Annotated in this window: 59 protein-coding genes (1 of these 59 cut by a window edge); 21 read left to right on the top strand and 38 right to left on the bottom strand. The window is 58.8% G+C overall.

Going from position 1 to position 55,261, the window contains the following annotated elements; translation table 11 throughout:
* Together D1224_RS12000 and der are read left to right on the top strand one after the other, a co-directional pair.
* Nucleotides 1-936 carry the 3' portion of an outer membrane protein assembly factor BamB family protein gene (locus D1224_RS12000; RefSeq protein WP_119380191.1) on the top strand. It extends 408 nt beyond the left edge of the window, so only the last 936 of its 1,344 coding nucleotides appear in the window; the start codon falls outside the window, past its left edge; the stop codon is at nt 934-936.
* Nucleotides 937-997: 61 nt separating this feature from the next.
* A complete protein-coding gene (gene der / locus D1224_RS11995) occupies nt 998-2,578 on the top strand; it encodes a ribosome biogenesis GTPase Der (RefSeq protein ID WP_119380190.1) in 1,581 nt (526 codons plus the stop codon).
* A gap of 6 nt (nt 2,579-2,584) precedes the next feature.
* On the opposite strand, the gene D1224_RS11990 is transcribed toward der, so the two are convergent.
* From D1224_RS11990 to radA, 4 genes are read right to left on the bottom strand one after another with little or no spacing between them, the layout of a single operon-like run.
* A complete protein-coding gene (locus D1224_RS11990) occupies nt 2,585-3,283 on the bottom strand; it encodes an SDR family NAD(P)-dependent oxidoreductase (RefSeq protein ID WP_119380189.1) in 699 nt (232 codons plus the stop codon).
* Nucleotides 3,284-3,312: 29 nt separating this feature from the next.
* Nucleotides 3,313-4,752, bottom strand: a complete 1,440-nt coding sequence (gene purF / locus D1224_RS11985; protein WP_119380188.1) for an amidophosphoribosyltransferase — start codon at nt 4,750-4,752, stop codon at nt 3,313-3,315.
* A 53-nt stretch (nt 4,753-4,805) separates the two neighbouring features.
* A complete protein-coding gene (locus D1224_RS11980; protein WP_233350530.1) occupies nt 4,806-5,330 on the bottom strand; it encodes a CvpA family protein in 525 nt (174 codons plus the stop codon).
* A complete protein-coding gene (radA, locus tag D1224_RS11975; RefSeq protein ID WP_119380187.1) occupies nt 5,327-6,703 on the bottom strand; it encodes a DNA repair protein RadA in 1,377 nt (458 codons plus the stop codon). Before radA ends, D1224_RS11980 begins: the two co-directional genes overlap by 4 nt.
* 158 nt (nt 6,704-6,861) lie before the next feature.
* Here radA and D1224_RS11970 point away from each other — a divergent pair, with 158 nt between their 5' ends.
* A complete protein-coding gene (locus D1224_RS11970) occupies nt 6,862-7,191 on the top strand; it encodes a UrcA family protein (protein ID WP_119380186.1) in 330 nt (109 codons plus the stop codon).
* Between the two features lie 125 nt (nt 7,192-7,316).
* On the top strand, nt 7,317-8,513 hold the full coding sequence (locus D1224_RS11965; protein ID WP_119380185.1) for a TIGR03862 family flavoprotein: 1,197 nt from the start codon (nt 7,317-7,319) through the stop codon (nt 8,511-8,513).
* On the opposite strand, the gene D1224_RS11960 is transcribed toward D1224_RS11965, so the two are convergent.
* From D1224_RS11960 to rpsF, 7 genes are all read right to left on the bottom strand, one after another.
* On the bottom strand, nt 8,510-9,274 hold the full coding sequence (locus tag D1224_RS11960; protein WP_119380184.1) for an ABC transporter ATP-binding protein: 765 nt from the start codon (nt 9,272-9,274) through the stop codon (nt 8,510-8,512). The two genes, D1224_RS11965 and D1224_RS11960, sit on opposite strands and share 4 nt — an antisense overlap.
* Nucleotides 9,274-10,089, bottom strand: coding sequence for an MlaE family ABC transporter permease (locus D1224_RS11955; protein ID WP_119380183.1), 816 nt, complete (start codon nt 10,087-10,089; stop codon nt 9,274-9,276). Before D1224_RS11955 ends, D1224_RS11960 begins: the two co-directional genes overlap by 1 nt.
* A complete protein-coding gene (gene alr / locus D1224_RS11950) occupies nt 10,067-11,128 on the bottom strand; it encodes an alanine racemase (RefSeq protein ID WP_147372383.1) in 1,062 nt (353 codons plus the stop codon). Before alr ends, D1224_RS11955 begins: the two co-directional genes overlap by 23 nt.
* A 42-nt stretch (nt 11,129-11,170) precedes the next feature.
* Complete coding sequence (locus D1224_RS11945; protein WP_119380181.1) at nt 11,171-12,658, bottom strand: replicative DNA helicase; 1,488 nt, start codon at nt 12,656-12,658, stop codon at nt 11,171-11,173.
* A 259-nt stretch (nt 12,659-12,917) separates the two neighbouring features.
* Nucleotides 12,918-13,511 (bottom strand): 50S ribosomal protein L9, encoded by a 594-nt coding sequence (gene rplI, locus D1224_RS11940; protein ID WP_119380180.1) that lies wholly within the window; start codon nt 13,509-13,511, stop codon nt 12,918-12,920.
* Nucleotides 13,512-13,523: 12 nt separating this feature from the next.
* Nucleotides 13,524-13,796, bottom strand: coding sequence for a 30S ribosomal protein S18 (gene rpsR, locus D1224_RS11935; protein ID WP_119380179.1), 273 nt, complete (start codon nt 13,794-13,796; stop codon nt 13,524-13,526).
* 12 nt (nt 13,797-13,808) lie between these two features.
* Nucleotides 13,809-14,144 carry a 30S ribosomal protein S6 gene (gene rpsF, locus D1224_RS11930; protein WP_119380178.1) on the bottom strand — a complete coding sequence of 112 codons (336 nt, stop codon included), beginning with the start codon at nt 14,142-14,144 and terminating at the stop codon, nt 13,809-13,811.
* A gap of 230 nt (nt 14,145-14,374) precedes the next feature.
* On the opposite strand from rpsF, the gene fabD reads away from it, so the two are divergent.
* The 8 genes from fabD to D1224_RS11890 all read left to right on the top strand — a co-directional run bounded on the left by fabD (nt 14,375) and on the right by D1224_RS11890 (nt 21,373).
* The gene (gene fabD / locus D1224_RS11925) at nt 14,375-15,319 is read left to right on the top strand and encodes an ACP S-malonyltransferase (protein WP_119380177.1); all 945 of its coding nucleotides are present in this window, start codon (nt 14,375-14,377) and stop codon (nt 15,317-15,319) included.
* Nucleotides 15,320-15,383: 64 nt separating this feature from the next.
* The gene (fabG, locus tag D1224_RS11920; protein ID WP_119380176.1) at nt 15,384-16,124 is read left to right on the top strand and encodes a 3-oxoacyl-[acyl-carrier-protein] reductase; all 741 of its coding nucleotides are present in this window, start codon (nt 15,384-15,386) and stop codon (nt 16,122-16,124) included.
* A 109-nt stretch (nt 16,125-16,233) separates the two neighbouring features.
* Entirely contained in the window at nt 16,234-16,470 is a 237-nt protein-coding gene (locus tag D1224_RS11915) for an acyl carrier protein (protein WP_119380175.1), read from the top strand.
* A gap of 12 nt (nt 16,471-16,482) precedes the next feature.
* On the top strand, nt 16,483-17,772 hold the full coding sequence (gene fabF, locus D1224_RS11910) for a beta-ketoacyl-ACP synthase II (protein ID WP_119380174.1): 1,290 nt from the start codon (nt 16,483-16,485) through the stop codon (nt 17,770-17,772).
* 59 nt (nt 17,773-17,831) lie between these two features.
* Nucleotides 17,832-18,869: an endolytic transglycosylase MltG gene (mltG, locus tag D1224_RS11905; RefSeq protein ID WP_119380173.1), complete on the top strand. Its 1,038-nt coding sequence runs from the start codon at nt 17,832-17,834 to the stop codon at nt 18,867-18,869.
* 17 nt (nt 18,870-18,886) lie between these two features.
* Nucleotides 18,887-19,753 carry a YicC/YloC family endoribonuclease gene (locus D1224_RS11900; RefSeq protein ID WP_233350529.1) on the top strand — a complete coding sequence of 289 codons (867 nt, stop codon included), beginning with the start codon at nt 18,887-18,889 and terminating at the stop codon, nt 19,751-19,753.
* Nucleotides 19,743-20,396 (top strand): guanylate kinase, encoded by a 654-nt coding sequence (gene gmk / locus D1224_RS11895; RefSeq protein ID WP_119380171.1) that lies wholly within the window; start codon nt 19,743-19,745, stop codon nt 20,394-20,396. Before D1224_RS11900 ends, gmk begins: the two co-directional genes overlap by 11 nt.
* 53 nt (nt 20,397-20,449) lie before the next feature.
* Nucleotides 20,450-21,373, top strand: coding sequence for a class 1 fructose-bisphosphatase (locus D1224_RS11890; protein WP_119380170.1), 924 nt, complete (start codon nt 20,450-20,452; stop codon nt 21,371-21,373).
* Nucleotides 21,374-21,379: 6 nt separating this feature from the next.
* Here the strand turns inward: D1224_RS11890 and rsmA are convergent, their stop codons facing one another.
* The 6 genes from rsmA to plsY form a co-directional block, all read right to left on the bottom strand.
* Nucleotides 21,380-22,216: a 16S rRNA (adenine(1518)-N(6)/adenine(1519)-N(6))-dimethyltransferase RsmA gene (rsmA, locus tag D1224_RS11885; protein WP_119380169.1), complete on the bottom strand. Its 837-nt coding sequence runs from the start codon at nt 22,214-22,216 to the stop codon at nt 21,380-21,382.
* A complete protein-coding gene (pdxA, locus tag D1224_RS11880) occupies nt 22,206-23,216 on the bottom strand; it encodes a 4-hydroxythreonine-4-phosphate dehydrogenase PdxA (protein ID WP_119380168.1) in 1,011 nt (336 codons plus the stop codon). Before pdxA ends, rsmA begins: the two co-directional genes overlap by 11 nt.
* 16 nt (nt 23,217-23,232) lie before the next feature.
* Entirely contained in the window at nt 23,233-24,474 is a 1,242-nt protein-coding gene (locus D1224_RS11875; RefSeq protein ID WP_233350528.1) for a peptidylprolyl isomerase, read from the bottom strand.
* A gap of 123 nt (nt 24,475-24,597) precedes the next feature.
* On the bottom strand, nt 24,598-26,805 hold the full coding sequence (locus D1224_RS11870) for an LPS-assembly protein LptD (RefSeq protein ID WP_182482274.1): 2,208 nt from the start codon (nt 26,803-26,805) through the stop codon (nt 24,598-24,600).
* Nucleotides 26,806-26,937: 132 nt separating this feature from the next.
* Nucleotides 26,938-28,011 (bottom strand): DNA-processing protein DprA, encoded by a 1,074-nt coding sequence (gene dprA / locus D1224_RS11865; RefSeq protein WP_119380165.1) that lies wholly within the window; start codon nt 28,009-28,011, stop codon nt 26,938-26,940.
* Nucleotides 28,008-28,619, bottom strand: coding sequence for a glycerol-3-phosphate 1-O-acyltransferase PlsY (gene plsY, locus D1224_RS11860; RefSeq protein WP_119380164.1), 612 nt, complete (start codon nt 28,617-28,619; stop codon nt 28,008-28,010). Before plsY ends, dprA begins: the two co-directional genes overlap by 4 nt.
* Nucleotides 28,620-28,754: 135 nt before the next feature.
* Here plsY and D1224_RS11855 point away from each other — a divergent pair, with 135 nt between their 5' ends.
* Nucleotides 28,755-29,333 carry a TetR/AcrR family transcriptional regulator gene (locus D1224_RS11855; protein ID WP_119380163.1) on the top strand — a complete coding sequence of 193 codons (579 nt, stop codon included), beginning with the start codon at nt 28,755-28,757 and terminating at the stop codon, nt 29,331-29,333.
* 3 nt (nt 29,334-29,336) lie between these two features.
* Here the strand turns inward: D1224_RS11855 and D1224_RS11850 are convergent, their stop codons facing one another.
* Genes D1224_RS11850 through ruvX form a run of 4 tightly spaced genes read right to left on the bottom strand, consistent with a single transcriptional unit; the run spans nt 29,337 to nt 32,988 of the window.
* Nucleotides 29,337-30,608 carry a dihydroorotase gene (locus D1224_RS11850; protein WP_119380162.1) on the bottom strand — a complete coding sequence of 424 codons (1,272 nt, stop codon included), beginning with the start codon at nt 30,606-30,608 and terminating at the stop codon, nt 29,337-29,339.
* Nucleotides 30,605-31,552, bottom strand: coding sequence for an aspartate carbamoyltransferase catalytic subunit (locus tag D1224_RS11845; RefSeq protein ID WP_119380161.1), 948 nt, complete (start codon nt 31,550-31,552; stop codon nt 30,605-30,607). Before D1224_RS11845 ends, D1224_RS11850 begins: the two co-directional genes overlap by 4 nt.
* A 54-nt stretch (nt 31,553-31,606) precedes the next feature.
* Nucleotides 31,607-32,533 (bottom strand): AEC family transporter, encoded by a 927-nt coding sequence (locus D1224_RS11840; protein ID WP_119380160.1) that lies wholly within the window; start codon nt 32,531-32,533, stop codon nt 31,607-31,609.
* Nucleotides 32,530-32,988 (bottom strand): Holliday junction resolvase RuvX, encoded by a 459-nt coding sequence (ruvX, locus tag D1224_RS11835; RefSeq protein WP_119380159.1) that lies wholly within the window; start codon nt 32,986-32,988, stop codon nt 32,530-32,532. Before ruvX ends, D1224_RS11840 begins: the two co-directional genes overlap by 4 nt.
* An 80-nt stretch (nt 32,989-33,068) precedes the next feature.
* Between ruvX and gatC the strand changes: the two genes are divergently transcribed.
* Nucleotides 33,069-33,356 (top strand): Asp-tRNA(Asn)/Glu-tRNA(Gln) amidotransferase subunit GatC, encoded by a 288-nt coding sequence (gene gatC, locus D1224_RS11830; RefSeq protein ID WP_119380158.1) that lies wholly within the window; start codon nt 33,069-33,071, stop codon nt 33,354-33,356.
* Between the two features lie 58 nt (nt 33,357-33,414).
* Here the strand turns inward: gatC and D1224_RS11825 are convergent, their stop codons facing one another.
* Nucleotides 33,415-33,855 carry a DUF6491 family protein gene (locus tag D1224_RS11825; RefSeq protein WP_119380157.1) on the bottom strand — a complete coding sequence of 147 codons (441 nt, stop codon included), beginning with the start codon at nt 33,853-33,855 and terminating at the stop codon, nt 33,415-33,417.
* A gap of 145 nt (nt 33,856-34,000) precedes the next feature.
* The gene (locus D1224_RS11820; RefSeq protein WP_119380156.1) at nt 34,001-34,441 is read right to left on the bottom strand and encodes a DUF6491 family protein; all 441 of its coding nucleotides are present in this window, start codon (nt 34,439-34,441) and stop codon (nt 34,001-34,003) included.
* A gap of 167 nt (nt 34,442-34,608) precedes the next feature.
* Here D1224_RS11820 and gatA point away from each other — a divergent pair, with 167 nt between their 5' ends.
* The 5 genes from gatA to gatB all read left to right on the top strand — a co-directional run bounded on the left by gatA (nt 34,609) and on the right by gatB (nt 38,812).
* Nucleotides 34,609-36,081 (top strand): Asp-tRNA(Asn)/Glu-tRNA(Gln) amidotransferase subunit GatA, encoded by a 1,473-nt coding sequence (gene gatA / locus D1224_RS11815; protein WP_119380155.1) that lies wholly within the window; start codon nt 34,609-34,611, stop codon nt 36,079-36,081.
* Nucleotides 36,082-36,091: 10 nt separating this feature from the next.
* Nucleotides 36,092-36,358, top strand: coding sequence for a hypothetical protein (locus tag D1224_RS11810; RefSeq protein WP_119380154.1), 267 nt, complete (start codon nt 36,092-36,094; stop codon nt 36,356-36,358).
* Nucleotides 36,359-36,407: 49 nt separating this feature from the next.
* Nucleotides 36,408-36,722: a hypothetical protein gene (locus D1224_RS16330; protein ID WP_147372382.1), complete on the top strand. Its 315-nt coding sequence runs from the start codon at nt 36,408-36,410 to the stop codon at nt 36,720-36,722.
* Nucleotides 36,723-36,801: 79 nt separating this feature from the next.
* Nucleotides 36,802-37,221: a hypothetical protein gene (locus D1224_RS11800; protein WP_119380152.1), complete on the top strand. Its 420-nt coding sequence runs from the start codon at nt 36,802-36,804 to the stop codon at nt 37,219-37,221.
* A gap of 79 nt (nt 37,222-37,300) precedes the next feature.
* A complete protein-coding gene (gene gatB / locus D1224_RS11795) occupies nt 37,301-38,812 on the top strand; it encodes an Asp-tRNA(Asn)/Glu-tRNA(Gln) amidotransferase subunit GatB (protein ID WP_119380151.1) in 1,512 nt (503 codons plus the stop codon).
* Nucleotides 38,813-38,933: 121 nt separating this feature from the next.
* Here gatB and D1224_RS11790 read toward each other — a convergent pair whose 3' ends face one another.
* From D1224_RS11790 to D1224_RS11760, 7 genes are all read right to left on the bottom strand, one after another.
* Entirely contained in the window at nt 38,934-39,368 is a 435-nt protein-coding gene (locus tag D1224_RS11790) for an HIT family protein (RefSeq protein ID WP_119380150.1), read from the bottom strand.
* A complete protein-coding gene (locus D1224_RS11785; protein ID WP_119380149.1) occupies nt 39,365-39,940 on the bottom strand; it encodes a hypothetical protein in 576 nt (191 codons plus the stop codon). The genes D1224_RS11790 and D1224_RS11785 overlap by 4 nt, the downstream gene beginning before the upstream one ends.
* Nucleotides 39,940-40,452: a hypothetical protein gene (locus tag D1224_RS11780; protein WP_119380148.1), complete on the bottom strand. Its 513-nt coding sequence runs from the start codon at nt 40,450-40,452 to the stop codon at nt 39,940-39,942. Before D1224_RS11780 ends, D1224_RS11785 begins: the two co-directional genes overlap by 1 nt.
* Before the next feature lie 113 nt (nt 40,453-40,565).
* Nucleotides 40,566-41,729 (bottom strand): GNAT family N-acetyltransferase, encoded by a 1,164-nt coding sequence (locus tag D1224_RS11775; protein ID WP_119380147.1) that lies wholly within the window; start codon nt 41,727-41,729, stop codon nt 40,566-40,568.
* A 15-nt stretch (nt 41,730-41,744) separates the two neighbouring features.
* Nucleotides 41,745-42,470: a glycerophosphodiester phosphodiesterase family protein gene (locus tag D1224_RS11770; protein ID WP_182482273.1), complete on the bottom strand. Its 726-nt coding sequence runs from the start codon at nt 42,468-42,470 to the stop codon at nt 41,745-41,747.
* Nucleotides 42,471-42,478: 8 nt separating this feature from the next.
* Entirely contained in the window at nt 42,479-42,940 is a 462-nt protein-coding gene (locus tag D1224_RS11765; protein ID WP_119380145.1) for a RidA family protein, read from the bottom strand.
* A gap of 73 nt (nt 42,941-43,013) precedes the next feature.
* Entirely contained in the window at nt 43,014-44,294 is a 1,281-nt protein-coding gene (locus D1224_RS11760; protein ID WP_119380144.1) for a DNA polymerase IV, read from the bottom strand.
* A gap of 125 nt (nt 44,295-44,419) precedes the next feature.
* Between D1224_RS11760 and D1224_RS11755 the strand changes: the two genes are divergently transcribed.
* The gene (locus D1224_RS11755; RefSeq protein WP_119380143.1) at nt 44,420-44,812 is read left to right on the top strand and encodes a response regulator; all 393 of its coding nucleotides are present in this window, start codon (nt 44,420-44,422) and stop codon (nt 44,810-44,812) included.
* Nucleotides 44,809-46,176 (top strand): PleD family two-component system response regulator, encoded by a 1,368-nt coding sequence (locus D1224_RS11750; RefSeq protein WP_119380142.1) that lies wholly within the window; start codon nt 44,809-44,811, stop codon nt 46,174-46,176. Before D1224_RS11755 ends, D1224_RS11750 begins: the two co-directional genes overlap by 4 nt.
* 20 nt (nt 46,177-46,196) lie before the next feature.
* Here the strand turns inward: D1224_RS11750 and D1224_RS11745 are convergent, their stop codons facing one another.
* From D1224_RS11745 to D1224_RS11715, 8 genes are all read right to left on the bottom strand, one after another.
* Nucleotides 46,197-46,661: a universal stress protein gene (locus tag D1224_RS11745; protein ID WP_119380141.1), complete on the bottom strand. Its 465-nt coding sequence runs from the start codon at nt 46,659-46,661 to the stop codon at nt 46,197-46,199.
* 130 nt (nt 46,662-46,791) lie between these two features.
* Nucleotides 46,792-46,959: a 50S ribosomal protein L33 gene (gene rpmG / locus D1224_RS11740; protein WP_119380140.1), complete on the bottom strand. Its 168-nt coding sequence runs from the start codon at nt 46,957-46,959 to the stop codon at nt 46,792-46,794.
* A 101-nt stretch (nt 46,960-47,060) separates the two neighbouring features.
* On the bottom strand, nt 47,061-47,789 hold the full coding sequence (locus tag D1224_RS11735) for an NUDIX hydrolase (RefSeq protein WP_119380139.1): 729 nt from the start codon (nt 47,787-47,789) through the stop codon (nt 47,061-47,063).
* Entirely contained in the window at nt 47,789-50,056 is a 2,268-nt protein-coding gene (gene rnr, locus D1224_RS11730) for a ribonuclease R (RefSeq protein ID WP_119380275.1), read from the bottom strand. Before rnr ends, D1224_RS11735 begins: the two co-directional genes overlap by 1 nt.
* Before the next feature lie 62 nt (nt 50,057-50,118).
* On the bottom strand, nt 50,119-50,250 hold the full coding sequence (locus D1224_RS16760) for a hypothetical protein (protein WP_267897095.1): 132 nt from the start codon (nt 50,248-50,250) through the stop codon (nt 50,119-50,121).
* Nucleotides 50,251-50,354: 104 nt separating this feature from the next.
* The gene (topA, locus tag D1224_RS11725) at nt 50,355-52,937 is read right to left on the bottom strand and encodes a type I DNA topoisomerase (RefSeq protein WP_119380138.1); all 2,583 of its coding nucleotides are present in this window, start codon (nt 52,935-52,937) and stop codon (nt 50,355-50,357) included.
* A 70-nt stretch (nt 52,938-53,007) separates the two neighbouring features.
* The gene (locus D1224_RS11720; protein ID WP_119380137.1) at nt 53,008-54,126 is read right to left on the bottom strand and encodes an LptF/LptG family permease; all 1,119 of its coding nucleotides are present in this window, start codon (nt 54,124-54,126) and stop codon (nt 53,008-53,010) included.
* A complete protein-coding gene (locus D1224_RS11715; RefSeq protein WP_119380136.1) occupies nt 54,126-55,241 on the bottom strand; it encodes an LptF/LptG family permease in 1,116 nt (371 codons plus the stop codon). The genes D1224_RS11720 and D1224_RS11715 overlap by 1 nt, the downstream gene beginning before the upstream one ends.
* Between the last annotated feature and the right edge of the window lie 20 nt (nt 55,242-55,261).

Below are 55,261 nucleotides of genomic sequence, written 5' to 3'. Positions count from 1 at the left end.
CTGTCGAACGGTTCACGCCTTTGGCGCCGGGAGCTTGAGTCCGGTAATGACCGTGACAAGCGCGGCATCGGTTCGGGGCTCGCCTATTCATCGGGACGCCTGATCGTGGCGAGCGGCTTTGGTTTCGTCGCTGCCCTGGACGCTGAAACGGGCCGTGAGATCTGGCGCCGCGATATGGAAGCGCCGATGACCGGTGCGCCGACGATTGATGATGGCCGCATTTTCGTTTCGTCGAACAACAACGAACTCTTTGCGCTGGACCTTGATGATGGCCGCGTGCTCTGGTCAGATCAGGCCATCGCCGAGACGGCACGAGTGCTTGGCTCTTCGAGCCCGGCGGCTGTCGAGGACATTGTGATCGCACCTTATAGCTCTGGTGAGATCATTGCCTATCTGGCGGCGAATGGCCGCCGTCTCTGGACTGAAGCGCTGTCGCGTCCAGGCCGTTTCACCCCGATCTCCTCGATCAATGACATCGCCTCGCGCCCTGTCATCGGTAACGGTCTCGTCTTCGCAGCAAACCAGTCAGGCGTCATGGCGGCGATTGATGGACGCAGCGGCGATCGTGTCTGGGTTCAGCCAATCGGATCTACCTCAGCACCTGCACTTGTCTCTCAGTACCTCTTTGTCTCTGGCACAGATGGGCGAGTGGCCGCGATCAATGCGGGCACCGGACAGGTGTTCTGGGTAACTCAACTGCGCGAGTTTGAACGCCAGGAGAAGCAACGCGGACGTATTTCCTATGCTGGGCCGATCATCGCGTCCAACCAGGTTCTGGTTGCTTCCTCCCGCGGCACCATCATAGCGCTGTCACCGCAGACGGGCGAGCGTACCGGGTCGCTTGAACTGAAGGACCCGGTCTATCTCGAACCAATCTCGGTTGGAGACAAGGTCTTCGTCCTGACAGACGATGCGCGGCTGATCGCAATCCGCTAGGATACCGCAAGACCAGCCGGTGTCCTGAACGGTCAGGACAGGTTTCACGAAAGGACGGCGCATGCCGTTGAAAATTGCCATCGTCGGACGCCCTAATGTGGGGAAATCGACGCTGTTTAACCGGCTTGCCGGAAAACAGCTCGCGCTGGTCGACGACCAGCCGGGCGTTACGCGCGACCGCAAGGAAGCGCCGGGCAGGCTGGCGGACCTTCCGCTTATCCTGATCGATACGGCCGGCTTTGAGGACGTCACAGACGATTCCCTTGAAGCGCGTATGCGCCAGCAGACCGAGATTGCCATCCGTGAGGCAGAGCTTGCCCTCTTCCTGATCGATGCGCGCGATGGCGTGACGCCGATGGATGAGCGGTTTGCGGACCTGCTGCGCCGCGCGGACCTGCCTATCGTTCTTGCCGCCAACAAGGCAGAAGGACGACAGGGCGACGTCGGCGTTGCCGAGGCCTGGGGGCTTGGTCTTGGAGACCCTGTCGGGCTATCTGGTGCCCATGGCGAGGGTATGGGGGACCTCTACGGCGCCATTCGCACGGCTTTGGGCGAAGAAGCCTTTGAGGCGGCCTTCGCTGAAGAAGATGCCGCAGAGGGCGAAGGCTTTGATGACGAGATTCTCGACCGTATGGCCGAAATCGACATTGATGATCCGAACCTCACCGAAGATGAGCTGAACGCAGCGCTGGAAGCGGCGGGAATTGACGACGCAGCTGAGGCCGAGGCCCAACTGGCAGCGCGCGAGGAAGCGCGTAAAAGGCCTATCAAGCTGGCTATTGTCGGAAGGCCGAACGCCGGCAAGTCGACGCTGATCAATCAGATGCTGGGCGAACAACGCCTTCTGACCGGTCCGGAAGCAGGCATCACTCGCGATTCCATTTCTGTTGACTGGATGTATGAGGGCCGCAAGGTGAAGCTGGTTGATACGGCTGGCCTTCGCCGAAAGTCCAGGGTCCAGGAAAAGCTTGAGCGTATGTCGACCGGTGAAACGGTGCGTTCACTCAAATATGCCGACATCATTGCGCTGGTAATGGATGCGAATGAGGCCTTCGAAAAGCAGGATCTTCAGATCGCTGACCTGGCTGTGCGTGAAGGCCGGGGTCTTGTTTTCGTGATTTCCAAATGGGACACGGTCGACAATCACGCCCAGAAGATGCGAGAGCTATCGGAGATGGCCAAAGTGCTGTTGCCGAATGCACGTGGTGCGCCTGTGGTGACGCTGTCGGGTCTTACGGGCAAGCGGGTCGACCGGTTCATGCCGGCTGTCGCCAAGGTCCATCAGGACTGGTCCGCGCGGGTGAAGACGGGCGACCTCAACCGTTGGCTTCGCTATACGATTGAGCGCCACCCACCGCCTTCGGTGCACGGCAAGCGGATCAAGCCGCGCTACATGGCGCAAATGAAGGCACGCCCGCCGACCTTTGTGTTGATGGCATCCCGCGCCGAGCACATGCCAGAGCAGTACAAGCGCTTCCTCACCAATGGGATCCGTGAAGCCTTTGACATGCCCGGCGTGCCGATCAGGCTGTTTGTCCGTCAGAGCGCCAATCCCTATGGTGACAAATACAAGCCGCAGAACCAGAAGAAGACGAGCGGCCGCGGCAAGGGCAAAACCCGAAGCATCAATAAGCGCAGCTAGCTTTACTCAGCTTCTGAAGCTGATCCGCTGGCCGGTACGCGTTTCGCTCTCTTCAAGTAGTGGCGCGAGTTGTTCCACGACCTCTTCAGGCGCGGGAAGCGTCATCGGGTCTTCACTCGGCATCGCTTCGGCGCGCATGCCGGTTCGGGTCGCGCCGGGGTCAAATATGTTGACGCGAAGTGGCATCTTTTCGTTCTCATCAGCCCATGCGTAGGCGAGCCCTTCGAGACCCATCTTGGAAGCCTGATATGGGCCCCAGAAAGCACGTGGGCGTGGAACGACGCCCGATGATACAAAGACGGCTCGCGGCGCCGGTGCGCGTTGAAGAAGCGGGTGCATGGCGCGAATAAGGCGCCAGTTGGCCGTGAGGTTTACCTCGATGGTTTCCTCGAAGCTACGCGGGCCAACCGCTTGCAGCGGGCCGAGCGAGCCGAGAACGCCTGCATTACCGAGAAGTCCGTCTATACGTCCGAATTTGGTTGCGAGAGCCTGGCCGGCCGCTTCGAAAGCATTCTTCTCCTTCAGGTCCATCGGGATCAATGTGGCAGAGCCACCCGCTGCCTTGATCTCATCGTCCAGTTTTTCAAGCGCCAGCCTGGAGCGGGCAGCTGCAACAATGTGGTGACCGCGGCGCGCAAGCTCGAGGGCAGCGGCTTTGCCGATGCCGCGCGATGCGCCGGTGATGAATGTAATACGCTTGTCCATGCTAGGCGGGTTAGCCTGTCAGGGCGTGCCTAGTCCAGAAGCGAAAGCTGTCTGTCCTTGCCGCCTTCTTCCTGCATCTGGTCGACAAGGCGTGTTGGATAGCAGCCCGTAAAGCAATGGTCGGAGAATTGTGGCATGGACATATCCCGCTTGACGCCGATCGAGGCATAGAGGCCATCCACAGACAGAAAGCCGAGCGTCTCCACATTGAGGAAGTTTCGCATTTGCTCCAGTGAATTGTTGGAGGCCAGCAGCTCGCCCTTGGTTGGCATGTCGATGCCGTAGAAGTCCGGGTTCACAATGGGCGGGCTTGCAGAGCGCAGGTGCACTTCCTTGGCGCCGGCATCGCGCACCATCTGGACAATTTTTTTGGAGGTGTTGCCGCGAACGATGGAGTCGTCGACCAGAAGGACCCGTTTGCCCTCAAGTACCGACCTGTTGGGAGAATGCTTCTTCGAGATCGACTTCTGGCGGCCAAGCTGGGTCGGTTCGATAAAGGTCCGCCCGACATAGTGGCTTCGTATGATCCCCAGCTGGAATGGGACGCCGCTCTGTTCCGAAAAGCCGAGCGCGGCAGGGACGCCGGAATCGGGTACGGGGACGATGACGTCTACGTCAGCCGGGTTTTCGCGCGCAAGCTGGTGGCCCATGCGGCGGCGAACCTGGTAGACACTGCGGCCCTGGACCACGCTGTCCGGTCGCGCGAAGTAAACATATTCAAAGAGGCATGGGCTTTCCGGACGCTCAGGGAAAGCACGATAGCTCTCAACGCCGTCTTCGCTGATGATGACGACCTCGCCATTCTCAATCTCGCGGATGAATTCGGCGCCGATCATGTCGAGCGCGCACGTCTCTGAGGCGAGGACCCAGCCCTGGCCAATCTTGCCGAGGACGAGCGGGCGCAGCCCCACCGGGTCGCGTGCGCCGATCAGCTTCTTGTTTGTGAGACCGACAAAGGCATAGCCGCCTTCGACTGCCTGGAGTGCTTCCATCACGCGTTCGCGCATCAGGCGGCGATTGGACCGGGCGACGAGTTGAAGGACCACTTCAGTGTCCATGGTCGACTGGAAGATCGCGCCTTTATTGATGAGTTCCTTACGGAGCGCCACGGCATTGGTCAGGTTGCCATTATGAGCGAGCGCAAAGCCTGTGTTCGCAAGGTCAGCGAAAATGGGCTGGATGTTACGCATCGCAGGCTTGCCGGCGGTTGAGTAGCGATTATGGCCGATGGCGGCACTGCCGGGCAGGCGGGACGTGAGGTCACCGCCAAAATTTTCACCGACGAGGCCCATATGGCGTTCATTGTGGAACTTCTCACCGTCGTAGGTGGTGATACCACAGGCTTCCTGTCCGCGATGCTGGAGGGCATGAAGACCGAGAGCGACGAGTAGTGACGCCTCCGGATGGTTGAAGACGCCTACAATGCCACATTCCTCGCGAGGCTTGTCGTCATCATGGTCCCAGATCATCGACACCTCACGGCCTTGCTATGCCGCGCAGATATGCCGTGGACTGAGATTCGTCAAGGTTGCGCGGATGCAGGGCTGCGGGCGAGTTCTGGCGCGCTTTCGGCGACATAGTCCGCGCCGCTTTCCAGCAAGGAATAGGACTGTGCCATGCGAATCCACTCCGGGATGCGGTCCTGATCCAGCGCCATGCGCAGGAGAAATACAAAGAAAACAAGGATGACCGCGCCGCGAATAAACCCAAACGCTGCGCCCGTAATGCGGTCGAGAAGGCCGATGCCTTCCACGCCCTGAATGGAGCGCGACAGGTTCGCGCCGAACCACGCGACAATGACGTAGACCAGCAGGAAGAAAGCGAGGAACAGGATAAGGCTGGGTAGCCAGGGCGAGGTGTCCTGCGGCAGAAAACGCGTAAAGGCCGGATGGAGATACTTGTTTGCAAAGTAAGCAGCTGCCAGTGCCGCAATGAACGCTCCAAGCGTCGCAAGCTCTCTCATGAAGCCGCGCGCGAACGCCATCAACGTGGACAGGATCAAGAGAACGACCACGATCGCGTCGAAGGCTGTAATGGCGTCCATCATGGCTCTGGGTCCGGACCTATTAAATCTACCAGATCAGATAGGCGCGATAGAGGCTTCACGGTCAACCCTTCAAACGAACCGGTGCTGCCTTCTGGAACGAAAGCGTTCTTGAATCCAAGCCGCTGCGCCTCTTTCAAGCGCTGGTCCATGCGCGCGACAGGGCGGATGGCACCGGACAAGGCAACTTCACCAAAGAAAACCGATTTTTCGGGTGGCGGACGGTCTGCGAGCGAGGTGAGAAGAGCGGCTGCGGCGGCGAGGTCGCCTGCCGGTTCTGACATGCGGTAGCCGCCAGCCACTGACAGGTAGACGTCGCGACCAGCGAGGGAGACGCCGCAGCGGGCCTCAAGGACGGCGAGCACCATGGCAAGGCGGTTCGCATCCCAGCCGACAATGCTGCGCCGGGGCGTGCCATAGGCGGAGGCGGCGACCAGCGCCTGAACTTCGGCAAGGACAGGACGCGAGCCCTCCATTGCGGCGAAGACGGCGGTTCCGCCGGATGTCTCGTCTTCGTTAGACAGGAAGAGGGCGGATGGCTCCCGCGCAGGGGCGAGGCCGTACTGGTGCATTTCGAAGATCCCGATTTCATCGGTTGGGCCGAAACGGTTCTTTACGGCACGCAGAATCCGGAACTGGTGGCCCCGTTCGCCTTCAAAATAGAAGACCGTATCGACCATGTGCTCGACAACGCGAGGGCCTGCGATCTGGCCTTCCTTGGTGACGTGGCCGACCAGTATGAGTGCAGCGCCTGACTTCTTCGCCCAGCGGGTCAGCTCCTGCGCGCAGGCGCGGACCTGCGCCACAGAGCCTGGGGCGGCTTCGAGGCTGTCGGACCACATGGTCTGGATGGAGTCGATGACGACGAAATCGGGATTGGCCGATTTGAGCGACGACATGACTTTTCGAAGGTCGGTTTCGGTCGCGAGCTCTACCGGACTTTCGGCAACTTTGAGCCTTCGCGCACGGTCCTGGATCTGGGCGGCGGCCTCCTCACCGGAGACGTAAACTGTGGAGAGACCGTTTCGGGCGAGACGCGCAGCGACCTGAAGAAGGAGAGTCGACTTGCCGATGCCAGGGTCGCCGCCAATCAGAGTGGCAGAGGAAGGTACGACGCCGCCGCCAAAGACGCGGTCCAGCTCATCGACGCCGATCATGTGGCGGGTCGGTGCGTCCTCGACAGCACTTAGCGTGGTGAACTCAGCCTTCCCTGCTTTGCGCGAAGAGGATTTTGGAGCGGCCAGACCGCCGGGTGCTGCCGAAGAGGTCTCTTCTACGAGCGTGTTCCATTCCCCACAGGCATCGCAGCGCCCCGACCATTTTGGGTGGACGGCGCCGCAGGATTGGCAGGTGAAGACGGTGTTCGCTTTGGCCATGGAGGACAGACCTACCCTGTCGTTGGGCAAGGGTGAAGCAACTTTTACCAACAGGCAGCATATCGAATTACGATAAGTTAATTATCGAATATCAATAATTATGCTAAGAGTGTTTGCAGGGACAGGGTCAATAACAACAAAAGAGAAGGACCCAGAAAATGAAAACCAAGAATGTTATCACCGCAATCGCTCTCACCGTCTGTGCCGGATTTGCTGCCCCAGCTTTCGCTGGTAGCGCCAATGCTGCGAACTCCGTCGAAGCGGATATCTCAGGGCTCGACCTTTCTACGCCAGAAGGCCGCGCCAAGGCGGAAAGCCGGATCGAACGCGCCGCTGAACATGCGTGTCTTGCTCGCAGCGGGCCGCAGCCACTGTCCTATCAGCGCGCCACAGCTATCTGTGTCGATGCTGCCATCAAGGATGCAATGGGGCGCGTTTTCCCGAAGGCTGAGCGCGTCGCCGAGGCCAAGACGACATCTATAGGCTAAAGGGGTATGACCCCCTACTAATAGCACGGCCGGCCCTGACCAAGGTGCCGGCCGTCCTGTTTTGGCGCGCCCTTGTTGGACACACGCGGCTGGCAAGACGCGATGCCTCTGGCTAGAGAGACCTTGTGAAGCACATCGCGATAATCGGCGCTGGACCGGCAGGTCTCATGGCAGCGGAAGCCGCTCTCGCAGGGGGCGCGCAGGTGTCGATCTATGACGCCATGCCGAGCGTAGCGCGCAAATTTCTTATGGCAGGGAAGAGCGGGCTGAACATCTCTCATAGCGAGGACGCTTCACAGTTTCGTTCCCGATACCGCGCGCCGGACGACCGACTGGCCAGCATGATTGCGGCCTTTGGGCCACGCGAAGTCGAAGGATGGATGGCGGAGCTCGGAATAGAGAGCTTCAGGGGCAGCTCTGGCCGGGTTTTTCCGGTAATGATGAAAGCTTCTCCCTTACTTCGCGCGTGGCTTGCGCGGCTGCAAGGAGGCGGGGCAAAGTTTCATGTGCGTCATCGCTGGCAGGGATGGGATAATGGCGGGTCGCTCGTCTTCGCGGCTCCGAGCGGAGAGGTGAAATTCGACGCAGAGGCGGTGATCCTGGCGCTTGGCGGCGCAAGCTGGTCGCGACTTGGGTCGGACGGGGCGTGGGCGAAACTGCTGGTGGCCAGAGGTATCGAGTTTGAGCCATTCCAGCCCTCCAATTGCGGCTTCGAGATAAGCTGGTCAGGGCTTTTGCTGGATGGGTTCGAAGGTGCGCCGCTCAAGGGAGTGAGACTGTCGGCCGGCGACCAGTCTGCGCACGGCGACGTTATCATCACCAAGAGAGGGATCGAGAGCGGGGCGATCTATCCGCTGTCGCCGAACCTCCTCGGTCAGATTGGTGCCGAGAGGGCGGCAACACTTGAAGTCGATCTGCTGCCGGATGTCGATATGGATACGCTTACGAAACGGCTGGCTGCTGCGAACCCGAAAGACTCGAGCTCGAACCGACTACGCAAGGCGGCGCGTCTTGATCGCACGAAAATTGCGCTCGTCAACGAAATTGCGCGGGGCGCGCTGCCAGCCGGCGCGGGTGACATTGCGAGGTTCCTGAAGTCGTTGCCAATTCGTGTGGATGGACCGGTTCCGATGGATGAGGCCATTTCGACCGCGGGTGGCGTGTCGTGGAACGCGCTTGACGATCAATTGATGCTGAAGGCGCTGCCTGGGGTCTATTGTGCCGGAGAGATGGTTGCCTGGGACGCACCAACCGGGGGGTATCTGCTGACGGCCTGCCTTGCGATGGGCCGAGCGGCGGGCAGGGCCGCTGCCCGCCGTTAGAGCGCAGGCTGGATAGGGCCGTCTGCACGTCCATGGACGAACTGGTCGACATGATCATTGCCGGACCGGTCAATCTCGCTGGCGGGGCCGCGCCAGATGATCTTCCCCTCGAACAGCATGGCGATCTCGTCGGCAACCTTGCGGGCAGAAGCCATGTCATGGGTAATCGTAACAGCGGCAGCGCCCAGCGCTTTGACCTGCTCGATGATGAGATCATTGATCGCATCAGCCGTGATCGGGTCGAGGCCAGTGGTCGGCTCATCGAAGAAAATGAGATCCGGTTTCGTTATAATGGCGCGGGCGAGGGCGACGCGCTTCTGCATGCCGCCGGAAATTTCGGCCGGTCTTAGGTCTGCCACCGAGGCGCCGAGACGCACTTTTTTCAGGGTCTCGATCGCTTCTTCCCTAGCGTCGGACCGCTTCAACTTGTCGGCATTGAGAAGGCGAAAGGCAACATTCTCCCAGACCGTGAGGGAGTCGAACAGGGCGCCGGACTGGAACAACATGCCGACGCGCGCCCGCATCGCTTCGCGGGCTTTTCCCTGATCCTTGGTCACGTCTTTGCCGTCGAACAGGATCTTGCCAGCGTCCGGCGTCATCAGGCCAAGAGCATTCTTGAGCATGACCGATTTGCCGGAGCCGGACCCGCCCAGCACGACGAGAGAGCGGCCGGGCGCGACATCAATATCTACGCCGCGCAGGACATGGTTGGAGCCGAAGCTTTTCTCGACGCCTTTGAGTTCAAGGATAGGCTGCGTCATCAGATGCCGATCTGCACGAAGAAGGTGGAGAGGATATAGTTGGCAGCAAGCACCAGCACCGCAGCGCCGACCATGGAGAGCGTAGCCGCACGCCCCACGCCTGTCGCACCAGCCGACGACTTCGAGCCTTGATAGCAACCCATCAGCGCGATCACCATGCCGAAGATGACAGCCTTGATCAGGCCGACGATGACATCTTCCATGGTGAGGAAGTCGATTGTATTGCGCAGATAGGTCGTGGAATCGAAGTCGAGCGCATAAACGCTGACCAGCCAGCCGCCCATAACGCCGATTATGTCGGCGATCAGCACCAGAATCGGCAAGGTGAGTGCGGCGGCGAGAAAACGCGGTGCATATAGATAGCGGAACGGGTTGGCAGAAAGCGTTTTAAGCGCATCAATCTGCTCGGTCACTTTCATGGCGCCGATCTCTGCGGCGATACCAGCGGTCACACGGCCAGCCAGCATCAGGCCAGTAATGGTCGCGCCAAGCTCCCGCGTTATGCCTAGGACCACGATGTTCGGTACGAACTGTTCAGCGCCGAAGCGATTGCCGCCAGTATAGATGTTGAGGGCGAGGGCTGCGCCGATAAAGACAGCTGACAGGCCGACGACCGGCAGGGAATAGAAGCCAATCGCAATTATCTGCTTCCACAGCTGTGTTAGGTTCCAGGGTGGAAGCAGGGCAGACAGGGCCGTGCGCCCGGAGAAAAGCGACAGGCGCCCAATCTCTGCGAAAAGCGCAAGCGCACCGCGCCCTATCCAGGCGAGCGGATTGGGAAAACCGCCGGATTTAGTCGTAGATGCGTCTGACACGATGGCCCAGTCCTGTTACAAGTTCATAGCCGACTGTGCCGGCGCGTCTGGCCTGCTCTTCGAGCAGGATTTCCGCTCCGATGAATTGGGCGAATGCTCCGGGCATTGCAAGGTCCGCTGCCTGTGTGACGTCGATCGTGATGAGATCCATTGAGACCCGGCCGACGATCGGGCATACTATACCGCCCAGTGAAGCGATGCCTTTGTTGCCAGCCGCGCGCAGAAATCCGTCGCCGTAGCCCAGCGCGACCGTGGCCAAGGTGCGCGGTGTATCAAAGGTGTATGTCGCGCCATAGCCGACCGTTTCACCGGGCTGGACGGACTGAACCGTCAGGATCGGGGCTTCCAGCGTCATGCCAGGCTTCAATTCTATGCCATCAGGAAGCGGTGGCCCGCCGCCATAAAGACCGATCCCCGGGCGCACGATATCAAACCCGTAATCCTGCCCCATGAAACATCCGCCTGTATTAGCGAAGCTCGTGTGAGCGTGAGGGAAGTGCGATGCGGCGTCCTTGAAGCGCGCGAGTTGTTCGGCGTTGATTGCGCGCGATCGGTCATCAGAATCGACCAGATGCGACATGACGTGAACTGGCGGCCCGCTGGCCGTAAGGTCTTCAAGCTCCGGTACGTCTTCCATCCGAACGCCAAGCCGGTTCATGCCTGTGTCGACGTGAACCGCATAGGAAGGCGTATCGGAGAGCTTAAGCCATTCTCTGATGGCGGGCAGGGCGTTCAGAACGGGTGTGATCTGGTGTGTGCGGATGAGGTCTGCATCACCGGGCTCTGCACCATTGAATGCAAGAATGGTCGCTTCAGCGCCTATGGCGTTGCGGAGTTCCACGCCTTCGTCGACATAAGCGACGAAGAAAGTTTTGCATCCAGCCGCGTGCAGGGCGCGTGCAACCGGGGCGACACCGTGGCCATAGGCATTCGCTTTGACGACGGCGCCAGCTTCACTCTGAGAGACAAGAGAAGCGATCGTGCGCCAGTTGGCGACGATGTTCTGAAGATGCACGCGGGCGCGGGGACTAAAACTCATTGATGCGGCATAGTCCGCCGCGCCGCCATGCGGCAACCCATTCTAGCCGAAGTCCGGTTCCGGCTGCTGACGTTTGAGATTGCCGAAGCGGGTCGTGTTCGCGTCGAAGGCGAGTGTAACACGACCAATCGGGCCGTGACGCTGTTTGCCGATGATGACCTCAGCGGTGCCGAGAACCTCATCCATGCGCTGTCGCCAGCTGGTCCATTTCTCCGCAGATGCCGGATCTTCGCCACCGGACTGGGGTTCGGTCCGCTCCAGGTAATAGGACTCGCGATAGACGAACATGACGACGTCTGCATCCTGCTCAATCGAACCAGATTCCCGAAGGTCGGAGAGTTGCGGACGTTTGTCCTCGCGCTGCTCGACCTGACGCGAGAGCTGGGAGAGGGCGATGACAGGCACGTTCAGCTCCTTGGCGAGCGCCTTGAGGCCCATCGTGATCTGCGTGATCTCCTGAACTCGGGAGTCGCTGGCCTTGCCGGTCGTCGAGGTCAGAAGCTGAAGATAGTCGATCACGACCATGTCGAGGCCGCTGGTGCGTTTCAGGCGCCGGGCGCGCGCGGCGAGCTGGCTGATAGAGATGCCGCCCTGGTCATCGATATATAGCGGCAGGTTCTGAAGCTCTTCGGTGGCCTGGCGGATCTTTTCGAAGTCGCTGGCATCAAGGTCGCCCTGACGGATGTGGTGGGCGTTGAGGCCGGTTCGGTCTGCGATAATACGGGTGGCGAGCTGCTCACACGACATTTCGAGAGAAAAGAAAGCAACAACAGCGCCTTCGACGGTTTTCTTTGACCCGTCAGGCTGGGCTTCGCGCCGGCAGGCCTGCGCCGCATTGAAGGCGATATTGGTCGCGAGCGTCGTCTTGCCCATGGAGGGGCGCCCTGCAAGGATGACGAGGTCAGACTTGTGGAAGCCGCCAAGCATCGTGTCGAGATCGTCGAGCTGGGAAGCGACGCCGGCAATCTTTCCATCCCGTTTGAAGGCCGCCTCTGCCATGGCAAGCGACTCTTTGAGGGCAGTCGAGAATGAATGGAAGCCGCGCCCGGAAGAGCCCCGGTCGGCCAGATCGAAGAGTTGGCGTTCGGCGAGCTCAAGCTGCTTGTCGCCGTCTTCTTCTGGCTCCGGCTTGAAAGCACGGTGCTGGACCGTCGCGCCGATGTCGATCAGGTCGCGTCGCATGGCGAAGTCTCGGATCATGCGTGCATAATCGGTGATTTCCGGACCGAAGGCGGCCGAATCAAGCAGCTCTGCCAGATAGGAGGCGCCGCCGATTTCCTGAAGCTTGTCGGCTTTTTCGAAATGTTCGCGAAGCGTGATGCCATCGGCGACACGGCCGCCCTGGATCATGGTCGAACAGACTTCGAAGATCTCCTGATGAGGGATGGAATAGAAGTCAGTGGCGCGCAGAATGTCCGCGACACGCTGGAACGCATTATTGTCATATAGGATCGCCCCAAGCACGCCGGCCTCGGCGGACAGATTGTGCGGTGCCTCGACCGACTTGGGCGTGTTGGACATATCGTTCATGCGCGTGTCCCCGAAAAGGTGCTTACCGATGGGTTAACTTTACGCCTGAGCAGGGAAAGATTGCAGACTTGACTTGCATAGAAACTGACATCGTCCACAGCTCAGATGAGGCTTGTGGAATACCCCGATTCGAAGACGCGTGATTCGCGGTTTGGTCAGGTGCGCCAACCTGCAGACCGACAGTCTCCAGAAACAAAGAAAAAGGCCGCACCCGGCGGGCGCGGCCTTGATCAAAGTCTGGCGTAAGACGCCCGGAAGCCTATTCCTCTTCAGGGGCTTCGCGGGTTGCTTCCTCGCGCTCCGCGCTGGCTTCAGCCAGTTCAGCAGATTGCTCGGCTGCGGCGCCTTGCTGTTCAGCGTGGATCGTCTCGATGACGTTCTCGCCTGCTGCCTGACGCTCAGCTTCTTCCATTGAGCGGGCGACGTTCACCGTGACGTCTACGAGGACTTCCGCGTGTAGCCGGATGCCGAGCTCATAGATGCCGATGGTCTTGATCGGCTGGTCGAGCTTGATCTGACCGCGGCGGACCTTGAAGTCTTTCTCAGCCAGCGCATCGACGATGTCGCGGGTCGAGACCGAACCGTAGAGATTGCCGGTGTCGGAAGACTGGCGGATCAGCACGATTTCTGCGCCGTCGAGGCTGTTGCCGGTCGACTGAGCTTCTTCGCGTGCGTCTGCGTTGCGCTTTTCGATAAGGTCACGCTCTGCAGCGAAGCGGGCGCGGTTGCGATCGTTAGCGATCAGCGCCTTGCCGCGTGGCAGCAGGAAGTTACGGGCGAAGCCGTTCTTCACAGTGACTTCTTCGCCAAGCTCGCCAAGGTTTTCGACGCGTTCAAGAAGGATAATGTCCATGTGCTGGTCCTCCTACTTAACGGTGAATGGCAGAAGCGCGAGCATGCGGGCGCGTTTGATGGCGCGGGCAAGCTTACGCTGGTTCTTGACGTTCACTGCAGTGATCCGCGACGGGACAATCTTGCCCTTCTCGGAAATATAGCGCTGCAGCAGTTTCACATCCTTGTAGTCGATCGCCGGGGCGCCTTGGCCCGAGAATGGATCGACCTTGCGGCGGCGGTTGAATGTGCGCCGGGCAGGGATGTTGGTGATGTTGATATCACCCTGGTTGTTTTCTGAAGACATATCTCTCGCTCCCTAGTCCTTGCGGCCCTTGCGGCCCATCATCGGGGACGGCTCATCGTCCAGTTCTTCGACCTTGATCGTCATGTAACGGATCACGTCGTCGGAGATACGGTGACGGCGCTCAAGCTCATGTACGGCCGCTGCTGGACCGTCGATGTTGAGCAGGGAATAGTGTCCCTTGCGCTGCTTGTTGATCGGGTAGGAGAGGTTGCGCAGACCCCAGTATTCGGTCTTTCCGACCTTTGCGCCCTGGCTTTCCAGCCATTGGCCGAGCTCTTCGATCTGGCTCTCGACCTGTGCAGGCGAGATGTCCGGACGCGAGATCAGCACGTGTTCATAAAGTGCCATGTTGTTCTTTCCCCTGGAGTTCAGAATGCGGCGCTGGAACGCGGGAAGACGTTCCGGCGATGGCCCCTGCCTGTCCGGCTCATTCCGGAAACCAGGACCGCACCCCGTGTGAAGAGGGGGCTTAAAGCCCAGACTGCCAAAAGAATCAAGCAGACTTGCGAGTCTGCGAGCAGCCAACTAGGCAGTCGGCCAAATCAGATTCCAGCGATCAGACTGAAGGGCAGGACCGCATGACCAAGTTCGCGTTCATTTTCCCCGGACAGGGCAGCCAGTTCATCGGCATGGGCAAAGACCTTGCCGCCGCATATCCAGCAGCGCGTGAGGTCTTCGAGACGGTTGACGCTGCGCTTCAGCAGGATCTGTCCCAATTGATCTGGGAAGGTGATGAAGAAGAACTGAAGCTGACGGCCAACACGCAGCCAGCCCTTATGGCTGTCAGCGTTGCAGCGATCCGCGCGCTCCAGTCCCACGGGATTGGCCCGGACAAGGCCGCGTTCGTGGCCGGTCACTCGCTGGGCGAATATTCCGCGCTGGCCGCAAGCGGCGCGATCGAGCTTGCAGATGTAGCGCGGATCCTGCGCATTCGGGGGAATGCCATGCAGGCCGCCGTGCCGCCCGGCGAAGGTGCGATGGCCGCACTGCTCGGCGCGACGCCCGAACAGGCCATCGCGCTGTGTGAGCTAGGCAGAGCTGAAGGCGGCGTCTGTGAGATTGCAAATGACAATGCGCCCGGCCAGATCGTGATTTCAGGTACGAAAGCAGCTGTTGAGCTTGCCGCGTCGAAAACTGGCGAAGTTGGTATCAAGAAGGCGATGATGCTGCCTGTGAGTGCGCCGTTTCACTGTTCCATGATGCAGCCGGCCGCCGATGAGATGATGAAGGCGCTGTCGGACATCGAGATCAAGGCGCCGTCTGTGCCCGTGATTTCTAATGTCACTGCAGAGCCAACGTCTGATCCGGTGGCGATCCGTCAACATCTGATCGAGCAGGTTTGCGGCCAGGTCCGGTGGCGCGAGACAATTGAGTTCATGGCGGCGCAGAGCATTGAGCTCACGGTCGAGGCGGGTGCCGGAAAAGTGCTCAGCGTCATGAACCGTCGTACCGCCAAGGACGTTGAAGGGCTGACTCTGGGAACCCCGGAAGACATAGAATCGGTTGCTAAGCGTCTCGGCTAGGGCGACAAAGGTTGAAATAGAGAACGAGACGGCAAAAGCCGCAAGCAAGGAAGGAACGAGCCGCATGTTTGATCTCAGCGGACGCACAGCGTTGGTAACCGGGGCCTCCGGCGGCATTGGTAGCGCAATTGCGAAAGCCCTGTCCGAAGCAGGGGCAAAAGTTGCCCTGTCCGGGACGCGTGAAGGCGTTCTGGAAGAGGTCCGTGCTGGCCTGCCAGGCGAAGGTTTTGTGGTTACGGCCAACCTTTCCGACGCTGAATCTGTCAACAGTCTTGTCGGCCGCGCCGAAGAAGCTGCGGGCAGCCCCCTAGACATTCTGGTCGCCAATGCAGGCATCACACGCGACAAGCTGCTTATGCAGATGAAGCCTGAAGACTTTGATGATGTGATGAACGTCAATCTCGGCTCTTACTACCGGCTTACAAAATCGGTCGTGCGGGGCATGATGAAGCGTCGCCATGGCCGCATTATCGGGATTACGTCCATTGTTGGCGTGACCGGCAATCCGGGCCAGGCGAATTACTGCGCCTCTAAAGCTGGCATGATTGGCTTCACCAAAGCGTTCGCACAGGAAGTCGCGAGCCGCGGCATTACCGCCAATTGTATTGCGCCGGGCTTTATCGAATCACCGATGACAGATGTCTTGCCAGACAGCCAGAAAGAAGCGCTTCTGGGCCAGATTCCTTCGGGAAAACTTGGTCAGGGAAGCGACATCGCGGCGGCTGCCGTCTATCTTGCTTCGTCAGAAGCAGCCTATGTTACAGGCCAGACGCTGCACGTGAATGGCGGCATGGCGATGATCTGACCGCAGGTCATCCAAACAGTTGCAGCTCTTGGCGTTATCTTTATCAGTGTGCTAACGGGCAACCCAAGACGAATAGTCTTCCTATCAGACATCATGAGAGAGGTTTTCCATGTCTGACGTTTTCGAGCGTGTAAAAAAGATCGTTGTCGAGAATCTCGACGTTGAAGCGGACAAGGTGACGGAATCGGCGAGCTTCATCGACGATCTCGGCGCAGACTCCCTGGACCTGGTCGAGCTGGTCATGGCTTTCGAAGAAGAATTCAACATCGAAATCCCTGACGACGTTCAGGAGAACATCCGTACTGTTGGTGACGCTGTCACCCACATCAAGGCTCACGTCTCTTAAGAGGGTTAGCTGATGCGCCGTGTCGTCATTACCGGGATTGGTCTCGTTTCTCCGCTCGCTAGCGGACGTGAGGCCACGTGGGAGCGTTTGCTCGCAGGCAAGTCTGGAGCAGGTCCTATCGATCTGTTTGATACAAAGGACGTGCCTTGCAAGATCGCTTGCCAGGTACCTTGGAATGACGGCACCGGCCGCGGCGGCGGCAGTGCCGACGATCCTCATTCATTTGATCCGGACAAGGCGGCGAGCGCAAAAGAGCGTCGCCGTATCGACGAGTTCATTCTCTATGCGCTCGCAGCAGCCGACGAATGTGTTGAGGATTCTGGCTGGAAAGCTGAAACCGACGAGCAGAAGGAGCGCACAGGCGTTCTGATCGGCTCTGGTATTGGCGGCCTCCAGTCCATCTACGATACGGCGATTACCCTGCACACTCAGGGTGCGCGCCGCGTGAGCCCGTTCTTCATCCCATCTGCGCTGATCAACCTCGCTTCCGGGCAGGTCTCGATCCGTCACGGGTTCAAAGGGCCGAACCACTCTGTAGTGACAGCCTGTGCCACGGGCGCGCATGCCATCGGCGACTCAGCTCGCCTCATCCAGTATGGCGACGCCGACCTGATGCTGGCTGGCGGCTCCGAGGCCGTGATCTGCGAAATCGGTATTGCCGGCTTCTGCGCGGCAAAGGCCATGTCGACTAACTTCAACGACACGCCGGAAAAAGCCTCCCGTCCCTATGATAAGGACCGGGACGGGTTTGTCATGGGCGAAGGTGCCGCCATCGTGATGCTCGAAGAGTATGAGCACGCAAAGGCGCGCGGTGCGAAGATCTATGCAGAAGTCGCAGGCTATGGCCTGACGGGCGATGCCTACCATATCACGGCGCCGGCAGAAGGCTCCGAGGGCGGTTACCGCGCCATGAAAATGGCGCTGGATAATTCCGGCCTCGATGTGACCGATATTGATTACGTCAACACGCATGGCACCTCGACGCCGAAGGGTGACGAAGGCGAAATTGGTGCCGTTGAGCGGCTGTTCGGTGAGCACGCGAAAAACCTGTCGCTATCCTCGACCAAGTCTGCTGTCGGCCACCTTCTTGGTGCAGCAGGTGCAATCGAGAGCGCATTCTGTGCGCTGGCGCTACGTGATCAGGTCATGCCACCAACGCTCAATCTGGATAATCCAAGTGTTGAGACGGACATTGATCTCATTCCGCACAATGCCAAGAAGGGCAAGGTTCGTGCAGCCATGTCCAACTCGTTCGGTTTTGGCGGCACCAATGCGTGTCTTATCCTCAAACAGGCTGACTAGTTCCCTAAGCGAAAAAGCTCAGGCAAGGTAAGGCCAGCCTGTATCATGGGGGAGTAGATATGCGGTTCATTAAAGCGCTTCTTGCGATTGGACTCGTGCTGGCTGGCCTTGGCGCAGCTGCGGCGATCGGCGGCTGGTTCTGGCTTCAGAACGAAATCAGCAAGCCGGGGCCGCTTGCTGAAAGCGCCGTGTTTGAAGTGCGCCAGGGCGACCATGTCAGCGGCGTTGCCCAGCGGCTTTGGTACGAAGGTATAATCTCCAGTCCCGAAGCAATGAAGTTGCATGCGCGCCTGTCCGAACAGCAGGCTGGCTTGAAGGTCGGTGAGTACGCCATTCCGCCCCGCGCGAGCATTGCGGGCATCATGGATCTGCTCGTGTCCGGCGATGTCATCACATATCGCATCACGGTACCTGAGGGGCGCACCACAGCGCAGGTTCTTCGCATTGTCGAAAACCATCCGGAGCTGAAAGGCGACATGCCTGAGCGCGAGATCGCCGAAGGAACGCTTCTGCCGGATACCTATATCTTCTCCGCAGACAAATCGCGCACAGCAATGATCGAGCGGATGGAGAAGGCTCAGGATGACCTGCTCGAAGAGCTATGGCCGCAAAGAGCCGATGATCTTCCGATTTCCACGGTCGAAGAGGCGGTCATCCTTGCCTCTGTTGTTGAGAAAGAAACCGGTAGCGCTGAGGAGCGACCGCTCGTGGCGGGTCTATTCACCAATCGCCTGAGGCGCGGCATGCGCCTCGAGAGCGATCCGACAGTCATCTATGGCGTCTCACGTGGTGAGCCACTCTATCGAACGCTGAACGGAAAACGTGTGCGCCGTACGCTGTATCGTTCTGAACTGGACCGGGTCACCGACTGGAACACCTATGAGATCGATGGGCTGCCGAAGACCCCCATCTGTAATCCGGGACGTGATGCTATTGCTGCGGTGCTGGACCCACCTGAAACCGATTACATTTTCTTCGTTGCGGACGGCACGGGCGGCCACGCATTTGCTGAAACTCTGTCTGAGCATAATCGTAACGTTGCGGCTTATCGCGCGTATGAGCGCCGCGAGATCGCGCGTGAGCGAGGTCAGGAGTGAGTGCGCAAGTGTCTTCGATGACAGGTTTTGCCAGAGTAACTGGCGAGGCGGACTGGGGCAGCTGGGCGTTTGAGGCCAAAAGCGTCAACGGTCGCTCGCTGGATGTGCGCGGGAACGTGCCAGGTGGTTTCGAAGGGGTCGAACGCGCAGTCAAGCAAACGGCTTCGAAGATGTTTGCCCGGGGTAATATCCAGATCGGTCTGCGGATCGAGGTCGCGAGTGGCGGAGAGATGCTCAGCGTTAATCACGATGCACTGCAGCAGCTTTTGCGGGCTTTTGAGAAGGCCTCTGGCCATGCTGCAGACCTCGGTGCCATTGCGTCCTTGATGGGCATCAAGGGTGTCGTCGAGAACGGTCAGAACTCGACGCGCGCTGTCGCAAGCGATGAGGTTGTTGCAGCCCTTCAGGCGGGCGGTGATGAACTCGTTCGTCAGCTAAACAAAGCGCGCCTTGAAGAAGGTGGGGCGCTGAACGATATGCTGAGTGGCTACCTCGACGAGATGGAGCGCGCCGTCGCGCAGGCCGATTCGCTTGCCGGCGAACAGCCAAGGCTCCTGAAAGCACGTCTGGAGAAGCAGCTCGCTGAGCTGGAGGCCAGCGACAAGGTTGATGGCGAACGCCTTGCTGCAGAGGTAGCGCTGTCTGTCGCGAAGGCGGATGTGCGCGAAGAACTCGATCGTCTGCGCGCTCACATCGAAAGTGCTCGTGGGCTGCTGGAACAGGGCGGCCCTATTGGCCGCAAACTCGACTTCCTGTCGCAGGAGTTCAACCGCGAGGCCAACACGCTCTGCTCAAAGTCTGCCAGCCTCGATTTGACGAATGCGGGACTCGCGCTCAAAGGCCTCGTAGATCAGTTCAAGGAGCAGGCAGCAAATGTCGAATAGCGGCCATCCGAAAGACGAGGGCGAGCGCAGGGGCTTGATGCTCGTTATTTCTTCCCCGTCCGGCGCGGGCAAGACGACGCTTTGCAAAAAGCTGATGGAAGAATTTTCTGACATCAAGCTGTCTGTATCGGCGACGACGCGGCCGGAGCGGCCGGGCGAGGTGGATGGCAAGGACTATCACTTCAAGTCTGTCGACGAATTCCGCACGATGATCGCGCAGCGCCAATTTCTCGAATGGGCGCTGGTCTTCGATAATCTCTATGGGACACCGCGCGCAGATACAGAGGCATTGCTCTCATCCGGGCATGACGTGTTGTTTGATGTGGACTGGCAGGGCGCGGACGCATTGCATGATCAAATGCCGCGCGATGTCGTATCGGTTTTCATTCTTCCGCCAAGCATAGACGCCTTGAAATCGCGTCTGGCAGCCCGTCCTGGATCGACCGATGAGATCGTCGAACGACGCATGCGGGATGCGAAAGCCGAAATGCGGCATTGGCGCCGCTATGACTATGCCATCGTCAATGACGACCTCGAGATTGCCTATCAAAGGCTGAAGCGCATCCTGCTGGTTGAACGTCTGAAGCGTCTGCGTCAGCTCAGCCTTGAGGACCACGTTCGCGAGCTGATGGGCGAAGCGTGAGCCTGCGCAGGCTGTAAGAACACCATTCCAATTCAAGGGGCGAAAGCCGATCTATGACCACCAACTTCAATAGTAGCACATCCGCTCTGGACGGCATCTACGCGGCGCTTTTTTCGGCGTCCGAAGAGATCTATGCTGAATTGAAAAAAGGGGCCGGGCTCAAGTTTGCGACATCAAGCAACGAATCCGGCGACGATCAGATCGAGCTGGACGTCATCGCCGACGAGGCGTTCTTCAATGCGCTGAAGACTGATGGCAATGTGCGCTATGTGGTATCTGAAGAGCGCCCCGGGCTAAACAAGATATCCGACGGTCCTTACAGCGTCGCACTCGATCCGCTGGATGGATCGAAATCCGCGCTCGTCGGTATTCCGTCCGGCGCGATATTCGCAATTTTCAAGAACGCTGAAGTCGATGCTGACTTCAATGGAAAGAATATCGTCAGCGGCGGCTTTTTCGTCTTCGGCATGAACCTTGAGGCTTATTTTGCTGATGGAGACAAGGTCTATAAGGGCTTGTTCGACGGTGCTGACTGGACGGTCATGCCCATTGAAGGCGACCTGCCATCCGCCGACGTGCTTGCGATCAATGGGCAGAATCAGACTGTCTGGCCCGAATGGCTACAGCGCCATTATGCAAACCTGCTGGATACGAAGGGCGGCACGGTAAAGCCACACAATATGCGCTGGTATGCCTCCATGGTGTCGGACATGAAACGCATGGTTCTGCAGGGCGGCCTTTTCGCCTACCCATCTGCGAACATCAAAGGCTATGAAGAAGGTAAGCTTCGGCTCGTCTACGAAGCCATTCCCATGGCGTATCTGATCCAGGCGATGGGCGGCGCTTCGACAAATGGCGAGCAGTCGATCCTCGATATGCCTGTGGAAAAGCTACACCAGAAGACCCCTGTCTTTATCGGCGAGAAGAGGAAGATTGCTGCTGTCGAGGACGCCAGAAAAGCCGGTTCAGCCGACTAGGGGCTGTCAGGCCCTAGCGAGCGTTTCGGCCAGCGTCCTGAATTCTTGCTGCGTCAGCGTTTCGGCGCGGGCGGTCGGGTCGATATTGCATGCTTCCAGCCATTCCGTAGCGTCGATGCCGCGCGTTTTCGCAAGGGCTTTCAGGCTGGCCCGAAGCATCTTGCGGCGCTGGCCGAACGCGGCGGTCGATACTTTTTCTAGCGTTGCAAGGTCAGCAAAGCGCTTGTCTGGCTGGAGCGGCGTAAGGACAGCCACCGCGCTCTCTACTTTGGGCGGTGGACGGAAGGCGCCGGGCGGCAGCGTCAAAGCGATATGGGCCTCGCAGACGGCGTGTGTGAGGACAGCAAGACGGCCATAATGCGGCGTACCGGGCCCGGCGACGATCCGTTCAGCCACTTCCTTCTGGAACATCAGCGCCATCTCACCGCGCCAGTCTCCAGTCTTAAGCCAATCCACCAGAAGCGGTGTGCCTACATTATAGGGAAGATTGGCTATTATCATCACAGGCGTGCTGCCGCCGGACTCTTCGATAATGCTCGCCCAGTTTATTTTTCGGGCATCGCGCTGGTAAACGCAGAGGCGACCGTTGACCGCTTCGGGCCATGCTTCAAGCGCGCTGGCAAACCGCTCATCAGCCTCGACGCAAATAAGTTTCGCGGCACCTTCGTTGAGCAAGGCGCGGGTCAGTCCGCCCGGGCCGGGGCCGACTTCTATGACTGTGCGATCCTCCACGGGCCCTGCCGCAAGCGCTGTGCGCCGCAGGATGTCCGGGTCGAACAGGAAGTGTTGGCCGAGCGCCTTGCGGGCAGGGGCTTCGGTGAAACGCGGCGTGTTATCCGTCATGGCGGGCTCTCTGGGCGGCCATCTTGCTGGCGAGGCGGATGGCAGCGATCAGGCTGTCGGGTCGGGCCGCGTTGTCGGCGGCGGCGTCATAGGCAGTGCCATGATCCGGACTGGTGCGGATGACCGGCAGGCCTAGCGTGGTGTTGACCCCGCCCCAGATGTCGAGCGTCTTTACCGGGATAAGCCCTTGATCGTGCGTCATGGCGATAACCGCGTCGAAGCGGCCATTCAGTGTTTCTGCAAAAATAGTGTCGGCAGGGCGTGCGTTCGAAACGTCTATGCTCTCGGCGCGAAGTCGGTCTGCGACAGGGTTGATGATGTCACGCTCCTCCAGCCCGATAGTCCCACTTTCCCCTGCATGTGGGTTGAGGCCCGTGAGACCGATGCGCGGTGTGCCGATACCGAAATCGCGCTGCATGGCCTGTGCCGTAATCCGGATAACCGATTCAAGAGACGTTGAAGTCAGATGGTCCAGCACTCGCATCAGCGGCACGTGGATCGTTGCAAGCGCGACTCTGAGGCCTCCGCCGACGAGCATCATGACTGGTGGGCTCGGCCGACCAGTATGCGCTTCGCATAGCTCAGCGAGGTACTCAGTATGGCCTGGATGACGAAAGCCAGCCGAATACAGTACCGCTTTAGAGATCGGATTGGTGACAACACCGCCGGAAAGACCTGCAAATGTGTCGGCCATCGCGCGGTCGATGCTTTCGACAATGCCCGGTGCCAAGGCGCTGTCGGGCGTTCCCGTCGAGAAATCGGGGAGGACAGTTTTAAGCGGCAAGACAGGAAGCTTGTCGGCAAACAGGCGTGCCGCATCGGCGGGGTGATCGATCGCAGCAGCCGCCTCACCAAAGATGGCTGGATCAGCCGTCACATAGAATGGGCTAACCCCCGGTTCTGCAGAAAGCGTCTTCCAGGCTCGCAATGTGATCTGTGGCCCGCAGCCGGCCGGGTCGCCCATGGTGACGGCGAGCGGCAGGTCCTTAGAATTGGCCATCAGCGTGTCCGGTTTGTTAGCTGCCGCGCTGGATGATCGTGGCTTCACGGCGCAGATTGCGCAGCGAGCGCTGGGAAATCATCTGAAGTTCGCGTCCGAACAGACGGTCTTCCATCTCTTCGCGTGTCGGAACGGCAGCGCCAGACTGACGACGGTCGCAGACATACATGACTGCAAGCGTACCGGAGGTCGCAAAAACCTGGGTCGGCTGGCCGATGGCGACTTCGCTGATCATGTTCTGACCTTCGGCGCCAAGATCCTCGACGCGAATATCGGTCAGCTCATTGGCGCTAAGATTAGGGTCGGCATCGGCGGCTTCAATTGCGGCCTGACAGCTATTCGCCTGGCTCGCTGCATCGCGAAGCGCGTCTTCTGACCCGTCCACAACCGCAAGACGTACCAGATCGACCCGTGTTTCCAGCTCGTTGGGGTCGCGCTTGGCCTTGTAGTTAATCAGGTAGATCCCATCGGACACGGTAATCGGTTCCGAAATGCCAGGGCCGTTCATGTTGCGCACGGCTTCTGCAACTTCAAGGTCGATGTCATCTAGCGCCACCCAGCCCATGTCACCGCCAGCTGCAGACGTCGGCGCTGAAGACAGGCGCTGCGCAGCAAGCGAGAAGGGGGCACCGGCTTCAAGTTGCTCGAGGATAGTTCCTGCACCTTGCAGCGCCTGCGCCTTGTCCTGCTCGGTTGGTGCGTAGAGAAAGATTTCGTCGAGGTTGTACTGAACCTGCGTCAGCGCATTCCGCTGTTGCTCGATAGCTTCGTCAATCTGGTTGCGTGAGATGCGAATACGCGAGCCATAGAGACCGCCCATGATGCGGCGCCAAGCGATCTCTGCGCGCATTTGCTCTTCCAGGCTGGTCGGGTTCACGCCGGATTGCAGCAGAACATTTACGAGGCCGTCCCGGTCGAGACCGGACTGGCGCGCCATGTCGGCGATAGCGCGATTAATGTCTTCTTCAGAGACCTCAACCTCATACTCGGCCGCTTCCTGAAGTTGCAGCTTTTCGTCGATAAGCTCATCCAGAGCCTGCGAGGTAACCTGCTGGATCTGCTGTTGAGTCGGTTGCTGTGCACCCAGCGTAAGCAGCAGGAGGCTGCCGCGCTCTCGCACATCGCTATAGGAGATCGGCTGATCGTTCACGATCGCGACGATGCCCTCGATCGTCTGCGTTTCGCTCTGCGCCATGGCAGGCGCTGAAAGAGAGCTGGCAGTGGCGGCTACAAGCGCGGACGCCATAAGTGTTTTCATTATCGCAAACCTCCAAGGTGACGCGGTAGACAGTGCTGTTCCCTTGCCCGCGCGAAGCATACCCAGCATCAGAGTACGCGCAACGGTGTGCGCTCAGTCAGACTGGTGGTTGCCCGGGACGGACTAGTCGAAATTGCGGGACCCCAATTCACCGATTGTCTTGAAGCCGAAGCGGAACACGATCGATTCCGACGGCCCAAGTTCGCGGTTCTCCGTGCCCTGGCGCTCATAGACGAGTTCGAAGCGTGAGCATTCGTCTTCATAGCCGATGCCGATGCCCTGGCGAATATTGAGGTTCTGCTCAAACTCCCGCTGAAGTTCGAACAGGATGAGAATGTTATCCCGCACGAAGACTTCCCCAAGCAGGAAGAGGCCTTCCTGGCGGACGCCTGACCGCGCGATGCTCTCATCGAGCCGGTAGTAGATCGCCTTTGTACGGGCGATATCTTCAATGTCGATATTAAGCGCGGTATCAAGACGGTTGATGTCGAGCGTGTCATCGTCAAGCCGCAGCTTGGTATCGATGCTGAAATAATCGTTGAATTCTACCGACGCGCTGACCAGCCAGTCGCTCACCGTGCCATCAAGGTTGCTCGGCACATCAAACGCCGGATCGGCTTCGCTGCGCCAGCGGCGGCCTACGAGACCTGAGATTTCGAAGCCGTTTTTCCAGCGGGCGGTGGCCGAGATGCCAGCACCAAGCTTCTTGTCGCCTTCGTACAGGTCGTAGCCTGCCTGCGCATTCGCATCGAACAATGAGGACGTGTCGAGTTCATAGAACGCGCCATCCTCGACGGGTATCTGCTCATCATTCGGGCTGCCGGATGAAACCGCAGCCATCACGATAGGCTCCACCAGCAGGTCGACATTGCGGCCGGGACGGTAGAAGGGCATCGACAGCTTAACGCCTGTCGAGCCAAGCGCACGCGAAATTGTGTTGCTCTCATCAACTGTCGGAAAATCATTGACGTCGTAATAGTCAAAGCGAGCTTCCGCGAAGGGTTCGACTATAAGGCCACCCGGCATGATGCGCTGTGTCGACCAGTCGGCGCCAGCGGAGGCGCGGCGGCTGTCGGCGCCTTCAACACGCTCGAGGAAAGCGGCTGAACCAGTGAGGCTGAGGAAGCCGTATTTGCCGAAGTCCATATCGTATTGGGAATTGATCAGCGGCAGAACGTCAGCAATGCGGTCCTCGGCGATGCCTTGCGCTTGCAGGTTGTCGAATGTCTGGACCGAGGCGTCGACATACCAGTTTTTTGTCTGGCCCTGCGTATAGAGCTGCGAAAGAAGTGTCTTGGGCTGACTGTAATAGATGCCGCGGCGGTCATTCTCGCCATCCACGTCATACCGGTCAGTGTAGAGGTCGTCGCTGGCTTCCTCGACCGCAAAACCCCAGTCCCAGTCTTCGGAAATGCGGAAACGGCCATCGGCGAAGAAGTGGCCGCGGAAGGCCTTGTTATTCAGCCGCTCACCATCATCATCGAAACGTGCTTCGTTGGTGAAACTGAAGTTCGTAGTGATGTCGCCGCTATAGAAGCGCTTGCGATAATCGAATTCCAGGCGTGGATCGATCTTAGTGTAGAAGGCCGGCGCGACCACAAGATCCTGGTGGGGTGAGATCGCCCAGTAGTAGCGCGGCTGTAGGAATGCGCCGTACTTGGTCGAAGCACCAAAGCGTGGGACGAGAAAACCCGAGCGGCGTTCGGACTGTGGGTCCGGGTGAGCGAAATAAGGAAAATAGGCGACGGGAACGCCGGCAATTTCGAACACGGCGTCCCGGTATGTGAACATGCCGGTGTCTTCGTTCAGAACAGCCTTGCGCGCACGGATCGACCAGGTCGGCGTCGTCTGGCCTTCACAGAGTTCACAGGCTGTGAAGACAGCCCGGTCGAGTTCAGTGATTGTTTCGTTACGGCGTTCAGCCGTATTTGCCGCAGCCGACTCACCCTCCGGCGTGCGGATTGAAAAGCCTGTAGCAAAGCCATCGACCAGACGGGAATCTGTTTCGATTTCTTCGGCAAAGCGCTCGGTGCCGTCAGGCTCAGTAATAACGATATTACCCTGCGCACGCACACGACCGGTTTCGCGGTTGTAGGTCAGACGGTCGGCAGTGAGAACGCGCTCGCCATATTCGGCGCGCACATTTCCTTCTGCGACGACCAGATTCTCATCTTCAAGGACGTAAGCATTGTCGGCATCAAGGATCACACGCTCCTCGACCACGATGTCATCCTGCGCGGCAACTTCCTTTGCTTCCGGTTCCTGCGCGAGGGCTGGAAGCGCAGCGGTGGCGACTAGCAATGACGCAAGAGAAATCTTCAAACTGGCCATCTCGCCTCCCCTCGATACGAACAGGTTTCCTTGAATTCGCATAAGCGCAGTCCCTGTACAGGTCTACACTCCTAACCAGCCTGAAAGAGACTTTCCTGAATTTCTGGCTGATTTGTACAGCGAAGCTATTAACTATACCCGCGAAGCTAGTCCACCCGCATGGGTCAAGGCGCGGCCTTCCAGTTCGAGCTCCATCAACCGGGCTGCGCACTGCCTTGCGGTGCAACCGCTGGCGCGGGCGATGTCTGCGATCGGCAGAGGTGTCGGAGAGAGGGCTTCGACGATCCTCTCTGTGAGGCCGTCATCATCGTCTGCTCCGGAATTGTCGGGCGGGTCGAGCGGCAGGGTAGGGTGGAAACTCACCGTTGTGTCTTCGATCTGCGAGGCGACTGCTTCGAGAGCATCTTCGGCGTGGCGCACCAGTGTTGCGCCTTCACGCAACAAGCGATTGGTGCCGGCTGCGCGCCTGTCCAGCGGCGAGCCTGGGACAGCCATGACTTCGCGGCCCTGTTCACCAGCCATGCGCGCTGAAATAAGTGAACCTGAACGCTCGGTGGCTTCGACCACGACCGTGCCAACGGCGAGCCCGGTGATGATACGATTGCGGCGGGGAAAGTCCTGCGCCGTCGCGCGCCGGCCGAAGGCGCGTTCCGACACAATCAGCCCGTTGCCGACGATTTCATGATACAGCGCTTTGTGCTGAGGCGGGTAGATCTGGTCGACGCCGCCTGCAAGCACCGCGATCGTGCCCGTGCTGAGCGCTGCCTGATGGGCCTCGCCATCGATGCCACGCGCCAGGCCCGACGCTATTACAAGGCCCGCCTTGCCTAGCGAGGCTGCCAGTTCGCGCGCTATCTTGCGACCAGCCGCCGAAGCATCGCGCGCACCGACAAGAGCAATCGCAGGGCGCTCAAGCAAGCGGATGTCACCAAGAACGGTGAGCACAGGCGGTGGCGGAGACAGTTCGGAAAGAGCCGCTGGGTAATCCTCATCCTCAGATAGGAGAATGGTCGCCCCAAGCTGCGCGGCGTTGTCCAGTTCGCGGCGCGCCGAATCAAGATTGGCGCGAATGCCTGCGCGTTCGACAGCCTCTTGGGGCGAACCATACTTCGCCAGAAGCTGAAAGAAAGTGACGGGTCCGACCTGCGGCGCACGGGCAAGAGCAAGCCAGTAGACGCGCCGCTCGTCGCTGAAGCCGGCGCTCAAGCGGCGTCTTTCTTCTTCTGTCCGAACTTCGGTTCGGTACCAGATAGGAGGCGCTTGAGGTTGGCGCGGTGCGTCCAGAATACGAGAGCGCTCAGCACCACGAGGATACCGACAGCGAACTGTGTCTCGCCGAGCAGCCATGCCCCGATGGGAACGAGCGTCGCCGCCGTGAGAGCTGCCAGGGACGAAATGCGCGAGAAGAAGAAGACGGCTAGCCATATCGGGGCGGCGATCAGGAAGCCTTTCCAGGAAGCGAAAAGCAAGAGGCCAGCATAGGTCGCAACGCCCTTGCCGCCCTTGAATCGTAGCCAGATCGGGTAACAGTGGCCAATGAACGCAAAGACGCCTGCGATCAGGCCGACATTGCGCTCTCCAAAAATCAGCGCGAAGCCGACAATGGCAAGGCCCGCCTTGAAGCTGTCGAGTAGCAGAGTGGCGAGTGCCAGATCCTTGCGACCCGTCCGCAACACATTCGTTGCACCGATATTGCCGGAACCGATCTCACGAATATCGCCAAGTCCGGCTGCGCGTGTGATGAATAGGCCAAACGGGATCGAGCCGAGAAGGTAGCCGCCGAGGGCCGCGATGATGAAGGCGATGCCGTCCATAAGAATGTTTCCTGACAGGGTGCTAGCGGCGGGGAGGGTTTTGTGTGCGGCTCTTTGTGTGAGGTCAAGACGCAGTGCGAAACGCACAAATGGCTTTAACCATCGCTTTGCCGTTGAATACTATAGGATTGGCCGATGATGACAGCTGACACTGACACCGTTCAGACTTTGCCTGCGCGGGAGAAAATCCTTCAGGCGACGCTGGACCTGATTCCCGACTGGGGCGCAGATCGGATCACGCACAGGCTGGTATCGGCTGAGGCCGACGTTTCACCTGGGACGATCACCTATCATTTCGACACCATAGACGCGCTGCTGTCTGACGCCTTCCGGCTTTATATGGCCGATTACAAGGCAGGGCTGGATGAGGCACTTGGAGCCAAGCCGCTGCAATCATCCCACGATATCGTTCAGTTCCTGATGATGTTGATTGCGACATCGCCAGAACGAGCCGATCTTGCGCGCATCGAATATGCGATGATCGCGTACGCACAGCGCGACGAACTTCTGTTGCAGGAAGTCACAGCCTGGGCCGAACTATTGCCCGCACGACTCTTCGGTGCGCTGCGGCGGTTGGGAGATCCACATTCCGATCTCTCGGCGAGCCGGCTGGTTCGCTACTGCCGCGGGATTGAGTTCGACGTGTTGTCGCGCGGGATTTCGGTCGACCTCGTCGAGGTTGAAGGCGAACTCCTGTCTCTCCTCGATATCTGACGTCTATCTTTGGAAGACGGTTTCGCCGTCTATGATGGTGTGCATGACACGGCCGACCATGCGGCGCCCATCGAAAGGTGAGTTCAGAGATCGCGAGAGCAGATTTTCACGTTCACAATGCCAGGGCCTGTCCGGGTCAAACAGGATGAGGTCAGCAGGCAATCCTTCGGCCAGGCGACCTTGCGGGACGCCAATGAGGCTTGCGGGTGAGGCCGTCACCGGTCGCAGCGCGTCGAGCAGGCTGAGCCGCTCATCCTGAACCAGAACGAGAAGGGCAGATAGGACTGTTTCTAGCCCGGCAGCTCCAAAGGCAGCCTCGCCGAAGGGAAGGCGTTTTTCTTCTGGTGGCTGTGGGTCATGCGCTGAAACGACTGCATCGATTTCGCCGGCAGCCAGAGCATCAATAAGCGCTTGCCTGTCTTCCTCGCTTCGGAAAGGTGGATTGACCTTACAGTAGGTAAGATAGTCGCCGACGTCGGTCTCATTGAAGAAGAGATGGTGGGCGGCGACGCTGACATAGACTTCAACGCCGCGATCACGTGCCTCGCGGATGATTTCGAGGCTGCGTGCGGTGGATATCTGATCGACGAGGAGCCTGCAGCCAGTTGCTTCGGCAAGAAACAGGTCGCGCGATAGGCCAATCCATTCCGCCTCGCGCGGTAGGCCGGATAGCCCCATGCGCGCAGCGCGGGCGCCTGCATTCATGACGCCCCGTGCTGACAGGGTATGGGTGTCAGCGCGGCTTGAGACCATCACACCGCAGCTGGCAGCATAAGCCATCGTGCGCCGCAGGACTGATGTGTCCCCGACAGGCCAATCGCCATTGGTGAAGAAGACCGCGCCCGAGCCCTGCATCAGACTGATTTCGGACATCGCCTTGCCCTGCAGGCCGATGGTCAATGCGCCAGCTGGATAGATACGGGTCTTTGATGTTTCACGGCCGCGATTCGTAATGAACTGGGCAAGGGCGACATCATCAATCACGGGTTCGGTATCCGGCATGACAACCATGCTCGTCACACCGCCAGAAACAGCCGCGCGTGAAGCAGTCTCGAGCGTTTCGCGTTGTTCACCGCCGGGTTCGCCAGTCTTGACCCGGAGGTCTACGAGGCCGGGGGAAAGGCAGAGGCCCGACGCATCGATCAGCGTATCGGCGCCGCCGCTGACATCTCCGACGGCAGAAATTTTGCCATCCTCGATGAGTAGGCTTCCCATCTCGTCCAAGCCAGATGCCGGGCAGAGCAGGCGAGCGTTTGTGATCAGGGTCCGGCTCATACGCGCCTCCCGGCGAGCAGTTTCAACACAGCCTCGCGCACCGCCACGCCCATTTCGACCTGCTGCGTGATGACAGAACGGTCTCCATCAGCGATAGCGCTTTCGATTTCGATGCCGCGGTTCATCGGGCCGGGATGCATCACGATTGCGTCACTGGCGGCGCGGGCAAGGCGCTCTCTGGTTAGACCAAAATTGCGAAAATATTCGCGCTGGCTCGGCAAGTAGGCGCCGTTCATGCGCTCCATCTGAAGTCGCAGCATCATGATGACGTCAGCGCCTTCGATGGCATCATCGAAATTATGCGTAGTGCGAGCAGCGCCCCAATGTTCGGTCCCCGTTGGCAGAAGTGTCGCTGGCCCACAGAGGGTGACCTCTGCGCCGAGTAGGTGCAGGGCCAGTGTCGTAGAGCGTGCAACACGCGAGTGCAGGATGTCGCCGCAGATGGTGACCTTCAGCCCTTCGACCCGGCCTTTAGTGCGCCGGATGGTGAGGGTGTCGAGCAAGCCCTGCGTCGGGTGTTGATGTGTGCCGTCGCCCGCGTTGATGACAGCGCAATCCACTTTCCGAGAGAGAAGCTTCACCCCGCCTGAGGCGGAATGGCGGATCACGATGGCGTCGGGAGACATCGCGTTGAGCGTCATTGCCGTGTCGATTAGCGTCTCACCTTTCTTGACGCTCGACTGGGCGATGGGCATCGCCACGACGTCAGCACCAAGGCGTCTGGCCGCGATCTCGAAGCTGGACATGGTCCGGGTCGAATTCTCGAAGAAGAGATTGATGACCGTCATGTCCTTGAGGTGCGGCTCTGGCCTGCGGCCGGCGCGCGTTGCCTCTGCAAACTCTTCGGAGAGATCAAGAATATGCTCGATATCGAGCCGGGACAGGTCCTCAATGCTCAATAGATGCTTGTGATCAAACTTGTAGCTGTAGCCCGGAATGGACATGCGCTGCCTTTCGATTTTCGGCGGTTTAGGCGCGATTCCAGCCCCCCGCAAGGCCTAGAACAGCCCGAAACTGAGACAGGCGAACCAGATGAGCGGCATGGTAATGAGTGAGAGGACCGTCTGCATCGCGATGAGATTCGCGGCAAGCGGTGCGTCACCGCCAAGCTGGCGCGCCAGAATGTAGGAGCTGGTCGCCGTCGGGACCGATGCGCTGATGACAGCGATGGCGAGCGGCGTGCCGCTGATGCCGAGGACCAGCGCGCCGCCTATGGCGAGTATCGGCAACCCGATGAGCCGTACGAGCGACCAGCTGACGGTCTTGAGGCCCGAGCGGCCTAGAGCAGCGATGTCCATACCGGCACCGGCAGCCAGCAAGCCAAGTGCGATCGTGCCTTGCCCAAGAAGATCTATGCTGAGGTCGAGAAGGGGAGGGATTTCGATGTTGAGCGCAGCAAGAAGGCCGCCCACGGCGCAGGCGATGATGAGCGGATTGCGCAGGAGTTCCTTGACCGGGTTTCGCTTTGGCAGGCCTTCGCGTTCGGCGTGGCTGGTGAGTGCTGCGACGCTGAGCACATTAGCGGCCGGGATCATGGCGGCCGCTGCGATGGAAACGAGGGCGAGGCCTTCATCGCCGAACAGCGCGCTCGCGATGGAGAGGGCGACAAAAGTGTTCCAGCGAACATTCGATTGGATAATGGAGCCGACTTCCGGGCGGCGGATGCCGGGCCAGCGCCGGGCCAGCAGTCCAAATCCGCCGAGGAGGCATTGGGCCGCGATTAGCAAGGCCATGAGAGCCCACGGTGCTTTCTCAAACGGGGCGTTGGCCAGTGCGCGAATAATCAGGGCTGGAAAGAGGACGACATAGGCCAGCCGTTCGATCGCGCGCCACCCATCATCCGTGATGGTCTTGCGCCAGCCTAGAAACCGCCCCAGCGCGACGATCAGGATGACCGGGACGAGCGCTGAGAGGAAGGCGCTCATGAGGCGTTCGCCAGCCTGTCAATTGCCGTCTGAAGTATGATTGCGGCGGCCGAGGCATCGATAAGTTCTGCGCGGCGGGCGCGGGAGAGGTCACCTGCGATCATAGCGCGCTCGGCTTCGCTGCTGGACAGCCGCTCATCCTGAAAGGCGATAGGGATTTCGCGGCGCGCCATGATATTGCGCGCGAGGGCGCGTGCCGACTGAGCGCGAGGGCCTTCACTGCCATCCATGTTGAGCGGCAGGCCCATGACAATGCCGACCGTCTTTCTTTCGTCTATAATTTCGAACAGGCGGTCGAGAGACGGTCCGAGCTTGCGGCCCTTCTTTATCGTCTCGACAGGAGAGGCGATCAGCCGACCAGCATCGCAGGCGGCAATGCCCAGCGTTTTCGAGCCGGGATCAATGCCGACCAGCGGGCCGCTTTGTGGAAGGTCGAACAGCTCGATGGTCGCCATGTGAGGCTCAGTGCCCCCCTTCTCTTGAATTTGCCCTGCCTAGCGCGTATCGCACGGTTCTGTCGATTGGAGACCCGTTCATGAGTGTCACGAAGGAAGATGTCTGCAAGGTTGCCCGCCTCTCGCGCATTGCTGTGAGCGAGGATCGCCTTGAGCCGCTAGCAAACGAACTCACTTCCATCATGGGCTGGATCGAGCAGCTCAACGAGGTGGACGTTGAGGGTGTTGAGCCAATGACGTCCGTTGTGAATGCGACGCTGCCGATGCGTGATGACGTCGTGACGGACGGCAACATCCAGGACCAGGTCCTGGCCAATGCGCCGAAGAGCGAAGACGGCTTCTTCGTTGTTCCTAAGTCGGTCGAATAGAGAAAGCCCGCAGGACCGCACTGGGTCGCGGGCTTCTCTCGCAGATGTCGCGCTGGCTTCAGTCGATTGAAGCGACGTCAGCGCTCAGCGCGTCTTCGTTCCATTCGTAGATCGCCTTGATGCGGCACAGATAGGCCGCATTGCTCGCATCGCTGCCAAAATAGCTTTGAGATGCCGATATACGATCACGGGTGGTGACGCACCGCCCGCCGGCAAACGTGCCGTCCAGAACAACGGTCTGCGCGCCATTGAGCTCATCACACTCTTCGGTTGTTTCGATGAGGTAGTCCTTCACGCCGCGCTCCGCGATAACCGTCATTGAGGTTCCCTCTCGGAAGTCATTGATCTGGTCACGGAAGCATATGCGGTCGACTTGTTCGCCAAGGCGCACATCGTTGAGATAGTCATCTGGTCCTGCATTTGGCGTGTCAGCAATTGCCGTGGCACCCAAAATCGTTGCTGCAGCAGTCGCTGCGCCGATCATTGCGAAAATTTTCATCGGATAACTCCTCATCGCTCAAGAGCTGCAAACAGCTTGCACTCAACCCTTAGTGTAAACGAGAGTTGGCAAGTATCAAAGCGGATACGCAAAGCTGTTGTTCTGACTTAAAGGAAAATCCAGGTTCGAACCGGCTTTCGAATAGCTAGTCCTGTTCGTCTTCAGCTGCGTCCTCGTTCCATTCATAAATTCCTCTGATCGGACAGCGTGCCGGTGGAATATCCGTCCGGTCGGGGCCAAACGCGCTGCGATAAGCGTAGATCGAATCGCCCTTCGTGACGCAGCTTGCGCCGGGAAACGTGTCGAAGCTGAGCGAATTCGCGCCACCAAGGTCATAACAGCTACCCACTGTTTCGATCAGGTATTCATCATTCACGCCTTCTTCGACGATGACGCTATTGCGGGTCGCCATCCGAAAGCTGTCAATGTTCGAAGCGAAGCAAACCCTATCGACTTTTTCGCCGAGCCGGGCATCTGTTCGCCAGGCTTCTGGTTCCTCGCTGCTGGCGTCAGGCTGCGATGTGCATGCGGCGAGTGCAAAGATAGCCGTTGCCGGAAGCGTGAAAAGAAGATTCGTGCGGGTCATATGTTTCCTCCTGTCTGCAGCTGGCGCGATAGCGCGCAGTGGATATTACACGCAAACGAGCAGAAGGTCCTCCCGGTTCAATTGCGGCGTTTCAGTCACCGGGGCTTGAACTCTCCAGCCCGGCCAGCATACGAAGGCGCAAACCTATTCTTGTGGATCCTAGCCAGATGACCGACCTCACGAAACTTACACTTGCTGCGGCCCTCGATGGGCTGTCTGCCAAGGCCTTCTCATCGCGTGAACTGACCGAGGCCTTCATCAAGGAGATCGAGGCATCGAATGACACGCTGAACGCCTATGTCGTGAAGACGCCTGAGAAGGCGCTCGCAATGGCCGACATGGCAGATGCAAAGATTGCTTCAGGCGAGGCACGGGCACTCGAAGGTGCGCCTTTGGGTGTGAAGGACCTTTATTGCACCAAGGATGTTCGCACGACCGCATGTTCGAACATTCTGGGCGAGTTCGCGCCGACTTATGAATCGACCGTGACCCAGCAGCTCTGGGACCGCGGCGCGGTCATGCTCGGCAAGCTCAACATGGATGAGTTCGCAATGGGCTCATCGAACGAGACCTCGCGGTTCGGCCCGCCCGCAAACCCGTGGCGCCGCGAAGGCTCTAACCAGAACCTGACGCCTGGCGGGTCCTCCGGTGGCTCCGCGGCAGCCGTCGCGGCCGACCTGTGTCTGGGAGCTACAGCATCCGATACGGGCGGTTCGATCCGCCAGCCTGCAAGCTTCACGGGCACTGTTGGCATCAAGCCGACCTATGGCCGTGCCAGCCGCTATGGCATGGTCGCATTCGCATCTTCGCTGGATCAGGCTGGCCCGATCGCCAAGACCGTCGAAGACAGCGCCATCCTGCTGGAAGCCATGTGCGGCCACGATGCAAAGGACTCAACGTCGCTGCCGGAGCCGGTTCCGGCCTGGCGCGAAAGCGTCAAGCAGGGCGTCAAAGGAATGAAGATCGGCATTCCCAAGGAATACCGTGTCGACAATATGCCAGAAGAGATCGAAGCGCTGTGGGCCCAAGGCATAAAATGGCTGGAAGAGCAGGGCGCAGAGATCGTCGACGTCTCGCTGCCTCACACGAAATATGCGCTGCCAGCTTACTACATTGTGGCGCCGGCAGAGGCATCTTCGAACCTCGCGCGCTACGACGGCATGCGCTATGGCACGCGCGTTCAGGGCGACAATCTGGTGGGCACCTATGAGGGTACGCGCTCTGAAGGCTTCGGCGCGGAAGTTCAGCGCCGCCTGATGATCGGTACCTATGTGCTCTCGTCCGGCTATTACGATGCCTACTATCTGCGCGCGCAGAAGGTTCGCACGAAAATCCTCAATGATTTCATCGAGGCGTACGAGAAATGTGATGCGCTGCTGACGCCGACCTGTCCCTCGGCTGCCTTTGCGTATGGCGAGAAGGCGGACCCGGTGCAGATGTACCTCAACGACATCTTCACAGTGACCGCGAACCTTGCGGGCCTGCCGGGCATATCGGTGCCCGCCGCGCTGGACAGCCAGGGCCTTCCGCTAGGCCTGCAGGTTATCGGCAAGGCGCTGGACGAAGCATCCTGCTTCCGCGTGGCCGGGGCCATCGAGGAAGCGGCTGGCTTCGTGGCGAAACCGCAAAAGTGGTGGTAGGCTGGCGGCCATGACAAGGCTTGGCCATGGCAACCTGTTCGAAAACATCACAACCGGCCTGTTCTCTTTGAGGCATTTCCGCTTACGGGTAGTGCGCTGGCCCCTTGCAACATTTCTTGCAGGGCTTGGCGTTCATGCCGCCACAGTACAGTCGGTGACGGACGGGCCGAAGGGTTTTGCGGTACCCACCATACTGTTCCTGTTCGCCCTTCTTCTGGTGCTGTTGCCTTTGCTGCCCATCGCTGATGGCCGAGACAAGCGCGACTGGGGCATCTAACGCATCTGTGAGCGTGACGGCCTGTGCTGCCGAATGCTAGAAGGCGAATATGTCGAGAAAATCCAGAACTGCACTCTACGCGGTCCTTGCCTTCGTTCTCATGGTTCTACTGATCCTGTCGATGGCTTGGTATAACGGCGTGAACCCGTTTCACCCACGAACGCGAATGTACTGGCTCGCGGCAGTTGTCGCTGCGCTCTACATCTCATTGCGCGGCGCTATCTTCGTCGAGCGGATCCAGTATCGCCGCGAACGAAAGGCAGAAGAAGCCGAAACGCCGAGCCGGCTTAGTGCTAACGTCAAAGACCGCATGGCAGCCCGTAAGGCGCGCGTTGCCGCGGCGCGTAAGAAAGAGGGCAAATAAGCCCTGGATGGGAACGATTTTGTGATTTGAGGTTCAGCGGCGCCCGGCCCATTTAGAGCGCAAAGCTGGAGGCTGAACCATGAAATCCATTTCCTTGTTGCTGATGCGCGCTGGTACAGGGCTGTTGCTCGTGATCTGGGGGCTTATCAAGATCATGTCGCCTGCTTCAGCGGTCGGTGTCTCTGACAAGTATTACGGCGGCACTGTCAGTATGGACTGGTTGCAATTGCCATGGGGCATACTTCAGGTGCTCATCGGCCTTGCCGTGGTCGTTGGTCTCTTCCGCAAATATGTCTATCCGGCCCAAGCGGTCATCCTTGGCTTTGGAGTCCTTGTGATCTGGAAATACATCCTCGATCCACTGGGGCTTTACCTGCTGGATGAGGGCTCACGTCAGGTACTGTTTTTCCCCTCGCTCGCCGTTTTCGCCGGCACGCTTATCCTCATTGCTTTCCGTGAAGATGATAAGCTGAGCCTCGACCGCAAATTCGGCCTCTGATCGAGCCGCAATTCAGGGTGGCAAGGGGGCTATTCGCCCGTTATGTAGCAAGCAGAAACTGCTTGAAGGACCACGCGAAATGAGCGAGCGGCCGACCTATACGCTGAAAGGCGACACCGGGGACTGGGAACTTGTCATGGGGCTTGAAGTCCATGCGCAGGTTGCGTCTGAGGCAAAGCTTTTTTCCGGTGCTTCAACCGCGTTTGGCGCGGACCCGAACTGCAATGTTTCGCTCGTCGACGCGGCGATGCCAGGCATGCTGCCGGTCATCAACAAGAAGTGCGTCGAACAGGCAGTGCGCACGGGTCTCGGCCTCAAGGCGCAAATCAACAAATGGTCGCGCTTTGACCGCAAGAATTATTTCTACCCGGATCTTCCGCAGGGCTATCAGATCAGCCAGTTCGACCACCCGATCGTCGGTGAGGGCGAAATCGAAGTGGATGTCGAGCCGGCTCATGGCGACCCGGCTTATTCCTTCCCTGTACGGATTGAGCGCCTTCACCTTGAGCAAGATGCAGGCAAGTCCATTCACGATATGGACCCGACTTCCACCTATGTGGACCTCAACCGTTCGGGCGTTGCACTGATGGAAATCGTCTCCAAGCCAGACGTTAGAACCCCTTTGGAAGCAGCAGCTTACGTCAAGAAGCTAAAATCAATCGTGGTCGCCCTCGGCACCTGCGACGGCGATATGGAAAAGGGCAATCTGCGTGCGGATGTAAACGTTTCTGTCTGCAAGCCAGGCGCGTATGAGAAATTCCGTGAGACGGGCGATTTTGGCCACCTCGGAACGCGCTGCGAGATCAAGAACATGAACTCGTTCCGTTTCATCCAGGCGGCGATCGAGTACGAAGCACGCCGTCAGATCGAGATCCTTGAAAACGGCGGCGAGGTTGATCAGGAGACACGTCTGTTCGATCCGAACAAGGGCGAGACGCGCTCCATGCGCTCGAAGGAAGATGCGCACGACTATCGCTACTTCCCTGACCCGGACCTCCTGCCGCTCGAGTTCGATGACCTCTTCATCGAGAATATCAAGGCGAGCCTTCCGGAACTTCCGGATGAAAAGCGCGCGCGTTTTGAGGGCGAGTACGGCCTGTCACGCTATGACGCTGGCGTGCTCACGGCTGATAGCGAACGCGCTGAGTTCTTCGAAGCGGTCGCGAAGGGCCGCGATGCGAAACTTGCCGCAAACTGGGTCAGCCAGGAGCTGTTTGGCTATCTGAACCGCGAGGGTCTTGAGCTGGCAGACAGCCCGGTATCCGCCGCCCAGCTTGGCGAACTGGTTGATCTGATCTCCAACGACACGATCTCGGGAAAGATTGCGAAAGACGTCTTCGCCCGCATGATTGATGGCGAAGGCAATCCCGGCGATATCGTCGAGAAGCACGGCCTGAAGCAGGTGACCGATACAGGTGCCATTGAAGCTATTGTCGATCAGATCATCGCCGACAACCCAGAGCAGGCCGCCTCGGTGAAGGAAAAGCCGAAGGCCATGGGCTGGTTCGTCGGACAGGTGATGAAAGCTTCGGGCGGCAAGGCCAATCCGGGCGCAGTCAATAAGATCCTCAAGCAGAAGCTGGGTCTTTAGCCCCTCCATCACTTTCGGCTAAGTACGGCTCCCCTTCGACCGCGTCGGCGGTCAAGGGGTTAGCCTGTGCTTGTCACGATGGCGGATGTTGGGAGAGTAACGCTGCTACTCGCGTTCCTGCCTACAGATAAGCCGCGATCTTATCCGCTAGCGCTTTCAGCTCTTCCGTGTCGGCAGGCTCCCCGCTCGCATGCGGACGGCCGGTCTGGCCTTCCATGATGGGCAGGATGTGGAAGTGGAGGTGGTAGACCGTCTGGCCCGCGGGCGCGCCATTGAACTGAAGGATCCTGATCCCGTCGGGCTCCAGTGCTTTTTCAACTGCCTTCGCCACCGTCTGCACGCGCTCCATGTAGGGGCCGATCTTTTTCGGTTTCAGCTCCAAGAAGTTGCGTGCCTTCACATCCTTCGGAATGACCAGCGTATGGCCCTCGGTTTGCGGGAAGATGTCCATGAAGGCGAGGGCGACGTCATCCTCGAAGACTTTCACGCACGGCATTTCGCCGCGTAGCATTTTGGCGAAAATATTGTCTTTGTCGTAGGTGCCGTGGAGGGTCATGGGGCCTCATCTTTGGTGTCTGTTCCTGGTGTTATCAGCCGGTCGGCCACGAAGACAAGGATGATCACAATAACAAACAGGAAGCCTTCAATGTTCCAGCCGCTCATTGAGATCGGGTTCCAGCTTCCGGCAGATACTTCGGGTATCCAGTCTCGCTCGATGGTTGGGGCCTTCGATATGAACCAGTGGCTTGGCACGACTGCATCCAGAAACTTCAGGAGCACGTAGAAGAAACACACCCACAGGAAGAGGGCGACCTGAAACTGGTGCAGGATCATATACCAGAGAGCTAAGACGCCATAGCGATGCGGCGTTTCGTAAGCGCCGAATTCCTGCTCGAGCAAGTCAGCGCCATCCTGGGCGCTCTTCCTGATTAAAGCGTGCGCGGTCTCGACATCGTTGGATGGGACGGCGACGCAGGCACCTCCCAGACCGGGAATGAGCAACCAGTCATTCGATGCGTGGTAGTAGTTTTCGACAATGGCGTGGATGCCATTGGCTTCCAGAAAGCCCTTACAGACAAGGGCCTCCTGAAGTGTGGCACAGCGCCGTATCGTGACGAGTGCCGCCATCAGCTAGACCGCCGTCGCTCTAACAGGCGCCGGGAACTTCGTGCGAAAACCAGTCCAAAGAGATAGAGCAGGCCGAAATAAGAGAGCTGGATGCCGATCAATACAAAAATTAGCCACCCAGCGTGAGGCTCCAGGCGGAAAACTGAAAACTCTACGCTGGTCCAGCTGTAGGAAAGATTGTCGTACGAAGTGCAGGAATAGCCATATGAGCAAGCATTCGTAATATCGGACAGCCTGGGAATTTCAGGCACAAGCCGGGCCGGTATGAGCAGCTCCAATATGGCCACAAGTAGACTGTAAAGAAGCCAGGGTATTCCGAGTATTCCGGCCCAGAAAAACCAAACAGGCAACTTGCTTACCGGCGCTGGCGATTCGTAAGCGCCATAGAGCGTTTCAAATTTTTGCGTGTCTGCGGACATTGCATCGACAATTGCCTGCTTTGCGGCCTCGACATCGCTCGCTGGCACCGAAACGCCAATCCCATTCAGCGCAGGCACGATCAGCCAGTTCACGGTAGCGTGGTGATAATTGTCGAGACTGGCTTCAATCCCTCGAGATCGGAGGAATGAGACGTTTATCAGCGCTTCGGATAAAGTGGCACAGCGCCGTATCGTGACAAGCGGACTCATCCGTCTTTCTTAAAGGGCGTTCGCTCACGTAGAAAGTCGGCTTCCCTTTCAACCATCTGGCGTTCGCGTCCGAGATATTCCTCGACAGCGTTGGCGAGACCCTCATGGGCGATCCAGTGGGCTGAATAGGTCGTTTCAGGCACGTAGCCGCGCGCGAGCTTGTGACCACCTTGGGCGCCAGCTTCGACTGTCTTCAGGCTGCGTTCGATGGCAAAATCGATCGCCTGATAATAGCAGGTTTCGAAATGCAGCATCGGCCGAGGAGAGACGGTGCCCCAATAGCGACCGAGCAGCCGGTCGCCGCCGATCATGTTGAGGGCGCCGGCAATCGGCTCCCCATCCTCTTCGGCAAATATCAGCAGAATGTCGTCTGCCATCCGCTGGCCTAGCAGAGAAAAGCTCTCGCGGTTTAGATAAGGCGAGCCCCATTTGCGTGCGCCCGTGTCGACGTAGAATTGGTAGAAAACGTCCCAATGATCTTCGGTGATCTCATTCCCGGTGATGTGACGGAATATCAGACCTTCCTGCGCACGTTGCCGCTCCTTACGGAGGTTCTTCCGTTTTGAAGAGGAGAGGACCGCCAGAAAGTCATCGAAGCTCTCATACCCGTCATTGTGCCAGTGAAACTGCTGGTCGGTGCGCACGAGCAGACCCGCGGTTTCCAGCTTCAGCGCGTCTTCGCCAGCAAGGAAATTGATGTGGAGCGAGGAAATGTTGTTATCGGCAGCAATCTTCACAGCGGCTCCAAGCAGGGCCTCGCTGATGCTTGCTGAATCCGGGCCGGGGCGGACCAGGCGCCGACGACCGGTGACGGGGGTAAATGGAACAGCAGAGAGCAGCTTTGGATAGTAATGCCCGCCTGCGCGTTCATAGGCGTCAGCCCAGCTGTGATCGAAGACAAACTCACCTTGGGAATGGGATTTCAGATAGAGAGGCATCGCGCCGCAAAGTCCACGGCCGGCCTGTTCGATGATGATGTGGTGAGGGGCCCATCCGGTTTCCGGCAAGGCCGCGCCGCTTTCTTCCAAGGCTTGCAGGAACTGCCAGCTCAGAAAGGGGTCATAGGGCTCATTTGGAGGGTTGGCGACCGCGTTCCAGTCGGCAACGTCGACCTCGTCAAGGCTGTTGATCAGTCGAATTTCGAGGCGCGGTTCATCCATGGAGCGGGATTTAGCTCACGCATCCGAACTGACAAAGGCGGGATCGAAGCATTCAAAGATCTGGGCGACGGGAAGCGACTTTAATTCCTGAGCGCGTTCGGCGCTATCGACCGTCCAGACGGCGACGGGGAGGCCGTAATCGGTTGCGGTCATCTGCGCATCGCGGGCATCGGACCAGTGGGCCGCGATAAAGTCCGGAACCAAAGTGGCTGACGTGCTGACGAGCGCCTGAAGTGTGATGTCCTGTGACATCCGGCTTGGCAGGATCAGGGCACCTTTCATGACGCTGGACGGGATTGCGGAAACGGCGCGGCGGCTAAAGCTCATTAGCGCTGCGCGGCCTTCAAACGCTTCCACCTGCTCTGCGACAAGGCTGGCAAAGCCTTCGGCGTCAGTTTCCCCATCAATCTTCATTTCGATGAGAAGCGGCGTATTAGCAGTCCAGGCATCCAGAACCTGATTGAGCGTGGCAAATGTGCCATTGCCTTTGAGGGTCAGTCTGGTGAGTTCTTCTGCGGAATGGTTCGCGACGAGTCCTTCGGCCTCCGTCATCCTGCCGAGCGCCGCATCGTGGAACACGACGGGCGTACCGCACGCGGCTGGTCTGACATCAATCTCGCAGCCTATACCTCCGCCGCCAGCAGCCAGGATCGCTTCGAGGCTGTTTTCTGGAGGGTCGTCGGCGGACCAGAGTCCGCGGTGGGCATAGTGGTAGTCGAGCAGATTGAATCGTTGAGCCAAATCGTTCCTCAGTTTGTAATTTCAAAAATCCCATCAATCTCCACCGCGACGCCAAGGGGCAGGGTTGGGCATGCCACGGCTGAGCGGGCATGGCGTCCGGCATCTCCGAAAACATCGACCATAAGGTCCGAGCAGCCATTGATGACTTGAGGGATGTCGATGAACAACGGATGGGAGTTCACGAAGCCGCCGAGTTTCACCACGCGAGTAACTTTCGAAAGATCCCCTAACGCTGCCTTGCACTGCGCCAGCAGGTTGATGCCACAACGGCGCGCTGCTTCCTGGCCCGCGGGAAGGTCCATGGTTTCACCGAGGCGGCCTGTCACTAGTCCGTCCGGGGTGGAGCTGACCTGTCCGGAAACGAATAGATGCTGGCCGGAGATGACAAAGGGCACGTAGTTGGCGACCGCCTTCATAGGCTCCGGGAGCGTGATGCCGAGATTGATCAAGCGGGCTTCAGGTGTGCTCATGGAAGGGCGACTCCGATAGTTGTTATGCGCGACCCCTCTTAGACATATGCCTTGGCACCGGGCAAGGCGAGGTTCAGTCGGGCGTGTTTTTTCGGCGATCCAGTCGCATCGCCCGTCCGGTCTGCACCGCCTGGTCCCCAAATTTGCCACGCGCTTTGTCCATCGCGCGTTCGGCCGCTGCGCGCTTGGCGACCCCCGGATCAACAAGATCGACCTGGTCGTGGCCAGCTGGGTGCAGGTCTGAAATGCCAATCCCGATCAATCGGTAGGCGGTGGTGCCCGCCGTTTCACGCTGTAGCAGTGGGCGAGCCACGCGAAACAGCGTCTGGGCAAGCTGTGTAGGTTCAGAGAGTGTCACGCTGCGCGTCAGACTTCGGAAAGTCTTCGTCTTTAGCTTCAGCGTGACGACATATCCTGCCACACCATGTGCCTTGGCCCGGGTCGCGGTTTCTTCGCAGACTGACCAAAGCCTGTCATCGAGCGTCTGCGGGTCAGAGATATCGCTATTGAAGGTCCGCTCCGAGGAGACTGATTTTCGCTCCCGGTCGGGCGTCACGCGGCGGTGGTCTACACCATGGGCCCGGTCCCAGAGATGCTGTCCGCTTTCGCCATATTTGCGCATAATCTCAGCTCTATCCCGGCGCTGGACGTCACTGATCAGGTTCAGACCATCCTTCGACAGGCGGGATGCGAAAGCTGGTCCGACACCATGTATTGCGCTCACCGGCATCGGACCGAGGATATCCTTGGCGTCAGACCGGGAGATGACGGCGAAGCCGCGCGGCTTGTCCATCTCGCTCGCCATCTTGGCGAGGAAGCGATTCTCCGACAGACCAATCGATATTGTAATCTTCAGATCTCTCTCGATATCGCGGGCCAGCGAGGCGAGCAAAGCCGCCGGTAGATGTGAATGGAGGCGCTGGGTTCCGGAGAGATCTATATAGCCTTCATCGATGCTCACCATCTGCACTATCGGGCTGAGGGCTTCGAGCTTTCCCCTTATTTCGCGGGAAGCGGCCGAATACTTGCGAAAGTCCGGGCGCACGACCACTGCATTTGGGCAAGCTTTAAGCGCCTTGAACATCGGCATGGCGGAGCGAACGCCGTCGAGCCGTGCAATATAACAGCAAGTGGCTACGACACCGCGCTGGCCGCCACCCACGATGACCGGGCGGTTCCGTATTTCCGGATTGTCTCTTTTTTCTATCGCGGCGTAGAAAGCGTCGCAGTCGATATGCGCAACACTGAGCTGTTCGAGCCGGGCATGGAAAATGATCCGGTCGCTATTACAGGACGGACATTTCGACACTTTTTCTGAATGGACTGCCGAGCAGTCACGGCACAGCGACGCCATGGATGTTCTTCTCATGTTCCGGGGTGTGGAGCAAGTTCGCGCGAGGAATTAAAACATAGCTTAAGACTCTTATGGGTAAGAGTATCCTTGATGAATTGTTCAGTTTTGGGGGGCTAAACAGAGGTATGACTGGCGGCGCACGCAAAAAGGTACTCGTTGTCGAGGACAACGAACTGAACATGCGCCTGTTCTGTGACCTGCTTGATGCTTTCGGGTACGACACACTGCAATGCCGCGACGGCGCCCGCGCTGTAGAGCTCGCCCGCGAGCACAAACCTGCGCTTATCGTTATGGACATTCAGCTGCCAGACGTCTCCGGCCTCGATATCACGCGCTGGATCAAGGACGACGAGTCAATCGCCTCTATTCCTGTCCTGGCTGTCACCGCATTTGCCATGCGTGCGGATGAGAAGCTGGTTCGCGAGGCAGGCTGCGAGGCTTACCTTTCAAAGCCGATCCAGATGCGCTCATTCCGCTCGACTGTTGATGGTCTGATATCAGACAGGCAGGCCGCATGAGCGCCCGTATCCTTGTCGTTGACGACATTCTCGCGAACCGGCGGCTGATGCAGGCCAAGCTAGAGGCTAAGTATTACTCGGTCCTCCTCGCTGAAAATGGCCCGCAGGCAATCGAAGTCGCACACAGTTCTGCGCCGGAGATCATCCTGCTTGATGTTATGATGCCCGGCATGGACGGCTATGAAGTCTGCCGCCAGCTCAAGGCTTCTCCGGAGACCGCCCATATTCCGGTTGTCATGCTGACAGCGCTCAGCGAAACAGCTGACCGCGTGCGCGGCCTCGATGCCGGCGCTGACGATTTCCTGACAAAGCCGGTCGACGATTTTGCGCTGATGTCACGGCTTAACGCGTTACTACGTTATAACGCCGTCACAACCGAACTGCGCCAGCGCGAGGCAAGTGGCGTGAAGATCGGCGCGTTCAACGAGGACGAGGCGTCCACCTTGAACCGTCCGGTCAATGTGCTGGTTGTTGATACCAGCCCTTACAACATTAAACGCCTGCGTGAGCCGCTTGAGCGGGCGGGACACAGTGTCATTACGCTTGAGGAGGCAGACGCCCTCAAGAAGTCCAATGAAAAGCTGGACGTGGTCCTCCTGGGGTTAAGCAATCAGGGTTACGATCCGCTCCGGCTTTGTGCCCACCTGCGCACAAATGACGCGACGCGAGCCTTATCGATTATTGTAACAGTTGATGAGCGAGACATTGATCTTGCCGGGCGGGCACTGGAACTCGGCGCAAGTGATGTCATTCAACAGCCGCTAGCCGTCGAGGAACTTCTGGCGCGTATTCGCACACAGACGCGCCGGTCGCGGTATGTCGAGATCCTGCGCAACCGCGTGGATCGAGGACTTGAACTATCGGTCATCGATCAGCTCACCGGTCTCTATAATCGTCGCTATATGAACAATCAGCTTAGCCTATGGATGAAGCGTTCATCGATGGGCGGCACACCGCTTTCAGTCGTGTCAGTCGATATCGACCACTTCAAGAAGGTGAATGATGTCTACGGTCATGAAGCAGGCGACCGCGTCCTGAAAGAGTTCGCCGAACGCATCATGGCGAACGTCCGGCCTAAGGATATTGTCTGTCGCCCCGGGGGGGAGGAGTTCCTCGTTATAATGCCTGAAACGGGCGGCGATCTTGCCTGTTCAGCAGCTGAGCGCATCCGCCGTGCAATAGCGGCTGAGCCATTCGATGGTGGAACCCGTAGCTCCAGCAGGCTGGAGGTGACGGTAAGCGCTGGCGTGGCGACCTTCCAGGGCGACGAAGATACGATTGCCGACATGATGCGCCGCGCAGACGACGCGCTTTACAAAGCGAAGTCGGCGGGTCGCAACCAGGTAAAAAGCCTCGCCGCCTGACTGGCCCAAACGGCGCGTGTCTAAGCCTGGAGACGCTTGGTGTGGGCCTCAGTCACCACAAAGACGGCGCAAGGCGCTTCCCGTAGCATGTCAGAGCTTTCAGAGCCTAGAAGCAGCCGCTTCCACCATGTCTTCTGATGGGACCCGATAACGATGAGGTCTGCGTCGATCTTTTTTGCATAGCTTGCGGCGTCGCGTGACGGGTCGCCGTCAAGAACGGCCACAGTAGCGTTCTGGGCGTGCCTTGCTGTCAGGGCTTCCATCGCTTCCTGACGTCTTTCAGCATCAGCTTGATGTGCCTTCGAGTCGGTCTCAATGGCGCCGGCTGCGTAAGGTGACTCAAAGGTCGTAATGAACGGGTTGGAATCGATAGCATGCAACTCGCCCGACGCGGCGGTCAACGAAGCTGCAGTCTGCATGATAACGGGGGCAAGGTGGTCATCAATGTCGATGACGGCGATAACCTTGTTGAATTCGAGAGCCATGGGAACACCTCCTGTCTTCAGTTATATAACAACTAAGACAGGCTTAGGCTCCATAAGAGCAACTACCTAACGCCAAAGAAAAAGCCGGACACACGGCCCGGCTCGTTCATAAGTCGTATTCGGAAAGATCTTACTTGATCTTGCCTTCCTTGAATTCGACGTGCTTCTTCGCGACTGGGTCGTACTTCCGCATCACCATCTTTTCGGTGATGTTGCGGGGGTTCTTTTTCGTGACGTAGAAAAAGCCCGTCCCGGCAGTCGAGTTCAGGCGAATCTTGATGGTTGTCGGCTTTGCCATGACGGTTGCTCTCGCGAGTGTTCAGAGAAATCGAAGGGCGCTTAATGGATGGGTGGCTCTGCAAAGTCAAGCGCCTGTCCGCAGGGACGCAGAACGAAGTGTCAGATACGATCCTGCGAATGTCCGCCGGCCGTCCAGCGCAGAAATGGCGGGCGCAATTCGCCTACATCCTTCTGCTTCAGACGTTCATCGATCTCACCCAGCATAAAGCGTGTCACATTGGGTAGATCGAGTGTCAGCGCGTCCGCAAGCGTCACCCACTGAAGATCATGCAGCTCAGCGCCGTCCACAGCGGGGCGCTCATCAATCAGAACATCTTCCGCCTCCGCCATGAAGAAGCGCGCATCAAACCGTTTAGGCCGATAGGGCGGAGTAATGGCGCGGCCGATCATGGTAAAACCCTGAAGGCACGGTGCCGCGCCCTGGTCTGCATATTTCTGCCAGTCCGTTGCAGGCTTGCCGGGGAAATCGCTGGCGCGTCCGACGATAAGGCCGGTTTCCTCGAAGGTTTCGCGGATTGCCGTCAGCCCGAAAGCGCGCGGTTTTCGACGGGTCTTGTGGGACACTTTTCGATGCTCGGTCTCGCGCAACTCGCTGAGAGAGGGCACGCGGCCGTCTGCAGTGTCGACGCGGCCGCCCGGGAACACATACTTGTCAGGCATGAAAGTGTGTCGGCCCGAACGCTTCCCCATAAGAAGCCGCGGTTGGGCCTGATCACGCCGGACCAAGATTAGCGTTGCAGCGTCCTTGGGGCGGGGCGTTGGCCGGTCCGTCTGTATGACGTCGCCATCCCCTTCCTTATCGAAGGCTGTGCCGAGTTTTCTGGACATCAGCTCTTTCCTCCCTTGGCTCCCGTGTTCTGGGAGGCTTTCTGACGCGTCTTCTTGCGCGCTTTGGAGATCTTGCCACGTGAGCGGCCCGGCGGACCAGACCTGCCCCCACGCGAAGACGGCAGCTTTTCACCCGGTTTTCTGGGGCGCGGCGGGGAAAGTACCTTAAGCAGGAGACCACCCTGTAGCGGCGTGACTTCAGCAAGTTCGATCGTCACGATCTGACCCATTTCGAAGCGTTTGCCAGATCCGCGAGCGATCAACGCCATCGCGCCTTCATCGTGTACCCAATAATCATTAGACAGCTTGGAAATCGGCGAGAAGCCGTCTGCTCCTGTACTTCCGAGCCTGATGAAGAGGCCAGCAGGTGTAACGCCTGTGATGCGACCTTCAAATTCGGCGCCGACCTTGTCTGCGAGATAGAGGGCCAGATAGCGGTCCGTCGCCTCGCGCTCGGCTGCCATGGAGCGGCGCTCCGTGTCGACGAGGTGGCTTGCGATGTCTTCCAAAGATGCAGCCATCTCCTCCGTGAGGCCGTCCTCTCCCATACCAAGCGACGAGATGAGCGCCCGGTGGACAATCAGGTCGCTGTATCGGCGAATGGGCGAGGTAAAGTGGGCGTACTTTGTCAGGTTCAAGCCAAAGTGCCCATTATTGTCGGGCGAGTAGACGGCTTGCGCCTGCGACCGCAGCACTATTTCAGAAATAGTTCCGGCATGTTCGCCGTCGGCATGATCGTTCAGCAAACGATTGAAACGGTGGGTTTGCGGGCGTTCGCCGAGCGGCCATTTGATGTCTAGCGTTTGCAAGAAATCTGAGAGTGCAGCGAGCTTCGAATCGGAAGGTTGGTCATGCACGCGGTAGAGGAGGGGAGAGCCGACCTTTTCCAGCGTTTCTGCAGCGGCCACGTTGGCCTGGATCATGAACTCCTCGATCAGCTTGTGCGCGTCGAAGCGTTCTTTCTCGATAATACCCGTCACCTGGCCGTCTTCGCTGATCTCGACGCGCTTTTCCGGCAGGTCCAGGGCAAGAGGCGCACGCAGAGCGCGAGCTTCTCCCAATGCCTCATAAGCCCCCCAGAGAGGTTTCAGAACTGGGTCCAGCCATTTCTCGCCTTCACCGCCAGTCTTTCCGTCGATAGCGGCCTGAGCCTCTTCATAGGAAAGTTTTGCGTGGGATCTCATCGTACCGCGGATGAAGCGGTGCGAGCGTTTCGAGCCGGACTTGTCGAATGTCATCTCGACCGCCATGCAAGGGCGATCCTCATTGTCGACGAGTGAACAGGCGTCAGCTGAAAGCTCAAATGGCAACATGGGCACGACCCGGTCAGGGAAATAGGTCGAATTGCCACGTTTCTGGGCTTCTCGATCAAGTGCAGTGCCGGGCCTCACATAGGCGGCAACGTCAGCAATCGCGACAATGACCTTCCATCCATCCTTCAGCTTTTCAGCATGCACTGCGTCATCATGGTCGCGGGCATCGTGCGGATCGATCGTGATGAGCGGGATATGGGTCAGATCCTCGCGCGGGCTATCCAGTGGTTTTATCGTCTCGGCTTCGTTGAGGACGTCCTTGGGAAACTCCACAGGTATATCATGGCCGTGAATGGCGAGCAGGGACGCTGCACGCGGGTCGTCCATGCGCCCAATGATTTCGGTTACTACACCGAAGGCTGGACCGTTTGGTTTGCCCGGCTTCGACATAGCCATAACGAGGTCGCCATCTTCGGCGCCTTTTGCGTCGGTGCCGTCGATGAGGAAAGTCCGCTTGTCCTTGCGGCTGGCCGGTACGACGCGACCACCCCGGGGCGTCTTTTCAAAGCGCCCGGTTAGCGACGTCTCTTCGTCGCGCTTTTCAAATAGTTTCAGAAGCTTGGCGTGATATTCGCCATTCGCCTCGTTGATACGTGCGAGGGCCTTGTCGCCGACACCCGGGGCGGGGCCTTTGGTGCGGCCGCTATAGCCCGCATAACGAATGGGCGGGCCGAACGCGCCATCGCGGCCGACGCTGCGCCCCATCAGTTCACCATCTGAGTCTATTTCTTCAAAGACGATGACGCCCGTAGGTGGAGGTGTGTCGGTCTTGGCCCAGGCCCGTTTGGCGGTTCGCTCCAGCGTGCCGTCATTCTCGAGGTCCTTGAGAACTAGGCGCAATGTCTGGCGCTCACGACCTTTTACCTTCAGCCCACGCGCAATTTCCTGCTTCGTAGTGGCTGAAGGATTGTCGGCGATAAATTTGAGAACTGTTTCTCTATTGGGAAAACTCATGGCCCCCATATAAGGGATTCTGTGCGGTTTGCCCGTTTTTCATTCAGGGTGCAGGCCTGTAGTCAGATGACGAAGGCCAGGATAAGGCCCAGTGCAATCACCGCAGCGGCGGTGGAGATTATTAGCACATAGCGCACGCCCTTTCCGGTTTCACCCTGGCGTGCTTCTTCTTCCTGCAGTTTCGGTTCGGTCATCTTCAGCATCCTGTCCTGTGGGCACGGGCAATCGCGCGTACCAAGAATTGAGTTACTGATCTACATCTGTGTCGGCAGCAGAGATTGTAAAGCGATTCAACCGCTTAAGCGTCATCGCTTTTGGCCTTCGTCGTTTTCTTCGCTGCGGGCTTTTTCTTTGCGGCAGGCTTCTTTTTGGCTGGTGCCTTTTTCTTGGCAGGCTTTTTCGCCTTGGCATCAATCAACTCAACGGCCTGCTCCAGCGTAACCGTCTCGGGGGTGACGTCCTTTGGCAGGGTCGCGTTCGTTTTCTTGTGTTTCACATAGGGACCATAGCGCCCTTCATAGACGTGAATCGGTTCCTCGTCGGCCGGGTGTTTGCCGAGCTCCTTGAGAGGCGTCGCGCCGCGTCCACCGCCGCGTTTGGCCTTCTTGTCCTCAATCAGAGAGACGGCACGGTTGAGGCCTATGTCGAACAATTCCTCGATCGTCTGAACATTCGCGAAGGTGCGTTGGTGCTGCACATAAGGACCGTATCGGCCAAGATTGGCGCGAATCATTTCGCCATCGTCAGGGTGCTCGCCCACATCGCGCGGCAGCGACAAGAGCTTCACGCCCTGATCGAGCGTCAGTGATTTCGGTTCCCACCCCTTCGGCACGCTGGTTCGCTTCGGCTTGTCTTCTCCGCCAGCGGCCATCTCCACATAGGGACCGAAGCGGCCTGTCTTGAGGAACACTGGTTCGCCCGTTTCTGGGTGCAGGCCGAGCTCTTCGCCTTCGGGATTGATGGCGCCTTCCTGTTCACTGTCGGCAGAGAAGGGGCGGGTGAACTTGCAGTCCGGGTAGCGCGAACAGCCAACAAAGGCGCCATGTCGGCCAAGCTTCAATGAAAGCTCGCCTTCACCGCAAAGCGGACATTCGCGCGGGTTCTCTTTCGGATTGCCGTTCTCGTCCGTCTTCGGAAAAACGTAAGGGCCGAGCGCCTCATTCAACGCGTCCAAGACGTTGGTAACACGAAGCTCTTTTGTCTCCGCGATCGCGGCCTGAAACTGAACCCAGAACTCACGAAGGAAAGCCTTCCAGTCCAGCTTGCCATCGGAAATGATGTCCAGCTGCTCTTCAAGCTCTGCGGTGAAGTCATACTCGACGTAGCGGGCGAAGAAGTTCTCAAGGAAGGCGGTGACCAGACGGCCCTTGTCCTCAGGGATCAGCTGCTTCTTGTCGAGGCGAACATAGTCGCGATCTTCCAGCGTCGACAGGGTGGACGCATAGGTCGAAGGGCGACCGATGCCGAGCTCCTCGAGGCGTTTGACGAGCGAGGCTTCTGTGAAACGCGGTGGGGGCTGAGTGAAGTGCTGGTCAGACTTCGCTTCGATCAGGTCGGCGTGGTCGCTGTCCTTCATCTTCGGCAGGCGGCCTTCAGCGTCCTCGTTTTCATCGCCATCATCTCTGCCCTCGGTGTAGAGCTTGATGAAGCCATCAAATTGGACGACTTGGCCGGATGCGCGAAGTTGGGCGCGGTTATCCTTAGACATGAAGTCGAGGGTCGTACGTTCGAAGACGGCCGCTTCCATTTGTGATGCGACAGCACGGCGCCAGATCAGCGTGTAAAGTTTCTTCAGGTCGCCGTCGCCACGATACTCTTCGGGGCGGATAGAGAAGTCCGTCGGGCGAATGGCTTCGTGGGCTTCCTGAGCGTTTTTCGCTTTAGAGGAATAGCGACGTGGCTTCTCGGGCAGATAGCGGGCACCATAATCGCTTTCGATCTGCTTGCGCGAGGCGTGATAGGCCTCTTCGGCCATATTGATGCCGTCGGTCCGCATATAGGTAATGCGACCTTCCTCGTAGAGTTTCTGCGCGGCGCCCATCGTACGCTTGGCGGTAAAGCCAAGCTTGCGAGAGGCTTCCTGCTGCAGGGTCGAGGTAATGAATGGCGGCGGCGGATTGCGTTTGACCGGCTTCGATTCAACAGAGCTAACGGTGTAGCCGCCGACCTTCACCGCTTCGAGCGCGGCCGTCGCGCTCTTCTCATCAGGCAGAGAGAACTTCTTGAGGTTGTCGCCATCAAGGGCGTGCAGACGTGCTTTGAAGCTCGTGCCATCCTTGGCGCGCAGGTCCGCCTCGATCGACCAGTACTCCTGCGGCTGGAAGGTCTCAATTTCCAGTTCGCGCTGGCAGATGATCCGAAGGGCGACCGACTGCACGCGGCCAGCAGATCGAGACCCTGGAAGCTTGCGCCAGAGAACCGGCGAGAGGTTGAAGCCGACAAGGTAATCAAGCGCGCGGCGGGCGAGATAGGCATCGACCAGTTCCTGGTCGATCTCGCGCGGTTGTTCCATCGCAGTGGTCACCGCATTCTTGGTGATCGCGTTGAAGACGACCCGTTCAACGGGGATGCCTTTCAGCGCCTTGCGTTTTTCGAGCGCTTCCAGAAGGTGCCAGCTGATCGCTTCTCCTTCGCGATCAGGGTCAGTTGCGAGGATGAGCTTGTCCGCAGACTTTGTCGCTTCGGCGATGTCGCGAATACGGCTTGCTGATTTAGAGTCGGCCTGCCAGACCATCTCGAAGTCATTGTCAGGATCGACAGAGCCATCCTTCGACGGAAGATCACGGACATGGCCGTACGAGGCGAAAACCTTGTAGTCCTTGCCAAGATACTTGTTGATCGTCTTCGCTTTTGCCGGCGACTCGACAACGACAACTTTCATATAGGGTGACCTCCAGAGCGCGGCGGAACTTGTGTGCGGTGGCGGCCAGTGTCAACAGGTCCGCGGTTTCTCATCCGTCTTCGCGATATGCCAGAACAGCCAGGCTGGCGAAGAGCGCAAAGACCGCAGGTGCCCATGCCGCGATAAGCGGCGGCAGGGCACCGGAAGCACCCAGACTGGATGAGAACTGCATTATAAAAAAGACACCAGCTGCAGCCAGAGCACCGGTTGCGACCAGTCGGCTCGTCCCGCCAAGCCGGGACAGGCGCAGGCATACGAGCGCGCCGATAAGGCCCATCGCTGCAAAGAAGAGCGGCATTGCCGTCAGGCCATAGAGGCGAACCTTGAACCGGGAAGAGTCGAGGCCTGCCTGACTCGTCTGATGGATAAAGCCGGGTAGGCGCCAGAAGCCAATCGTGTTGGGAGAGGTGAACCGGTCAAGCAGTCTGTCCGGATCGAGATCTGTCGGAATGGCGAGCGTGTCCATCTTCTCGGGTGACCGGCCCGGAAGGTTCTCGACAAGGGTCTCGATTTGCCAGAAACCATCAGTGATACGGGCCCGCTGAGCATCGATTCGACGAACGAACTCATAGCGGTCGGTGGGGCGCCCGTCCTGAAAGACGCGGCTTTCCTCGATCATCTTCACATCCTGGAAAATCTGTCCGGTTTCATCGACCGACTGGGCGCTGATCACGATCTGTGAATTGCCGTCGCCCTGGCGTAGCCAGACATCTTCGCGGCTGGAATCAACGCGCACACCCCCGGTAATCAGGATTGAATTACGAGACTGTTCGAACTGGCTGGAAAGGCGCGCGCCGAGCGGGTTGAGCACCATCATGGAAAACAGACCAAGCGCGACGGCGAGCACCATGACCGGGGCCAGGAATTCCCAGGCTGACAAGCCGCTAGCCCGGATGACTGAGAGCTCAGAGCGCGTGTTCAGGCGATTATACCCAATCATGGCCGCGACCAGGACGGCAAAGGGCAGGGTCTGCTCGATCAGGCCCGGAAGCTTCATGAAAGAAAGGCCGACTGCCTCCAGCGGCGAGAGACTGACATCGCCGCCAACGGTACGAAGCTGTTCGACTACATCGACCAGCATGATGGTGGCCGTAAAGATTGCCAGTACGAGAGCGAGTCCGGTGAAGAGCTGCCAGATGATGTATCTCTGGATGCGGGTCATGAACATCAGTGCGCCGCCCCCAGTGTGCGTGACGGCACAGTTAGCCGCCACTTGAAGAAGATGAGCGAAAGCGCAGCCGCCGTGCCGAGTGGAACAAGCCACTGCGCGATATTCGCGCCGATACTATTGCGGCTGGCGGACTGAACGACCAGTTGGACGATTACGAGCAGGAGCGCGCCGCCGGTGGCGAAAGCAATACGTCGGGAATAGCCTCGCCGGCTGAAATCGCCGCCAAGTACCGCCATTATCGCAATGAGAGCCATAGCGATCGAGACGAGCGGTGTCGTAAGGCGCGCATTGGCTTCGGAAAGGAAGGCTTCCTGATCCTGTAGCTCCTGATAGCTGGTCGTGTCGATATAAAGGAGCTCGTGAAGATACCGGTCGGACGCCTTAAGGACGACGGCAGCGTTATCATCGACGAAAGGTGTCAGATCGAAGGTCGACTGGTCGAAGTTCAAGACCGACAGAGCTCCATTTTCGTCGACTTGATGTATCTGCCCTTCCCACATGATGATGCTCGGTACGCCATCGACTTCGACAAAACGTCCACGTTGGGCGAGGTAATCACGCGAATCGGTTTCGGTCGCGCGATTGTCTGAAATCAGCACGCCGATCAGGTCACCGCCGCGCGATTCCCGGGCGAAAACTGTGAGGCCTTCTCCTGCGGTGGTGAATTGTCCGGGGCGGACCAGCGATGTCGCCAGATCAGTACGGGCGTCCTGTACAGTTTCGCGTAACAGACGCTGGGCAGTCGGTTGAACCCACAGATTGACGCCGAGGTGGACAATGGCTGCGAGTACGGCGAGGCGGAGAATGGGCGAGGCGATGTCCCAGCGGGTCATCCCGGCTGCGCCAGCCACAACAACCTCATTGTCGCGGTGGAGCTTGTTGAGAGACCAGATAGTAGCGACGAACACAGCAAGCGGAGTGAGAAGCGCAATCACCTGCGGCGCGCCAAGCGCAACGATGGTGAAGTACGTGAGGGCCGACTGGCGATTTTCGACAATGATATCAGTCTGCGACAGGCCTTGAGCCAGGATCGCCAGAAGCGTCAAGCCGCCGACAATGATCAAGACAGAGCGAAACACTTGCCTGAAAAGATAGCTCTGAATGAGTTTCATTGCGCCTTGGAAAACAGTTT

Source organism: Henriciella barbarensis, from assembly GCF_003576345.1.
Classification (GTDB): Bacteria; Pseudomonadota; Alphaproteobacteria; order Caulobacterales; family Hyphomonadaceae; genus Henriciella; species Henriciella barbarensis.
This window is presented reverse-complemented; position numbering and strand designations above follow the sequence as displayed.

Excerpts from the sequence above, each read along its gene's own strand:
- der (WP_119380190.1), top strand. The coding sequence starts at position 998 with ATGCCGTTGAAAATTGCCATCGTCGGACGCCCTAATGTGGGGAAATCG.
- D1224_RS11990 (WP_119380189.1), bottom strand. The coding sequence starts at position 3,283 with ATGGACAAGCGTATTACATTCATCACCGGCGCATCGCGCGGCATCGGC.
- purF (WP_119380188.1), bottom strand. The coding sequence starts at position 4,752 with ATGATCTGGGACCATGATGACGACAAGCCTCGCGAGGAATGTGGCATT.
- D1224_RS11980 (WP_233350530.1), bottom strand. The coding sequence starts at position 5,330 with ATGATGGACGCCATTACAGCCTTCGACGCGATCGTGGTCGTTCTCTTG.
- radA (WP_119380187.1), bottom strand. The coding sequence starts at position 6,703 with ATGGCCAAAGCGAACACCGTCTTCACCTGCCAATCCTGCGGCGCCGTC.
- D1224_RS11970 (WP_119380186.1), top strand. The coding sequence starts at position 6,862 with ATGAAAACCAAGAATGTTATCACCGCAATCGCTCTCACCGTCTGTGCC.
- D1224_RS11960 (WP_119380184.1), bottom strand. The coding sequence starts at position 9,274 with ATGACGCAGCCTATCCTTGAACTCAAAGGCGTCGAGAAAAGCTTCGGC.
- alr (WP_147372383.1), bottom strand. The coding sequence starts at position 11,128 with ATGAGTTTTAGTCCCCGCGCCCGCGTGCATCTTCAGAACATCGTCGCC.
- D1224_RS11945 (WP_119380181.1), bottom strand. The coding sequence starts at position 12,658 with ATGAACGATATGTCCAACACGCCCAAGTCGGTCGAGGCACCGCACAAT.
- rplI (WP_119380180.1), bottom strand. The coding sequence starts at position 13,511 with ATGGACATTATCCTTCTTGAACGCGTCGAAAACCTTGGCGAGCTTGGC.
- rpsR (WP_119380179.1), bottom strand. The coding sequence starts at position 13,796 with ATGTCTTCAGAAAACAACCAGGGTGATATCAACATCACCAACATCCCT.
- rpsF (WP_119380178.1), bottom strand. The coding sequence starts at position 14,144 with ATGGCACTTTATGAACACGTGCTGATCTCGCGTCCGGACATCTCGCCT.
- fabD (WP_119380177.1), top strand. The coding sequence starts at position 14,375 with ATGACCAAGTTCGCGTTCATTTTCCCCGGACAGGGCAGCCAGTTCATC.
- fabG (WP_119380176.1), top strand. The coding sequence starts at position 15,384 with ATGTTTGATCTCAGCGGACGCACAGCGTTGGTAACCGGGGCCTCCGGC.
- D1224_RS11915 (WP_119380175.1), top strand. The coding sequence starts at position 16,234 with ATGTCTGACGTTTTCGAGCGTGTAAAAAAGATCGTTGTCGAGAATCTC.
- fabF (WP_119380174.1), top strand. The coding sequence starts at position 16,483 with ATGCGCCGTGTCGTCATTACCGGGATTGGTCTCGTTTCTCCGCTCGCT.
- mltG (WP_119380173.1), top strand. The coding sequence starts at position 17,832 with ATGCGGTTCATTAAAGCGCTTCTTGCGATTGGACTCGTGCTGGCTGGC.
- D1224_RS11900 (WP_233350529.1), top strand. The coding sequence starts at position 18,887 with ATGACAGGTTTTGCCAGAGTAACTGGCGAGGCGGACTGGGGCAGCTGG.
- gmk (WP_119380171.1), top strand. The coding sequence starts at position 19,743 with ATGTCGAATAGCGGCCATCCGAAAGACGAGGGCGAGCGCAGGGGCTTG.
- D1224_RS11890 (WP_119380170.1), top strand. The coding sequence starts at position 20,450 with ATGACCACCAACTTCAATAGTAGCACATCCGCTCTGGACGGCATCTAC.
- rsmA (WP_119380169.1), bottom strand. The coding sequence starts at position 22,216 with ATGACGGATAACACGCCGCGTTTCACCGAAGCCCCTGCCCGCAAGGCG.
- pdxA (WP_119380168.1), bottom strand. The coding sequence starts at position 23,216 with ATGGCCAATTCTAAGGACCTGCCGCTCGCCGTCACCATGGGCGACCCG.
- D1224_RS11875 (WP_233350528.1), bottom strand. The coding sequence starts at position 24,474 with ATGAAAACACTTATGGCGTCCGCGCTTGTAGCCGCCACTGCCAGCTCT.
- D1224_RS11870 (WP_182482274.1), bottom strand. The coding sequence starts at position 26,805 with ATGGCCAGTTTGAAGATTTCTCTTGCGTCATTGCTAGTCGCCACCGCT.
- plsY (WP_119380164.1), bottom strand. The coding sequence starts at position 28,619 with ATGGACGGCATCGCCTTCATCATCGCGGCCCTCGGCGGCTACCTTCTC.
- D1224_RS11855 (WP_119380163.1), top strand. The coding sequence starts at position 28,755 with ATGATGACAGCTGACACTGACACCGTTCAGACTTTGCCTGCGCGGGAG.
- D1224_RS11850 (WP_119380162.1), bottom strand. The coding sequence starts at position 30,608 with ATGAGCCGGACCCTGATCACAAACGCTCGCCTGCTCTGCCCGGCATCT.
- D1224_RS11845 (WP_119380161.1), bottom strand. The coding sequence starts at position 31,552 with ATGTCCATTCCGGGCTACAGCTACAAGTTTGATCACAAGCATCTATTG.
- D1224_RS11840 (WP_119380160.1), bottom strand. The coding sequence starts at position 32,533 with ATGAGCGCCTTCCTCTCAGCGCTCGTCCCGGTCATCCTGATCGTCGCG.
- ruvX (WP_119380159.1), bottom strand. The coding sequence starts at position 32,988 with ATGGCGACCATCGAGCTGTTCGACCTTCCACAAAGCGGCCCGCTGGTC.
- gatC (WP_119380158.1), top strand. The coding sequence starts at position 33,069 with ATGAGTGTCACGAAGGAAGATGTCTGCAAGGTTGCCCGCCTCTCGCGC.
- D1224_RS11825 (WP_119380157.1), bottom strand. The coding sequence starts at position 33,855 with ATGAAAATTTTCGCAATGATCGGCGCAGCGACTGCTGCAGCAACGATT.
- D1224_RS11820 (WP_119380156.1), bottom strand. The coding sequence starts at position 34,441 with ATGACCCGCACGAATCTTCTTTTCACGCTTCCGGCAACGGCTATCTTT.
- gatA (WP_119380155.1), top strand. The coding sequence starts at position 34,609 with ATGACCGACCTCACGAAACTTACACTTGCTGCGGCCCTCGATGGGCTG.
- D1224_RS11810 (WP_119380154.1), top strand. The coding sequence starts at position 36,092 with ATGACAAGGCTTGGCCATGGCAACCTGTTCGAAAACATCACAACCGGC.
- D1224_RS16330 (WP_147372382.1), top strand. The coding sequence starts at position 36,408 with ATGTCGAGAAAATCCAGAACTGCACTCTACGCGGTCCTTGCCTTCGTT.
- D1224_RS11800 (WP_119380152.1), top strand. The coding sequence starts at position 36,802 with ATGAAATCCATTTCCTTGTTGCTGATGCGCGCTGGTACAGGGCTGTTG.
- gatB (WP_119380151.1), top strand. The coding sequence starts at position 37,301 with ATGAGCGAGCGGCCGACCTATACGCTGAAAGGCGACACCGGGGACTGG.
- D1224_RS11790 (WP_119380150.1), bottom strand. The coding sequence starts at position 39,368 with ATGACCCTCCACGGCACCTACGACAAAGACAATATTTTCGCCAAAATG.
- D1224_RS11785 (WP_119380149.1), bottom strand. The coding sequence starts at position 39,940 with ATGGCGGCACTCGTCACGATACGGCGCTGTGCCACACTTCAGGAGGCC.
- D1224_RS11775 (WP_119380147.1), bottom strand. The coding sequence starts at position 41,729 with ATGGATGAACCGCGCCTCGAAATTCGACTGATCAACAGCCTTGACGAG.
- D1224_RS11765 (WP_119380145.1), bottom strand. The coding sequence starts at position 42,940 with ATGAGCACACCTGAAGCCCGCTTGATCAATCTCGGCATCACGCTCCCG.
- D1224_RS11760 (WP_119380144.1), bottom strand. The coding sequence starts at position 44,294 with ATGGCGTCGCTGTGCCGTGACTGCTCGGCAGTCCATTCAGAAAAAGTG.
- D1224_RS11755 (WP_119380143.1), top strand. The coding sequence starts at position 44,420 with ATGACTGGCGGCGCACGCAAAAAGGTACTCGTTGTCGAGGACAACGAA.
- D1224_RS11750 (WP_119380142.1), top strand. The coding sequence starts at position 44,809 with ATGAGCGCCCGTATCCTTGTCGTTGACGACATTCTCGCGAACCGGCGG.
- D1224_RS11745 (WP_119380141.1), bottom strand. The coding sequence starts at position 46,661 with ATGGCTCTCGAATTCAACAAGGTTATCGCCGTCATCGACATTGATGAC.
- rpmG (WP_119380140.1), bottom strand. The coding sequence starts at position 46,959 with ATGGCAAAGCCGACAACCATCAAGATTCGCCTGAACTCGACTGCCGGG.
- D1224_RS11735 (WP_119380139.1), bottom strand. The coding sequence starts at position 47,789 with ATGTCCAGAAAACTCGGCACAGCCTTCGATAAGGAAGGGGATGGCGAC.
- rnr (WP_119380275.1), bottom strand. The coding sequence starts at position 50,056 with ATGAGTTTTCCCAATAGAGAAACAGTTCTCAAATTTATCGCCGACAAT.
- D1224_RS16760 (WP_267897095.1), bottom strand. The coding sequence starts at position 50,250 with ATGACCGAACCGAAACTGCAGGAAGAAGAAGCACGCCAGGGTGAAACC.
- topA (WP_119380138.1), bottom strand. The coding sequence starts at position 52,937 with ATGAAAGTTGTCGTTGTCGAGTCGCCGGCAAAAGCGAAGACGATCAAC.
- D1224_RS11720 (WP_119380137.1), bottom strand. The coding sequence starts at position 54,126 with ATGTTCATGACCCGCATCCAGAGATACATCATCTGGCAGCTCTTCACC.
- D1224_RS11715 (WP_119380136.1), bottom strand. The coding sequence starts at position 55,241 with ATGAAACTCATTCAGAGCTATCTTTTCAGGCAAGTGTTTCGCTCTGTC.